General features: G+C 68.3%; 33 protein-coding genes and 8 pseudogenes. 22 read left to right on the top strand and 19 right to left on the bottom strand.

Annotated features, from left to right (window positions below; genetic code table 11):
• The 4 genes and pseudogenes from BW737_RS19340 to BW737_RS03085 all read right to left on the bottom strand — a co-directional run.
• Positions 1 to 596 (bottom strand): protein kinase family protein (locus BW737_RS19340; protein ID WP_476723620.1); only part of this gene is annotated, 596 nt, incomplete at its 3' end.
• Positions 515 to 4210 (bottom strand): DUF6049 family protein, encoded by a 3696-nt coding sequence (locus BW737_RS20200; protein ID WP_476723621.1) that lies wholly within the window; start codon positions 4208 to 4210, stop codon positions 515 to 517. The genes BW737_RS19340 and BW737_RS20200, both read right to left, overlap by 82 nt.
• Positions 4211 to 4367: 157 nt before the next feature.
• Positions 4368 to 5012: pseudogene (locus tag BW737_RS19800) on the bottom strand (DUF6049 family protein); the annotation flags it as partial.
• Positions 5009 to 5518: an NUDIX hydrolase gene (locus BW737_RS03085; RefSeq protein WP_086615327.1), complete on the bottom strand. Its 510-nt coding sequence runs from the start codon at positions 5516 to 5518 to the stop codon at positions 5009 to 5011. The pseudogene BW737_RS19800 and the gene BW737_RS03085, both read right to left, overlap by 4 nt.
• 66 nt (positions 5519 to 5584) lie before the next feature.
• Between BW737_RS03085 and BW737_RS03090 the strand changes: the two genes are divergently transcribed.
• From BW737_RS03090 to BW737_RS03100, 3 genes are all read left to right on the top strand, one after another.
• Positions 5585 to 7099, top strand: a complete 1515-nt coding sequence (locus tag BW737_RS03090; protein ID WP_086615326.1) for a CCA tRNA nucleotidyltransferase — start codon at positions 5585 to 5587, stop codon at positions 7097 to 7099.
• 423 nt (positions 7100 to 7522) lie between these two features.
• The gene (locus tag BW737_RS03095; RefSeq protein WP_143233242.1) at positions 7523 to 7963 is read left to right on the top strand and encodes a hypothetical protein; all 441 of its coding nucleotides are present in this window, start codon (positions 7523 to 7525) and stop codon (positions 7961 to 7963) included.
• A complete protein-coding gene (locus BW737_RS03100) occupies positions 7960 to 8553 on the top strand; it encodes a hypothetical protein (protein WP_086615324.1) in 594 nt (197 codons plus the stop codon). Before BW737_RS03095 ends, BW737_RS03100 begins: the two co-directional genes overlap by 4 nt.
• A 205-nt stretch (positions 8554 to 8758) precedes the next feature.
• On the opposite strand, the gene BW737_RS03105 is transcribed toward BW737_RS03100, so the two are convergent.
• Positions 8759 to 10030 carry an ATP-binding protein gene (locus BW737_RS03105; protein ID WP_086615323.1) on the bottom strand — a complete coding sequence of 424 codons (1272 nt, stop codon included), beginning with the start codon at positions 10028 to 10030 and terminating at the stop codon, positions 8759 to 8761.
• Between the two features lie 623 nt (positions 10031 to 10653).
• Between BW737_RS03105 and BW737_RS03110 the strand changes: the two genes are divergently transcribed.
• From BW737_RS03110 to BW737_RS03115, 3 genes and pseudogenes are all read left to right on the top strand, one after another.
• The gene (locus BW737_RS03110; protein ID WP_086615321.1) at positions 10654 to 11031 is read left to right on the top strand and encodes a hypothetical protein; all 378 of its coding nucleotides are present in this window, start codon (positions 10654 to 10656) and stop codon (positions 11029 to 11031) included.
• Positions 11032 to 11041: 10 nt separating this feature from the next.
• On the top strand, positions 11042 to 11203 hold the full coding sequence (locus BW737_RS15960; RefSeq protein WP_180272030.1) for a hypothetical protein: 162 nt from the start codon (positions 11042 to 11044) through the stop codon (positions 11201 to 11203).
• 35 nt (positions 11204 to 11238) lie between these two features.
• Positions 11239 to 16291 (top strand): annotated as a pseudogene (locus tag BW737_RS03115) (DEAD/DEAH box helicase).
• Positions 16292 to 16346: 55 nt separating this feature from the next.
• Here BW737_RS03115 and BW737_RS03120 read toward each other — a convergent pair.
• Both BW737_RS03120 and BW737_RS03125 read right to left on the bottom strand, forming a co-directional pair.
• Entirely contained in the window at positions 16347 to 16691 is a 345-nt protein-coding gene (locus tag BW737_RS03120; protein ID WP_086615320.1) for a type II toxin-antitoxin system RelE/ParE family toxin, read from the bottom strand.
• Positions 16666 to 16938, bottom strand: a complete 273-nt coding sequence (locus tag BW737_RS03125) for a ribbon-helix-helix domain-containing protein (RefSeq protein ID WP_086615319.1) — start codon at positions 16936 to 16938, stop codon at positions 16666 to 16668. Before BW737_RS03125 ends, BW737_RS03120 begins: the two co-directional genes overlap by 26 nt.
• A 402-nt stretch (positions 16939 to 17340) precedes the next feature.
• Between BW737_RS03125 and serC the strand changes: the two genes are divergently transcribed.
• From serC to BW737_RS03150, 5 genes and pseudogenes are all read left to right on the top strand, one after another.
• Complete coding sequence (gene serC / locus BW737_RS03130) at positions 17341 to 18423, top strand: 3-phosphoserine/phosphohydroxythreonine transaminase (RefSeq protein WP_086615318.1); 1083 nt, start codon at positions 17341 to 17343, stop codon at positions 18421 to 18423.
• Positions 18424 to 18469: 46 nt separating this feature from the next.
• A pseudogene (locus BW737_RS03135) lies at positions 18470 to 19656 on the top strand (phosphoglycerate dehydrogenase).
• Positions 19657 to 19918: 262 nt separating this feature from the next.
• Entirely contained in the window at positions 19919 to 22012 is a 2094-nt protein-coding gene (locus BW737_RS03140; protein ID WP_218961762.1) for a beta-galactosidase, read from the top strand.
• A 96-nt stretch (positions 22013 to 22108) separates the two neighbouring features.
• Positions 22109 to 22858 (top strand): glycoside hydrolase, encoded by a 750-nt coding sequence (locus tag BW737_RS03145; RefSeq protein WP_086615317.1) that lies wholly within the window; start codon positions 22109 to 22111, stop codon positions 22856 to 22858.
• A 17-nt stretch (positions 22859 to 22875) separates the two neighbouring features.
• Positions 22876 to 23550: a glycoside hydrolase family 30 beta sandwich domain-containing protein gene (locus BW737_RS03150; protein ID WP_086615316.1), complete on the top strand. Its 675-nt coding sequence runs from the start codon at positions 22876 to 22878 to the stop codon at positions 23548 to 23550.
• Between the two features lie 218 nt (positions 23551 to 23768).
• Here the strand turns inward: BW737_RS03150 and BW737_RS03155 are convergent, their stop codons facing one another.
• Positions 23769 to 24413, bottom strand: coding sequence for a TetR/AcrR family transcriptional regulator (locus BW737_RS03155; RefSeq protein WP_086615315.1), 645 nt, complete (start codon positions 24411 to 24413; stop codon positions 23769 to 23771).
• A 137-nt stretch (positions 24414 to 24550) separates the two neighbouring features.
• On the opposite strand from BW737_RS03155, the gene BW737_RS03160 reads away from it, so the two are divergent.
• From BW737_RS03160 to BW737_RS03170, 3 genes are all read left to right on the top strand, one after another.
• Positions 24551 to 25864, top strand: a complete 1314-nt coding sequence (locus BW737_RS03160; RefSeq protein WP_086615314.1) for an MFS transporter — start codon at positions 24551 to 24553, stop codon at positions 25862 to 25864.
• 70 nt (positions 25865 to 25934) lie between these two features.
• A complete protein-coding gene (locus BW737_RS03165; RefSeq protein WP_180272031.1) occupies positions 25935 to 26609 on the top strand; it encodes an NAD-dependent epimerase/dehydratase family protein in 675 nt (224 codons plus the stop codon).
• 29 nt (positions 26610 to 26638) lie between these two features.
• Positions 26639 to 26905 carry a Rossmann-fold NAD(P)-binding domain-containing protein gene (locus BW737_RS03170; RefSeq protein WP_143233243.1) on the top strand — a complete coding sequence of 89 codons (267 nt, stop codon included), beginning with the start codon at positions 26639 to 26641 and terminating at the stop codon, positions 26903 to 26905.
• A 97-nt stretch (positions 26906 to 27002) separates the two neighbouring features.
• On the opposite strand, the gene BW737_RS03175 is transcribed toward BW737_RS03170, so the two are convergent.
• The 6 genes and pseudogenes from BW737_RS03175 to BW737_RS17565 form a co-directional block, all read right to left on the bottom strand.
• Entirely contained in the window at positions 27003 to 27971 is a 969-nt protein-coding gene (locus BW737_RS03175; protein WP_218961763.1) for a LacI family DNA-binding transcriptional regulator, read from the bottom strand.
• Positions 27972 to 28023: 52 nt separating this feature from the next.
• Positions 28024 to 29417 (bottom strand): annotated as a pseudogene (locus tag BW737_RS03180) (MFS transporter).
• Between the two features lie 35 nt (positions 29418 to 29452).
• A complete protein-coding gene (locus BW737_RS03190; protein WP_218961764.1) occupies positions 29453 to 32236 on the bottom strand; it encodes a glycoside hydrolase family 3 C-terminal domain-containing protein in 2784 nt (927 codons plus the stop codon).
• 45 nt (positions 32237 to 32281) lie between these two features.
• A pseudogene (locus tag BW737_RS17560) lies at positions 32282 to 34164 on the bottom strand (family 78 glycoside hydrolase catalytic domain).
• Positions 34165 to 34485: 321 nt separating this feature from the next.
• Positions 34486 to 37059 (bottom strand): cation-translocating P-type ATPase, encoded by a 2574-nt coding sequence (locus BW737_RS03200; RefSeq protein ID WP_257210419.1) that lies wholly within the window; start codon positions 37057 to 37059, stop codon positions 34486 to 34488.
• Between the two features lie 109 nt (positions 37060 to 37168).
• A pseudogene (locus tag BW737_RS17565) lies at positions 37169 to 37363 on the bottom strand (cation-transporting P-type ATPase); the annotation flags it as partial.
• A 504-nt stretch (positions 37364 to 37867) separates the two neighbouring features.
• On the opposite strand from BW737_RS17565, the gene BW737_RS03205 reads away from it, so the two are divergent.
• From BW737_RS03205 to rplI, 5 genes and pseudogenes are all read left to right on the top strand, one after another.
• The gene (locus BW737_RS03205) at positions 37868 to 40036 is read left to right on the top strand and encodes a transglycosylase domain-containing protein (RefSeq protein ID WP_338063843.1); all 2169 of its coding nucleotides are present in this window, start codon (positions 37868 to 37870) and stop codon (positions 40034 to 40036) included.
• A gap of 211 nt (positions 40037 to 40247) precedes the next feature.
• A complete protein-coding gene (rpsF, locus tag BW737_RS03210) occupies positions 40248 to 40535 on the top strand; it encodes a 30S ribosomal protein S6 (protein ID WP_073333348.1) in 288 nt (95 codons plus the stop codon).
• A gap of 25 nt (positions 40536 to 40560) precedes the next feature.
• Positions 40561 to 41159, top strand: a pseudogene (locus tag BW737_RS03215) (single-stranded DNA-binding protein).
• 154 nt (positions 41160 to 41313) lie between these two features.
• Complete coding sequence (rpsR, locus tag BW737_RS03220) at positions 41314 to 41550, top strand: 30S ribosomal protein S18 (protein WP_073333345.1); 237 nt, start codon at positions 41314 to 41316, stop codon at positions 41548 to 41550.
• A 16-nt stretch (positions 41551 to 41566) separates the two neighbouring features.
• Positions 41567 to 42022: a 50S ribosomal protein L9 gene (gene rplI / locus BW737_RS03225; RefSeq protein ID WP_086615307.1), complete on the top strand. Its 456-nt coding sequence runs from the start codon at positions 41567 to 41569 to the stop codon at positions 42020 to 42022.
• A 466-nt stretch (positions 42023 to 42488) separates the two neighbouring features.
• On the opposite strand, the pseudogene BW737_RS03230 reads toward rplI, so the two are convergent.
• Positions 42489 to 43870: pseudogene (locus tag BW737_RS03230) on the bottom strand (MATE family efflux transporter).
• 460 nt (positions 43871 to 44330) lie between these two features.
• Between BW737_RS03230 and dnaB the strand changes: the two are divergent.
• From dnaB to BW737_RS17570, 3 genes are all read left to right on the top strand, one after another.
• A complete protein-coding gene (gene dnaB / locus BW737_RS03235) occupies positions 44331 to 45773 on the top strand; it encodes a replicative DNA helicase (RefSeq protein WP_086615306.1) in 1443 nt (480 codons plus the stop codon).
• A 225-nt stretch (positions 45774 to 45998) separates the two neighbouring features.
• Entirely contained in the window at positions 45999 to 46730 is a 732-nt protein-coding gene (locus tag BW737_RS03240; RefSeq protein ID WP_086615305.1) for an ATP-binding protein, read from the top strand.
• 4 nt (positions 46731 to 46734) lie between these two features.
• Entirely contained in the window at positions 46735 to 47253 is a 519-nt protein-coding gene (locus BW737_RS17570; protein ID WP_257210422.1) for a DUF4143 domain-containing protein, read from the top strand.
• A 313-nt stretch (positions 47254 to 47566) separates the two neighbouring features.
• Here BW737_RS17570 and BW737_RS03250 read toward each other — a convergent pair whose 3' ends face one another.
• From BW737_RS03250 to BW737_RS03265, 4 genes are all read right to left on the bottom strand, one after another.
• Positions 47567 to 48322 (bottom strand): ABC transporter permease, encoded by a 756-nt coding sequence (locus BW737_RS03250; RefSeq protein WP_245690406.1) that lies wholly within the window; start codon positions 48320 to 48322, stop codon positions 47567 to 47569.
• Positions 48319 to 49227: an ATP-binding cassette domain-containing protein gene (locus BW737_RS03255; protein ID WP_086615303.1), complete on the bottom strand. Its 909-nt coding sequence runs from the start codon at positions 49225 to 49227 to the stop codon at positions 48319 to 48321. The genes BW737_RS03250 and BW737_RS03255 overlap by 4 nt, the downstream gene beginning before the upstream one ends.
• Positions 49224 to 49604, bottom strand: a complete 381-nt coding sequence (locus BW737_RS03260) for a PadR family transcriptional regulator (protein ID WP_086615302.1) — start codon at positions 49602 to 49604, stop codon at positions 49224 to 49226. Before BW737_RS03260 ends, BW737_RS03255 begins: the two co-directional genes overlap by 4 nt.
• Before the next feature lie 255 nt (positions 49605 to 49859).
• On the bottom strand, positions 49860 to 50717 hold the full coding sequence (locus BW737_RS03265) for a hydroxymethylpyrimidine/phosphomethylpyrimidine kinase (protein WP_086615330.1): 858 nt from the start codon (positions 50715 to 50717) through the stop codon (positions 49860 to 49862).
• Positions 50718 to 50894: the final 177 nt, after the last annotated feature.

Genomic DNA, 50894 nt, shown 5'->3' on the forward strand with positions numbered 1-50894 from the left:
CGGCGAGCTCGGCAAGGCGCCGGCGCGTCCCAGGGGGCCAGGGCGTTGCGGACTTCGGCGGCGGAGGTGGGCACGTCCGGGGCGTCACCCCAGGTGCGGGCGACCAGGCGGTCCAAGGCGGCATCGACGTCGTCGGGCGTGCGCGCAATCTGCGAGGGGGGCACGGGGGCGCCGCCCACCATGGGGGCGGCAGGCAGACCGGTGCGCTTGCCCGGCCAGCGCCGAGTCAGTCCGAAGTACAGCAGCTCAACCAGGGCGCGGGCGTCGGCGCGGTCGCCCACCAGGGGGTCGCTCGCGGTGCTCGCCTCCAGCCCCAGCGCCGCCGCTTCCACACCGATGCCGGAAACCTGTACGGTGCCGTCCGGCCGCACCCGTACAGACTCTGGCGACAGGTTCAGGTGGTGCAGGCCGCGGCGCGAGCAGGCGTCCAGAGCCTGGGCCGCCTCACCGACAATGGCGCGCACCTGGTCGGCCCGCAGGCCGGAGTTGACCAGCGCGGAGAAGGTCCGGCCCGTCATCGGTTCGGTGACAATGAACGACGGCGTGGCCGCCTCGACGTCGTAGACGCGCTGAACCCGGGTGTCATCGACCAGCACGGCGCGGGTGGCCGCCTCCAGCACCTCCCGGCGATGCGGGGTGCGTCGGTGAGCATGAGCACCGTGACCGTGCGGTCCAGGATCGTGTCCCGGCCCAGGTGCCGCACGATGCGCGGCAGGGTGGCGGGCATGGTGGACAGCAGCTCGTACCGACCGGAGCCGATCGGCGTCGCGTCCCCCATGAGGCCGCCTCCCACGACTGGTAGTGCCTGCGTATTAAACGCGAGTCTAGCCGGATCTGCGGACCATACTGCGGCCGGGGCGAAACCGATATTCGAGGCCCCCGGTGCCGACTTGGCTGCCGGTGGGAACGAGGGCGGCAGGGTCGGGGTCGGCTCCACCGAGGCCTGCGCGGCCAACGGCGGGGGTGGCGCCAGGGCGCGGCCCAGGCTCACCACCGCCCGGCCCACCCGTCCGGGCAGTATGCGACCAACCTTGGACACGATCCGCGAGAGCGGACCGAAGAACACGTCCAGCTCCTGCACTCGCAGCAGCTTGGCCGCGGCCAGATACACCAGGGTCATGACGACCGCGACCACCAGCACGATCACCAGGGCATCCACCTGCCGGGTTCCGCTCAGGGAACCGTCGGCCGATCCCAGTAGGCGGCGCACCCCCAGCCCTACGAGGATGGCGGGCAGCGCCGCCACGATCAGGCGCGCGTAGGTGCTTACCACCCGCGGTCCATCCAGATCCGGCAGATGGCGGCGGATCAGCGGCACCAGTACCAGGAATCCGGCGATCTGGCAGGTGGCCGAGCCCACCGCCGCCCACACCATCCAGTGGTTGGCGGGGGCCAGCAGGAAGGCAGCCAAGCAGATCAAGACCGGGATCAGGCCCACCACCACGTCGGCGATCAACAGCCGCTTGGTGTCCGCGTAGGCGAGCATGACACGCTGCATGGTGAACCACACGCCCTGCCCCACAATGCCGGCGGCCAGTACCGTCAGAATCGGGGCGGAGGCGTGGGCCTGCTCGGTGGACAGCGAGGGGACGAACACCTGTAGGGCCGGGGCGGCCAGGGTGCCGATACCGGCCGCGAACAGCACCGTGAACACCGCAATCGAGCGCAGTCCCAGAGACAGGTCGTCGCGCACGCCCGCGTGATCCCCGGCGGCTGCCTTCTCGCTCATGCGGGTGAACAGGGCGGTAATGATCGAAGTGGTGATCAGCGACTGCGGCAGCATGTACACCAGCTGGGCATTGGCGTACATGGTCGTAGACGGGACGATCACATCCGCATAGGCGGCCGACTCGGCGGCAGTGACCGCCCGTGAACCCAGGTTGGTGGCGGCCAGGTCACCCAGGGAGATGATGGCCGTGCCCAACAGCGCCCACAGTGCCACCTTGGACATATTGCCCAGCCCCATGCCGCGCACCCCGAAGATGAGCTTGGGGTGAAAGCCGGAGCGGACCAGGGGGATGTACAGGATCAGCGCCTGGGCGGCGATGCCCAGCGTCGTCGTCGCCCCGATCAGGGCGATACGGCCCGCGTCCCAGATGCTCGGATCCTGCCCGGAGGTGTAGCCGCCGTAGATATGTAGGTAGGCCAGGATCGAGACGATGGAGATGACGTTGTTCAGCACCGGCGACCACATGTACGGCCCGAAGCTGGAGCGGGCGTTGAGCACCTGCCCCCACAGGGCGTACAGGCCGTAGAAGAAGATTTGCGGCATGCACCAGAAGGCGAAGGCGAAGGCCAGCGGCTGCCAGCGTCCCAGGCCGGAGGCGTACAGCATGATCACCAGCGGCGCGGCGACCGTCAGTAGCGCCGCCACGACGGCAATCACCGCGGAGGCGGCGGTCAGCAGCCGGTTGACCAGTTCCTCGCCGTTGCGCTGGCGCAGTGCCCGCACGATCTGCGGCACCAGGATCGCGTTGAGGATCCCGCCGATCAGCAGGTTGTATAGCTGAGTCGGCACCGTGTTTGCGGTGTTGAAGCGTCGGCCGCGCCGGAGGCGGTGGCGCCCAAGGCGGTGACCAGCAGCGCATTGCGCACCAGGCCGAGGATGCGGGAGGTGAGCGTACCCGCCGCCATCACGGCGCTGGAGCGGGCGATGGACGGCGCCGACGCGTCTGCTCGGGAGGGTCGCTCCGACCCCGAGCCGGCGCTCTGAGAGTGGGCCGCGTCCTGCTTCATCTACGCTCCCTGGCGGTACGGCGCCCCCGGCGCACGGTGCGAATAATCCCGGCGACCAGCAGGACCACCAGGATCCCACTGAGCACGCGCGTACCCACATTCTCCCAGTCGGCACGCACTCGCAGGTGCACCGTGGAGGGTGTGCGACATTCGTATGGTCCGCCGCGCGCAACTGGATGGTCAGGTCAACGTCACCGGAACCGACGGCGGTTACCGGCACGCTCGCCGTCACTTGTCCGCCCGCCGGCACCGTAACGGTGATGTCCTCGTCGGTCTGCAGGCGCGTGGAACTGGATTCCAGGTGCACCTCGACGGTCACGTCTTGGTCCAGGGTGGACACGATGCGCACCGGCAGCTCCGCGGAGGACGAGATCAGGTTGATGGTGCTTGACGGCGCCGCCGCCAGACCATCGGTCACCGCCTCCCCGCGGGCGCGGGACTGGGTGATCATGGTGGTGCAAGCGGACTCGTCGGCCCGCCAGGACGCCGAGGCGGCCAGGGCGACCACGTCGGTAGACATGCCCAGGGCGCGGTCGGGGTCTTCCAGGATCGAGGCGACCGAGTCCAGATGGTCCGCTGTCGCCCGTGCCGCCGACAGGGTCATCGCCGTCACCTCGCCCTGACCGCTGGCCGACTCCGGCAGCGGCGTGCGCGTCACCTCCGCTCCGGACTGGGCGGAGTCGGTGGCCGAGTCCAGCAGCGCTTGCAGGCTCTGCGGCTGCGTCCAGGTGGAATTGGTCAGGGCGGTAAGGCGCTGGCCCAGCACCTGCGGGTCCAGCTCGGCGGCCGCCTGGCGGGAGACGACCACCACCATGTCACGGCTTACGGCCGGCGCCTGCCGGGTGACGATGGCGGTCTGGCCGCGCAGCAGTTGCACGGCGTCAAGGTCGGACAGTTTCGCGTCCCCCTCACCGGTGAGCAGGCTGCCGCCGATTGCCGCCGACACACCAACATCCGGGATGAGCACCGTGCGCCCGTCCAGGGTCATGGTGCCCGACGGCGTATAGGTCAAGTCCACGGCCACGGGCGCATCGCCGGGGGCGGCGACGACGGTGGTCACCGAGTCGGGCAGGGCTGCGAGCGTGGTCGTATCCAGTGCGCTGGCCGACCAGGCGACGGAGGTGTCGGCACCGGCCTGCGCCGCGGCACTGGCGGCGCCGCGTTGTAGGGCGGAGTTGAGCAGGTCGGTCTCGCCCAGGTGTGCCAGGGCGGTCAGATCGGCGTCGGCCCAGGGCAGGGCAACCACGTCGCCGGCCGCAACCGCGGCGGCGAGCGCCTGCTTGAGGTCGGCGGCATCGGTCGCCGCGGTCTCCGGGGTACCGTTGGCGGCGCCCGGTGGGGTCGGTGAGGCGGTGGCGGCCGCGCTGGTGGGCGCGGTCGATTCCAAGCCGAGGACGGCCACCAGGGCCGGATCCACGGCCAGCACCACGCCTTCGCCGGACAACTCCAGCAGGCCCAGCACCCGCTCGTGCAGCGCGGTGAGTGTCTCCGCGTAGTCCGCGCCGGCATCCGTGGTGGTTGCGGACGCTGTTGCGCTCGCGGTGGGGGCCGGGGAACCGGCGTCGTCGGGGGCCGAACCCGGGGCGGGGGTGGCGGGCGGTCAGTGCCAACAGCTCGGCCGGCGAGGCCGTGATCGGGACGAAGGCGGTCACCCGCGTGGGGCTGACCTGTACCTCCGGGTTCCACAGCAGGATGGTGCGGTCCTGCGTGAGCGTGGTGTAGCCCTGGGTCAGTGCCACCTGTATGCCGCGCGGGCCCCACTGCTCGGTGTTGTGCAGCGGCAGGTTGTCGGCGCTGATGGTGAGCCGGAAGTTCACCGCCGCGCCGGGTGCTACGTCATCCTCGAGGGTCTCCAGGGCGATGGTCGCCAGCGGCGTGTCCTGCTCGTCGGCGAGCCAGGAGGCCAGGCCGTCCGTGGTCAGTTCGGTGCGCGACTGCATTTGCGCCACCAGCGTGGTGCCGGAAAGCGCCTGGTCGGTGCCGTTGGCAATCGTGCCCGTCAGCGTGATGTCCTCGCCGGTGCCCAACACCTGTGGCGCCATACTGGTGACGGCCAGGGTCACCTGCCCGGCCGACTGGACGTCTTCGGCGTCGGCTGCGAGTGCGGTGGTGGCAACCGTCCCCCACAGGACGTCGTGTGCGGCCAGGTCAGCGGCGTCGGCGCGCACCGGGGAGAGCGCCAGCGCGCCCACCAGGACGAGCACCGCGGTCAGCACCGTCAGCGCCCGTCGGCCGGCGCGTGCGGCCCTTGAGCGATACAGGGTGGCGGAGCTCACCCGTCACCCACCAGGATCTCCCTGGCGGCGGCGACGATCCGGCGCTCATTGGGGTAGGCCAGGCGGCGGGCGACGTCGTCCAGGGTTACCCACTCGACGTCCTCCGCCTCATGATCGGGGTCGTTCTCGGTGGTGAGGTCGCCGCCAAGCGCCTCCAGGAGGAAGTGGTGGACGACCTTGTGCACGCGGTGATCCTCGCCGGCGAACCAGTAATCCACGGTGGCCAGATGCCGCAGCACCCGGCCGGTGATGCCGGTTTCCTCGGCGATCTCCCGCACGGCCGCCTCCTCGGCGGTCTCGTTACCCTCCAGGTGCCCCTTGGGTAAGCACCACTCCAGGCGGCCGCCCCGGTTGCGCCGCGCAATCACAGCGGTTACGGCTCGACCGTCCTGCACGTCGATGATCAGTCCGCCGGCGCTCGTCTCGTCGACCACAGGCAGCGAGCGTGCGGCCGGGCGCCGCGGCCGGCTACCGGCGCGGGGCATACGAGAGCGGTGGGAGGACATGGGGACACTCTAGGCGGTTCACTGCTCGATCGGCTCCCTTGGGTTCCGCGTGGCAGGCTTAGGCCGATGACCGATCGCCCGACCGCCCCCGCCCCCCGTTCCGGACGCCGCCCCCGCAGCGCCGTCGTCCCCGACGAGCGTCCCGATGCCGACGGCCTGACTCCCACCGCCCGCCGGGCCCTGCGCGCCCTGCCGGACTCTCTGCATGAGCTGGGTCGCCGCTTCGCCGATGCCGGGCATGAGCTCGCGCTGGTCGGGGGGCCGGTGCGCGATGCCTTCCTCGGCGTGCTCCCGCACGACCTGGACTGTGCCACTTCCGCCCACCCCGAGGAGACCGAGGCGATTATGAAGGCCTGGGGTGACGCCTGCTGGGACGTCGGCAAGGCCTTCGGCACCATTGGTGCGCGCAAGGGTGACGACGTCGTCGAGGTCACCACCTACCGCACCGAGGAGTACGAATCCGGTTCCCGCAAGCCCGCCGTCGCCTACGGTGACAGCCTCGTCGGTGACCTCACGCGCCGCGACTTCACCGTCAACGCTATGGCGCTGCGACTGCCCGAGCTGGAACTCGTGGATCCCCACGGCGGCTTTGACGACCTGTGCGCCGGCGTGCTGCGCACCCCGGTGGCCGCCGAGCAGTCCTTCGACGACGACCCCCTGCGCATCATGCGGGCCGCCCGCTTCGCCGCCCAGCTCGGCTTCGACGTCGAACCAGACGTGCTGGCCGCCATGACCGACATGGCGCCCCGCCTGAAAATCGTGTCCGCCGAGCGGGTACGTGCCGAGTTCGAACGGCTGCTGCTGGCGCCCTGGCCGCGACGCGGGCTGGAACTCATGGTGCACACCGGGGTGGCCGACGTGGTCCTGCCCGAGCTGTCCGCCCTGCAGGAGACCGTAGACGAGCACAAGCGCCACAAGGACGTCTACGAGCACACCCTGACGGTGCTCGAGCAGGCCATCGACCTGGAGACCGGGCCCGACGGCCCCGTGCCGGGCCCGGACCTGACGCTGCGGCTGGCGGCGATCTTCCACGACATCGGCAAGCCCGCTACTCGCCGCTTCCTGCGTGACGGCACCGTCACCTTCCACGGGCACGATCACGTCGGCGCCCGTATGACCGCCAAGCGCATGCGCGCCCTGCGTTTCGACAAGCAGACCATCAAGGACGTCTCTCGGCTGGTGGAGCTGCACCTGCGCTTCCACGGCTATGCTGACGCCGCCTGGTCCGACTCCGCGGTGCGCCGCTACGTGGCCGACGCCGGACCCCTGCTGGAGCGCCTGCACCGGCTGACCCGTGCGGACGTGACCACCCGCAACAAGCGCAAGGCCCACATGCTGGACGCGGCCTACGACGACCTGGAGGACCGCATCGCCCAGCTGCGCGAAGAGGAGGAACTGGCCGCCATCCGCCCCGACCTGGACGGCAAGCAGATCATGGCCGAGCTCGGCGTCGGGCCCGGGCCGGTGGTCGGCGAGGCTTACCGCTTCCTCATGGATCTGCGCATGGAGAAAGGACCCCTGGGCGAGGAACTGGCTCGCGAGGCGCTGCACTCCTGGTGGGCGGCGCGTGGCGGGAAGTAGCCGGCGGTTGCGGCCCTCGGCGTCGTTGGCGCGGAGCACGCGGCGTCGGCGTGCGGCGTCGGCGGTCGCCCTGACCCACAATGCAGCGGGCATCGCCGTCGGCAGGGCACTATCTTCGTCTGCAACGCCCCTTTCCCGTTAACAACGCCACTTAACGCTTTGCTGAAGGCCTCAGAGGTATACAGCAGACCGTTAACTGGCGTTGTTAACCCCGAACCGGCGTAGCAGACGCGTACGCGGGTGGGCGGGTGCCGGCGCCGGTTACCAGATCGGCTTCCGGCGGCGCGCGTGCGCTGGTCGTAGGCACATTCCGGACGCGTCGCGGCCCTCACCGGCGTCCACAGGCGACGTTCGCGACACCCCAATCCACAGGGATCGCGAGGCCTGGTCGCGCCGTCGTCGGCCCGCGGTGATCCTGCTGGCATGCAGCACTACCCGACGCCACCGGAGCGTCCCCGGATGCTATTTACCGCCGACTGCTCCGAGCGCGGTCTGCGCGGTCGGAAAGACCTCGTCCATGTGGCACGTGGCAGCTACATGACCGTTCCCGGCCGGGATACGCCGACCTGGCGCCTGAAGGAGCTCGTCACCCTGGCGCGCTGCGAGGCGGCGCTGCGGGCTTCGCCGTCGGCAGTCGCCCTGACCCACGAGGCCGCGGCGGTGGTGCTGGGACTGCCCATTCTGGAGTCCGAGCCCTGTGTTCGCCTGGCGGTACCCGGGAACCGATCGCACAGCACCATCGTTTTCCCGACGGTGATGTATGGACCGCCGGAGGGTCGACGTCGCGGTCGGTCGGTAAAGCTGCTGCGTTCGACGACCGCGCCGCCGCCGGAGGAGGTAATCAACGTGGGCGGCTGCGGGTGACGACGCCGCTGCGCACCGCCATGGACTGCGCCTTCGACCTGCCGGTGCGCGAGTCGTTGCCGGTGGTGGACGCCGCACTACGGGCGGTGTGCCGGCCCGACCGTTTCAACCGGCGCTGCTACGGGGAGATGGAGATCGACGCGGCGCGCGAACGGCTGATGCGCATGGTGGAGGGTCAGGGGCGTCGCCACGGCAAGCGTCGCGCCAGGGTGGCGGTGGAGCGCGCGGATCCCTTTGCGGAGTCGCCGGGCGAGAGTGTGCTGCGCTGGGCGGTCGATGTGGCCGGGCTCCCCGAACCGGTGACGCAACGGCGTTGGATCGGTGACGATACGCGAGAGTACTTCCTCGACGTGGCTCTGGACAGCGCGATGATCGATCTTGAGTTCGACGGCTACGGCAAGTTGGCGACATCGGCCGACGTGCGCGCGGAGAAGCAGCGCGAAATGGTGTTGCGCCGCGGCGGCTGGACGGTGCACCGCTTCGAGTGGCGCGAGCTGGCGGATCCCGAGCGGCTGGTGCGGCGGGTGGAGAGTCTGTTCCCGCCTGAGAGCACACGCGGGGTGCGGCGGTGCCGCGGCCTGTGGCTGTAGGGGTGTGGCGGGCATGGCCGAAGTCGCTGGGCGGCCGCGGCCTGACTCGTCTGCAACGCCCCTTCCCCGTTAACAACGCTAGTTAACGCTTTGCTGAAGGCCTCAGAGGTATACAGCAGACCGTTAACTGGCGTTGTTAACCCCGAACCGGCGTAGTAAACGGCCTCGGGGCTGGGCGGGGCGCGGTGCCCGAGGGCGTCCTGAGTCAGGGGCCGAGGACGTGCAGCGGGCAGGTAACGGTGCCGTCCGACAGGGTCGCCGTCGGGCCGGTGCCGGTGACCACCAGCTTGAGCGCCGGCTCCCCGACCACGGAGGTGTCAATCTGCTGCATGGTGCGGGCCAGTGAACGGGCACCCTTCTCGATCTGGGAGGCACCCAGTTTCACCTCAACCGCGGCCCACCTGCCGCGGGGGAAGGTGAGTACGGCGTCAAGTTCGTGACCATTGGAGTCACGGTAGTGGTACACCTGGCCGCCGAGCGCCTCGCTGAAGACGAGTAGATCGTGGACGACGGCGCTCTCGAAGATGAAGCCGGTGGTCTCAGGGTCCGCCGTGAGTTGTGCGGCGTCCGCGCTCAATGCGGTGACGGCGAGCGCCGGGTCGGCCAGGTGGAACTTGGGCGCGGTGCGCAGGCGGGCACGTGAGCGCAGCCCGACCGCCCAGGCGGGGATCCGCTCGACGACGAACAGCCGCTCCAACAGTTCCACGTAGCGGGCCACGGTCTCGGGGCGGATATCCGGGGCGACCGGGCGCAGGTCCCTGGCCAGGGTTCGCCAGGAGACCTCGGCGGCTGTGGCCCGCGCCAGTGAACGAATGAGTGCGCGCATAACCGTAGGCTCGTGCCTGGTCCGGGCCAGTCGTCCCAGGTCCGCTCGGACGACGTCGTCCAGGTAGCCGCTCAATGCCACCGCCGCCGCTGCGGGTTCCAGCCTGGCCAGCGCCGGGAAGCCCGTGCGTGCGAGCGCGTCGACAACGTCGTGGTAGGGGCTCGTGGTCGCGCTTGCGGCGGGACGATCGCCATCAATCAGGGCGCCGAGGCTCAGCGCGCCTGTAGAGGTGCCGCGTTCGAACCACGTCATGGTGCGCTCGCGCATGCGCAGGAAGCGTCCGGCGCCGGTGTGGCGGGTGGCGTCGTCGGCCGGAACGGCGGATCCGGTGAGGATGAAGGCTCCCGGCTGCGTCGCCGAATCAACGGCGCGACGGACTTGGTTCCACAGTTGAGGAGCCAGTTGCCACTCGTCGAGCAGGCGGGGTCGATCACCGTCCAGGACGGCTTCGGGGGCGAGATCGATCAGGCGGCGGGTGACATCCTCGTCGAGGAAGACGCAGGAGCGGGCGGCATTCAGACCAGTCATGGTCTTGCCACAGGCGCGGGGGCCCTCGATGACAACAGCGCCGCCAATTTCGAGCAGCCGACCAAGCTGGGCGTCGACGACGCGCGGCAGGTAGTCATGACCCAGTGTTTCCCGCGTGTCCATGCGGCAAGTATAGCGGAAGGCGGAGGTTTGCAGAGAACTTATGCGGAGGTTTGCAGGCTGTGTGGGCGGAGGTATGCGGGACTTCAAGACGTATGCGGAACGGCGCTCGCCGTCAGTGCCTCTACTACGCCCCTTCCCCGTCAACAACGCTACTTAACGTTCTGCTGAAGGCCTCAGAGGTATACAGCAGACCGTTAACCGGCGTTGTTAACCCCGAACCGGCGTAGTAGACGCCAGACGCCGTGGGAGGCCGGGGCGTGGACGCAGGCGGTCACTGCCTGGGATGCCCGCGCCGGTTGCGAACAAGCAGGACGACTTCTACACACAAGATGGCAAGCAAGATCCAGCGCGCGGTGCCCCATGGGGCTGCGGGCAGGAAGGTGAAGCACACGGCCGTGACCAAGGACCAGGCCAGGAGTGTGCGCAGGTGGCGCGGGGAGTTCAGGTACCGGCTGTTAGTGGAGCCGGCTCGAGCAGAATTCACGGCTACTTCTTCCAGGGACGGCGGTTAGCTGCGTAGCTCACTGTAGTTGTTGTCTCAGGTATCCGAGTCGGCATGGGCATGGAGATCGGATTCGGTTACTGGCTCAACGGCGTGTGGGACTGTAGTTCTTGGCCGGAGTGTGGCACGCGAGGATGACGATCTCATTGAAGACGGCGCTCCCGATGCCCTTGCCGACCCCTCGCTGATCGGCCGTTGGTACGTGCTCCCCGAACTGACACACCGGCTCTCCCCGGAGACTCTTGACCTGATCGACGCACGTCGGCACTTCTGGAGCGAGTACCGCAACGCCGCGGGGCCCGCGGTGGCGTCGACCGGCTACGGTCTGGCCGCGGCGGCGCTCGCGGAGGCCACCGACGGCGTGCTCGCTTCCTTCGACTCCGCTTTCGACTTGGAGCACAACGGCGAGACCGCCGCGGAGTTCCTCTCCTGGTGGGGCGATCACCAGATCAACTTCTACGGCACGAAGCAGTTCCTCCGCTCCCACAGGGTGAACTAGCCTTGACCGCATGCTCGAACGAGCGTTCAACGATGACCGACTGGTTCTGACCCCCGACCCCTGGACAACCGACATCAGCAGGCCGAGCCACGCCCTGAGTACGGATGTCAGGGCCTTGGTGCTTGCATCCACCCAACGCGGACCCGTCGATGAGCGCGACCTGAGTCTGTAGACCAGAAACAGGCCCACTGGGGGCTTGGCGCGCCTATGCTGCCCTGCGTGAGCCAGTCCCGCGTCGCCGCCCTCCTCGATGAGCTTTACTTCAACGCCCAGACCCAGCGGGGCAAGGGCACGAGCTTCGAGCGCTTGGTCCGGCAGTTTCTCCTGACCGACCCCCGCTATGCCGAGCGCTTTGACGAGGTCTGGATGTGGAGGGACTGGCCGGGTCGCGGTGCCCGCCCGGACCACGGCGTCGACCTGGTGGCCCGCGAGCGCGACACCGGCGACCTGTGCGCGGTGCAGTGCAAGTTCTATGACCCGCAGGCTCGGGTCACCAAGGGCGACGTCGACACCTTCCTGGCAGAGTCGGGCACGGGCGAGTTCAGCTCGCGCCTGTTCGTGTCCACCACCGACAAGTGGAACTCCGCGGCCGCAGCCACGGTGGAGAACCAGGCCATCCCGGTCTCCCGCATCGGCCTGAACGACCTGTTCAACTCCACCATCGACTGGGACAAGTTCAACCTCGCCACCCCCGAGGTGATGGAGCGCGCCGGCCGTAAGACGCTGCGCGAGCACCAGCGGCGCGCGCTGGATGCGGTGACCCAGGGGCTCGCCACAGCCGACCGCGGTAAGCTCATCATGGCCTGCGGCACCGGCAAGACCTTCACCTCGCTGCGCATTGCCGAAGCGATAGCTGGAAGCGGCGGGGGGGGGGTAGTACTTTTCCTGGTCCCCTCCATTGCGCTGCTTTCGCAGACGCTGCTTGAGTGGAGTGCGGAGGCCCAGGCGCCGCTGCGGTCCTTCGCGGTCTGCTCGGACAACAAGGTCGGCAAGGGCCGCGGCAAGACCAATCTGAGCGAGGACATCTCGGTGGTCGACCTGGCGATCCCCGCCACCACCGACGCCGAGGCCCTCGCCCGTCGGCTCACCCGGCCCGCCGCTCCCGTCGACGGCGTGACCCCCATGACGGTGGTCTTCTCCACCTACCAATCCATCGACGTCGTCGCCCGGGCGCAGGGGCTCGGAGCACCAGACTTCGACCTGATCATCTGCGACGAGGCCCACCGCACCACCGGTGCCACGCTCGCCGGGGCGGACGAGTCCGCCTTCGTCCGCGTCCACGACAACACCTACCTGCGTGGCCGCAAGCGCCTGTACATGACGGCGACGCCGCGCATCTACGACGACTCCACCAAGGCGCGCGCCGGCCAGAAGAACGCGGTGCTCGCATCCATGGACGACGCCGACACCTACGGCGAGGAGCTATTCCGCCTGGGCTTCGGTGAGGCCGTCTCCCGCAACCTCCTGACCGACTACAAGGTGCTGGTCCTGACCGTCTCCGAGGACGCCGTCGCCTCCCGCATGCAGTCCTCCCTTGCGCGCAACGGTGAGCTCACCCTGGACGACGCCGCCCGCATCGTCGGCTGCTGGAATGCACTGGCCAAGCGCTCGGTGAACCTGGCCGAGTACGGCACCGACATTCAGCCCATGCGCACCGCTGTCGCCTTCGCCCGAGACATCAGGAGTTCCAAGCGTTTCGCCGCGTCCTTCAACGACGTCGCTGAGGACTACCGCAGCGGCCTGCCCGAGGGGGACGACGCCGTCGCTCCGTCGGAAGGCGCCTCCGCTCAGCGGCGGCTGGAGTCGGTCGAGGTCAGGCACGTGGACGGCTCCATGAACATCATGGAGCGCAACCGCCTGCTGGGCTGGCTCTCTGGCGAGACCGCGGCCGGCCCGGGAGCGTCGTCGTCGGGCGCCGGGAGTAGCGAGAACGACGCCGACGGCGCAGTGTCCTGCCGGGTGCTGTCCAATGCCCGCTGCCTGAGCGAGGGCGTGGACGTGCCCGCCCTGGATGCGGTCATGTTCCTGTCACCGCGCAAGTCCCAGGTGGACATTGTGCAGTCCGTGGGGCGGGTCATGCGCCTGGCCCCGGGCAAGCGCTACGGCTACATCATCCTGCCGGTGGCCATCCCCACCGGCATGGCCCCGGAGGACGTGCTGGCCGACAATGACACCTTCCGCGTGGTGTGGGAAGTGCTGCAGGCGCTGCGCGCGCACGACGAGCGCTTTGACGCCATGGTCAACAAGATCGACCTCAACCGCTCCAAGCCGGACAAGGTCGCCATCATCGACCCCTTCGGCACGCCCGCCTACGACCCCGACGACGACGCGGTAGACCAGGGTGAGCAGGCGGCCTTCGACCTGGCGTCGCTGGGCAAGTGGAAGGAGGCGATCTACGCGCGCCTGGTCCAGAAGGTCGGCAGCCGCCGCTACTGGGAGCAGTGGGCCAAGGACGTCGCCCAGATCGCCGCCCGCCACCGCGCCCGCCTGGAGCAGCGGGTGACCGACCCGGCGGTCGCCCCGGAATTCGCCCACTTCCTTGACGCCCTGCGGGCCAACCTCAATGACTCGATCACCCCGGCTTCCGCGATCGACATGCTCTCCCAGCACCTGGTCACCAAGCCGGTGTTCGACGCCGTCTTCGACGGCTACGACTTCTCCGCCACCAACCCGGTGGCCCAGGTGATGGGGCGGATGCTGCGCGTGCTCGACGGCGCCAATCTGGAGGCGGAGACCGAGGAGCTGGAGGGGTTCTACACCTCCGTGCGCGAGCGCTGCGCCGGCATCGACAACGCCGAGGGCAAGCAGCGGATCATCACCGAGCTGTATGAGAAGTTCTTCTCCCAGGCCTTCGCCAAGACGGCGAAGTCCCTGGGGATCGTGTACACGCCGGTGGAGATCGTCGACTTCATCCTACGCAGCGTGGACCACCTGTCTCGTGAGCACTTCGGGCGGGGCGTCACCGATGAGGGCGTACACGTGCTGGACCCCTTCACCGGTACCGGCACCTTCATTGTGCGCCTGCTGCAGTCCGGGCTGATCACCCCGGCCGACCTGGCGCGCAAGTACGCCAGCGAGCTGCACGCCAACGAGATCCTGTTGCTGGCCTACTACATTGCGACGGCGAACATTGAGGTCGCCTACCGCGACCTGTGCGGGCAGGCGCAGCGGGCCGGTGACGATGCTGGTGCCGGTGCGCGGGGCGTGGACAACGGCGGTTACGTTCCCTTCGACGGGATCGTGCTGGCCGACACCTTCCAGATGAGCGAGGGGGCGGGCACCCTGGACATGAGCTTCTTCGTGGCCAACAACGACCGCGCCGCCGCCCAGCGCAGGCTGGACATTCGGCTGATCGTCGCCAACCCGCCCTACTCGGTGGGGCAGGAGTCCGCCAATGACAACAACGCCAACCAGCGCTACCCCGACCTGGACCGGCGGATCGCCGATACCTACGCGGCCCGCTCCACGGGCACCAACAAGAACTCCCTGTACGACTCCTACCTGCGCGCCATCCGCTGGGCCAGCGACCGGCTCGGCGACGCCGGGGTGATCGGCTTCGTCACCAACGGCGGCTTCATCGACGCCAACACCGCCGACGGCGTGCGGCTCAGCCTGGCCGAGGAGTTCGCGCATATCTACGTATTCAATCTGCGGGGTAATCAGCGCACCGCCGGGGAGCTCTCGCGGCGTGAGGGAGGGAAGGTATTCGGAGGCGGCTCGCGTGCAACCGTCGCTATTACCTTCTTGGTGAAGGACCCGGCCCACAGTGGGAAGGCGGTGCTGCACTACCGGGACATCGGCGACTACCTGAGCCGCGAGGACAAGCTCCGCATCGTGGGCGACTCGCGCATCGAGGCCATGGACTGGGAGGTGATCACCCCCAACGAGGCCGGCGACTGGATCAACCAGCGCGATCCGCGCTACGGAACCTGGCAGTCCCTCGGTGAGGGGCAGGCACCGGTTTTCGAGTCGTACACCGCCGGAGTTCAGACGAATCGCGACGCCTGGGTCTACAACTTCTCCGCGGTAACCCTGCGGGAATCATGCCAGCGCCTCATCGACACCTACAACGCCGAGCGGCAGCGCATCCACAGCGATTACGCCGCCGACTTGGCCGCGGGTGTTGCGGCGAAGGACCTGGTCACCACGGACGAGACCCAGATTAAGTGGACTCGCGATCTTTACCGGTCTGCGGAAAAGGACCGCGCTATTCGCTACAACGCGCACGCCACCTACACGGGCCTCTACCGGCCTTCTGCAAGCAGTGGCTGAACGCCTCCGACGGGATCATCTACCTCCCGGCGGTGCTGCACCGCTACTTCCCCACGCCGGCGCACGACAATCTGGGAATAGTAGTTATGGGTCCGAGGCCCGCTGCTACGTTCGCTGCTCTCATGACTTCCAGCCTCCCAGATGTAGCGTTGTTTACCTACACAGTGCAGTTCTTTCCGCGCTGGACCTGGGAGCAGGTCGACCAGCCCGCCCGGGACCCGGGCATGCTTGACCTTACTGCTGGTGCCGTCGTCGGCAATGAAGGCGAGAGTGCGGCTGAGGTGATCGGCGGTTACCGGCGGGTCGACAACATCACCGACGCCACCCTGCGTGCCTACCGGGAGGCCTACGGGCCGACCGTCAGCAAGGACGACGTCTTCTACTACGTCTATGGCTGCTGCACTCGCCCGACTACCGTAGCCGCTACGGCGCGGACCTGAAGAAGTCCTTGCCGCGCATTCCGCTGGTCGCCTCCCGCGCGGACTTCGTCGCCGTCGCCACCGCCGGGCGCGGGCTGGCGGACCTCCACCAGGACTACGAGACCGTGGAGCCCTGGGAGCTGATTCTGACCGTCGACGGGAAGGAGGTGCCGTGGGCGCAGCGCGACACGATTGACCCGGCGCTGCTGCACGTCACCAAGCTGCGCTACGCCAAGACCCGGGTGGATGGCAAGCAGGCGGATGACAGGAGCAGCATCGTCTACAACGAGCACGTGACCCTGTCGGGCATCCCGGAGACGGCTCAGGACTACCTGCTGGGCTCGCGCAGCGGCCTGGACTGGCTCATCGACCGCTACCAGGTGAAGCCTGACAAGGCCTCGGGCATCGTCAACGACCCCAACGAGTGGATGGCCGAGGGCGCGGGCCAGGGCAACATGGCGGCGCCCCAGCCCCGCTACCTCCTCGACCTCATCGCCCGCGTCACCACCGTCTCCGTGCGCACGCAGCAGATCGTGCACTCCCTGCCCCCGCTGGACGTGCGCGATTAGTTCTGACTCGGCCTCGTCTCGTCGGTCTTACTGGGCATGCCTGGCGAGTAGCTGGTTAGTCTTCGTCGGCGCGCATAAGTGTCTCGTGATCGCGGCCACCGTAGTAGACGCCGAGAATCTCAACAGCCTCATCGGTTACGGCGAAGGCGATGACGGCTCGGCGTCGGAAACCGACGGTACGTACGCCGGGTCTGATGTCATCGCGAGCGCGCCCCACCATTGAGAAGTCGACCAAAGCCTCGCAGCGGTCCATAAGTGCTGACACATATGTCAGTGCTCGGCTGGGGAACCCTGACTCGTCCGCGATCCATCGGTAGAGATCAGCCAGGTGTACTTGCGCCTGCTGGGAGTAGACGAGGCGGCGGGCTTTTGCTTCAGGCTTCGGATGTTGCGTGGGCATGGAGGTCGGCGATGTGCGCGCGCACTGCCTCGGGAGACAAGGCTCGGGCGGGATCCTCGCGTAGCTCGTCATAGGCCGGTCCCACTTCGTTGCGGAGCCAGGAATCGAGAGCTTCTTCGCGGCTGAACAGTTCGCGGAGCCCGTTTGCGACGGCGGTACTGCGGCTGGCGTACGCACCGGACGCCACGCGCTGATCCAGTTCAGCGGCCAGTCCATCTGGAACGGTGACAGTCAGCGTTCTGCTCACCGGGACCTCCTTCCGCCGTCGTGATGATTCTATGCGTCTGTTGCGGAGCGCAAAAGGACGCTTGTAGGACGGCTCACCCTCTAGGTCGTGGGCGCGGGCCGGGAGCGGCCGTTGTCGGCAGGGGCGATCGCTGCCCACAGCCCCGTCTACTACGCGCCTTCCCCGTTAACAACGCTACTTAACGTTCTGCTGAAGGCCTCAGAGGTATACAGCAGACCGTTAACTGGCGTTGTTAACCCCGAAACGGCGTAGTAGACACCTTCGTCCGGGCGGGCACGCAAGCGAGAACCCGGACGGAGACGGTAGCGCCGTGGGTGCCCGCCCTGCTGCACGCCCGCCACATCGACCCCACCCCATGAGACGCTTTCGGCTACCAACCGCCCCCGCGGCTATCGTGTAGCCATGCGCGTGTACAACTTCTCCGCAGGCCCCGCACAACTGCCGCTGCCCGTGCTCGAGCAGGCCGCCGCCGAGCTCACCGACTGGCAGGGCTCCGGCATGAGCGTGCTGGAGGTCTCCCACCGCGGGAAGGACTTCGTCGCCTGCGCCGCCGACGCCGAGGCCGCCTTCCGCCGCGTCGCCGGCGTCCCCGACAATTACCGCGTCCTCTTCCTGGCCGGCGGTGCCACCGGCCAGTTCTCCGCCATCCCCATGAACCTGGCCCCCCGCGGCGCCACCGCCGCCTACCTCAACACCGGCCAGTGGTCCAAGAAGGCCATCAAGGAGGCCGCCCGCCAGGGCGTGAACGTGCTCACCGTCGCCGATGAGGCCGCCTCCGCCTACACCACCACCCCCGAGCCCGGCTCCTTCGCCGTCCCCGCCGACGCCGCCTACCTGCACTACACGCCCAACGAGACCATCGGCGGCGTCGAGTTCCCCTACGTCCCCGACGCCGGCGACGTCCCCCTGGTGGCGGACTTCTCCTCCACCTACCTCTCCCGCCCCCTCGACGTCGAGCGTTTCGGCGTCATCTACGGCGGCGCCCAGAAGAACCTCGGCCCCGCCGGCCTGGCGATCGTCGTCGTGCGCGAGGACCTGCTGGATCGCGCCCGCCCCGACGTGCCCGCCATCTGGGACTGGAAGGTCATGGCCGGCGCCGACTCCATGCTCAACACCCCGCCCACCTTCTCCATCTACCTGCTCGGGCTGATCCTGCACTGGATCGAGTCCACCGGCGGCCTGGAGGCCATGGGCGAGCGCAACCGCGCCAAGGCCGAGCGCCTGTACGCCGCCATCGACGCCTCGGACTTCTACACCAACCCCGTCGAGCCGCGTTCCCGCTCCTGGATGAACATCCCCTTCACCCTGGCGGATCCCGCCCTCGACGCCGACTTCCTCGCCGGCGCCGACGCCGCCGGCCTGACCAACCTCAAGGGTCACCGCAGCGTCGGCGGCATGCGCGCCTCCATCTACAACGCCATGCCCGACGACGGCGTCACCGCCCTGATCGACTACATGACCGAGTTCGAGCGCACCCGCGCCTGACGGCCCCGCTCGGAAGCTCCGCAGAACCTCAGGAGAAGCCACCGCCATGACCAAGCAGTTCCGCATCCAGACCCTCAACGCCATCTCCGGCGCCGGCCTGTCCCGCTTCCCCGACGAGCGCTACGACGTCGGCGGCAACGTCACCGAGCCGCACGCCCTGCTGGTGCGCTCGGCCAAGCTGCACGACGTGCCGATCCCCGACTCGGTAATGGCGATCGCCCGCGCCGGCGCCGGCACCAACAACATCCCGGTCGACGCCATGACTCGGCGCGGCATTCCGGTGTTCAACACCCCCGGCGCCAACGCCAACGCCGTCAAGGAGCTGGTGCTCGCCGGACTGTTCATCGCCTCCCGCAACCTCATCCCCGCTGCCCGCTTCGCCCACGAGCTCACCGGCGACGACGCGAGATCGCCCGCGCCGTCGAGGCCGGCAAGAAGCAGTTCGTCGGCTTCGAGCTGCCCGGACGCACCCTCGGCGTGATCGGCCTGGGCGCCGTCGGCGTGCAGGTGGCCAACGCCGCGCTCGGCCTCGGCCTGAACGTGGTCGGCTTCGACCCCGGCATCAGCGTCGAGCACGCCTGGCACCTGAGCGCCGAGGTGGAGCGCGCCGAGACCATGGAGGAGGTCTTCCGCCGCGCCGACATCCTCACCGTGCACGTGCCGCTGATCGAGTCCACCCGCGGCCTGGTCTCCACCCAGCGCATCGCCCTGATGAAGGAGACGGCGGTGCTGCTGAACTTCGCCCGCGCCGAGATCGTGGACGAGGCCGCCGTCGTCGCCGCCCTCGACGAGGGCACCCTGGGCGGCTACGTGTGCGACTTCCCGTCCACCGCCGTACACAAGCACCCCAAGTGCATCTCGCTGCCGCACCTGGGCGCCTCCACCAAGGAGGCCGAGCGCAACTGCGCCGTCATGGCCGTGGACGAGCTGCGCGGCTTCCTCGAGGACGGCCAGGTCCACAACTCGGTCAACTTCCCCGAGGCGGTGCTGCCGCGCGAGCCCGGCACCCGCCGCCTGGTGATCGTCAACCAGAACGTGCCCAACATGGTCGGCCAGGTCTCCACCCTGGTTGCCGAGCGGGGCCAGAACATCGCCAACCTGCTCAACCGCTCCCGCGGCGACCTCGCCGTCACGCTGGTGGACGTCGAAGGCGAACTCGATGAGGACGTGCTCGAGCAGTTGCGCGCCATCGACGGCGTCCTGTCCGCCCGCGCCATCGAGCCCGCCGTCTGACCGAGCGGAATCCGCCCGCGCCGGAGGGCTACGCACGACCTTCGGGTAATTCCACGACCTCGGGGTGCAAAGCACGACCTCCCCGGGGTCGTGGAACGTACCCCAAGGTCGTGTTTTGCGCGGGGCGAGGTCGGCCGGGGCGATGGGCGGCGGGGTTCCCGGAGAGCTCTTGCTCGCGACCTGGCCTTCCCTTCTGCGCCCATCTGACCTACTATCTAGTAACTACTAGATAAGCGGCGACGGCGCCGCACAGGAGGGCACCATGACGCAGCACTCGGATCGGCTCATCTTCGGGGCCGCCTACTACGACGAGTACACCCCCGCCGCCGCGGGTCCCGACCGGCTCGAACGCGACATGCAGATGATGGTGGACGCCGGCTTCACCACGATTCGCATCGCCGAGTTCACCTGGGGCACCTGGAATCCCGCCCCCGACGTCTTCGACTTCACTCACATCGACCGTGCCCTCGACGCCGCCGCCGCGCACGGCCTGGACGTCATCGTCGGCACCCCCACCGCCGCCATCCCCACCTGGCTCGCCTCCCGCCACCCCGAGGTCCTCGGCATCACCGCCGCCGGCCCCAACAAGTACGGGCCCCGCCAGAACATGAACATCCTCGCCCCCGCCTACCGCCACTACGCCGAGGCCGCCATCCGCGCCCTGGCCGAGCACACCGCGCCGCGCGCGAACGTGGTCGGCTTCCAGCTGGACAACGAGACCAAGTACTACGACGCCGCCAACCCCGACATCCAGCGCGCCTTCATCGACAGCCTCAAGCAGCGCTTCGGCGATGGGCAGGAGGGCCTCAACGCTCTGAACTCGGCATACGGCCTGAACTACTGGTCCAACCGGATCAATACCTGGGAGGATTTCCCCGACGTCACCGGCACCATCAACGGCTCCCTGGCCGCCGCCTTCGACGCCTTCCGCCGCAGCCTGGTCACCGACTTCCTCGCCTGGCAGCGCGCCATCGTCGACGAGTACCGCCGCGAGGACCAGTTCGTCACCCAGAACTTCGACTACGAGTGGCGCGGCTACTCCTTCGGCATCCAGCCCGCCGTCGACCACTTCCAGGCCGCCGACGCCGTCACCCTGGCCGGCGTCGACATCTACCACCCCGGCGAGGATCACCTCACCGGCAAGGAGATCGCCTTCGGCGGCGACATCTCCCGCTCCCTGAAGGACGGCGACCCCTACCTCGTCATCGAGACGCAGGTCCAGGGGCAGATGGGCTGGCTGCCCTACCCAGGACAGCTGCGCCTGCAGGCCTACTCCCACCTCGCCTCCGGCGCCTGCGGTGTTATGTACTGGCACTGGGGCTCCATCCACAACTCCTTCGAGACCTACTGGAAGGGCCTGCTCTCCCAGGACTACACGCCCAACCCCACCTACCAGGAGGCCTGCGTAGTCGGCCGGGAGCTGGACGCCCGCGCCGACTCGCTCACGGGCCTGCGCAAGCACAACCGGATCGCCATCATGGTCTCCAACGAGGCCTACACCGCCCTGGAGTGGTTCAGCCTGGAGGCCGGCTTCCCCCGCCAGTACGCCGGCGGCGGCGCCAACTACAACGACGTCTTCCGCTGGCTCTACGACGCCCTGTTCGACCTGAACCTGGAGGTCGACGTCGTCCCCGCCGACGCCCCGGCCGAGCGCCTGTCCCGCTACGCCGTGCTGATCACGCCTGCTCTGTATGTCACCCCGCAGGAGGTCACCGACGCCCTGCGCGCCTACGTGGCTGGTGGCGGCCACCTGGTCACCACCTTCCGCACCGGCGTCGCCGACGAGAATGTGCAGGTATTCACCGACCGCCAGCCCCACGGCCTGTCCGCCCTGCTCGGCCTGGGCACCGACCAGTTCACCCGCCCCGACGGCGTCGCCCTGCGCCCCGTCGGCGCCCTCGCCGCGGCCCTGGACGACGACGCCGCAGCCGACCCGGCGGAGCTGGCCGCCTCCACCTTCATGGAGCTGCTCACCCCCGTCGACGCCGCCGACCTCCAGGGTGAGGCCGAGGTGGAGGTGCTCGCCGAGTACGAGCACCACGCCTGGTCCGGGCCGGCGGTGGCCACCCGCGCCGTCGGCGCCGGCTCGATCATCCACCTGGCCACCATGACCGCCCCGGCGCTGACCCGCGCTGTGCTGCGGCTGGTGGCCGAGCGGGCGGGCGTGACCGACTGGGCGCAGGACCTGGCCGGCACCATTACCGTGCGCCGCGGCACCAACGGCCGCGGCCGGGCCCTGACCTACTTCCTGAACTATTCCCGCGCCGCCGTCGAGATCGCCCTGCGACGGGCGGCGACGACGTCCTGGGCACCGTCGCCGCCCCGGGCACCCGCCTGGAGGCCGGTGCCACCGTAACCGTCCCCGCCTGGGGCGTCCTCGCCGTCGAGGCTGAGGGGAACTGAACCCCTGCAACCAAGCCAGCACACTCAACACACCGAGAAGGACCCACTCATGACCGTCCCTGCCAACACACCAGCAGCTCCCAACGGCTTCCAGTTCTACGCCACCACCGAGGCCGACCCCTGGTTCACCCCAGACACCCCCGTCACCGTCGAACCGATGCGGACCTTCCCGGGCGCCTTCCTGTGCCTGGACGCCCCCGCCCAGGAGATCGACGGCTTCGGCGTCTGCTTCAACGAACTCGGCTGGGTGGCGCTGTCCCGGCTAGAGGAGGCCGAGCGCAGCGAGGTGCTGCGGCAGATCTTCGCCCCCGGCGTCGGCGCCAACCTCTCCGTCTGCCGCATGCCGGTGGGCGCCAACGACTTCGCCACCGACTGGTACTCCTACGACGAGGTCGACGGCGACTACGCCCTGGAGCACTTCAGCATCGACCACGACGACGCCACCCTGGTGCCCTACATCCGCGCCGCCAAGGCGCACCGGCCCGACCTGACCCTGTGGGCCTCCCCCTGGGGACCGCCGTCGTGGTTCAAGCGCAACCACCACTACGCCTGCGCCGCACCCAACCCCATGAGCGAGCAGACCAACTTCGACAACGGACTGTCCCCGGACAACCAGATCAAGGAGGGCACCGACGGACTGATCCTCACCGAGCAGGTGCTGGACGCCTACGCCCGCTACTTCGGCAAGTTCATCGACGCCTACGCCGAGCGCGGCATCGACATTTCCATGGTGATGCCCCAGAACGAGTTCAACTCCGCGCAGATCTACCCCGCCTGCACCTGGACCCCGGAGGGCTGATCGCCTTCCTCAAGCACTTGATCCCCGAGATGGAGCGGCGCGGCGTTGAGGTCTGCTTCGGCACCATGGAACGCCCGGACGACACCATGGTGGAGAAGGTCCTGGCCGATGCGGAGGTGGGCCCGCACATCCGCGGCGTCGGCTTCCAGTGGGACGGCAAGCGGGCCGCGCCCTTCGTCCACCACAACCACCCGGAGCTGAAGATCTACCAGTCCGAGCAGGAGTGCGGCGACGGCAAGAACGACTGGCGCTACGCCCGCTACGCCTGGACCATGATGCGTCACTACTTCAACAACGGCGCCAGCGTCTACGACTACTGGAACCTGGCCCTGGACGAGGGCGGGGTCTCCCGCTGGGGGTGGAGCCAGAACTCCCTGGTAACCGTGGACCCGGCCACCGGCAGGAGCCGCTTCACCTACGAGTACTACGTGCTGCGGCACCTGTCCGGCTTCGTGCAGCCCGGCGCCCGCTTCGTGCCGACGCTGTCCTACACCGGGTATGAGAACCTGCTGGCCTTCCACAACCCCGACGGCTCAGTGGTGGTGGCCGCCCAGAACGACATGACCATCCCGCAGGAGATCGTGGTGGGCGTGGGCAGCAAGAACGTGTCCTTCACCGCCCCGGCCGACTCGCTGGTGACCGTGGTGGTGCCTGCGGAGCACGTGGAGGTGGCCCCCAAGCCGCTGGCCTGAGCGGCGCGTGGGCGGTAGTGGCGGGCGGGAGCGGCAGATCTTGGCTTGCCATCCGCAGCCTCGTGCCTCGGGCTGCTCCCGCCAGCGCCGGCCACGCCTACGGCCCGCTGCCCCGCCCGCGCTTGCCTGGGCGCTCATTCCACGACCTTGGGGTGTGTTCCACGACCGCCCCGGGGTCGTGGAACATGCACCGGGGTCGTGCAACGCGCGGTGAGCGGCTAGCGGTAGCCGTCCCAGATCGGGGAGGGGAACAGCAGCGCCTCCCAGCGCGCCCACTCCTCGGTCAGGGAGATAGGCGGGCGGCGGAAGAAGCGGATTTGCGCGCCGTCCATCGCCTCGATCGCCATCTCCACCAGCGGCCGCAGCGTTTCCCAGCCGCCCGCCGCCATGACCTCGGGCGGCAGCCGCCAGGTGAAGGTCGAGTAGTAGTCCCACACCTGGTCGGGGCGGTCGATGAAGCGCTCGTGGGCGGGGTGGCGCGGGTCGGTGGCCTCCATGCCGAGCGTCATGTACAGCTCCATCAGCTCCGGGCGGGCCTCGTTGAAGGCCACCAGGTAGCGGAAGTAGGCGGGCAGGCTGATGCCGTCTGGATGGGTGGCGGCCGGGTCGCCGGAGTCGATGAAGTCCTGTGGGGTGCCCTGGCGGTCGTAGCGGTCATCCAGCAGCAGCTCCAGCAGCCCGTCCTTGGTGCCGATGTAGTGCAGTAGCCCCGCCTGGGTGATGCCGACGGCGTCGGCGACCTCCTGCAGCGAAAGCCCGTTGAACCCGTGTTTGGCCACCAGCTCGGTGGCGACCTGAACGATCTGCTCGCGCCGCTCGGCGGCGGTCATGCGGCGGCGTTTAGGTGCGGACGACGGCGGCATGGCCCGATCCTACGGCTCACCCCGCTGAGCTATTGCCGGCTTCGCAGGCGGTTGTTGGCGTAGCGGTGCGTGGCTTCGGCCCGATCTCACAACGGACGCTGACCGCCGTTGACGCTCGCATGCGGAAGTCTTGACCCATGCGCCTGACCGACGACCTCAAGGACCTCGCCTCCGTCTCGGCCTTCCGGACTCTGCTCGGCGTCCGACTGGTGTCCCAGACCGGCGACGGCATGGTCCAGGCGGGCCTGGCCACCCTCTTCTTCTTCCAGCCGCAGAACATGACCACCGCCGCCGGCGTGGCCGCGGCACTGGTGGTCATGCTGCTGCCCTTCAGCGTCGTCGGCCCCTTCACTGGGCCGTTCATCGACCGCTGGCGCCGCCGCCAGACCCTACTGTTTGGCAACCTGGCGCGCGCCGGGGTGATCGCGCTGACCACGCTGGCGCTGCGCGCCTGGGGCATCGGGCCGGCCGTCTATGTGCTCGTGCTGGTGGCGCTGGGCATCAACCGCTTCCTGCTGTCGGTGCTGTCCGCCGGACTGCCGCAGATCATCGACCACCAGCGGCTGCTCACCGCCAACTCGATCGTGCCCACCCTGGGCGGCGCGGCCACCGCCATCGGCGCCGTCATCGGCTTCGTGCTGCGCCTGGCGTTGCCGGCCGGGACCGCCCAGGACACCGCCAGCCTGCTGACCGCCATGGTGCTGTACGTGCTGGCCGCAGGCGTGGTCACCCGGCTCGGCGCCGACCAGCTCGGCCCGGAGCATCCCGCCGCAGCCGGGCTCGGCGCCGCGCTCGCGGCCACGGTCGGCGACCTGGCCAACGCCGTGCGCTACCTGGTGCGTCGCGGCACGCCCGGCCTGGCGCTGACCACCATGGCGCTGCACCGCTTCGTGTACGGCATGCAGGTGATCACCATGATCCTCACCGCCCGCAACCTGCTCGCCGCCCCCGCCGACGCCGACACCGGCCTGGCCATCTTCGGTGTCCTGATGGGCGCCATGATCGCCGGGCACGGCCTGGCGGTGGTGCTCACCCCGATCGCCCACGAGCGTGTGGCGCCGTCGACCTGGATCGTCATGTGTCTGCTCGGTGGCAGCACGGGGCAGCTCATACTCGTGGCCACCCACCAGCAGGTGGCCATGACCGTGGGGATCTTCGTCTTCGGCATCGGTGTGCAGGGCGCCAAGATCGCCGTCGACACCATCGTCCAGGGCGACACCGCCGACGCCTACCGCGGCCGCGCCTTCTCCATCTACGACGTGCTGTTCAACACCGCCGAATGCGTGGCTGCCGGGGTGGCCGTGCTGGTCATGCCCGACGTCGGCTGGTCCCGGCCGGTGCAGGTGGTGCTGGCGGCCTTCGTGTGGTGCGTGGCCCTGACCTACCGGGCCGGTGTGCGGGCGCTGAGCGGCCGCCCCCGTGAGGTGACCGGCCTGCCCGGGCTCGTCTGACGGCGCACGCTCCAGGCGAGGGACGTCAGCGAGGGTGGCTTCGGCGTGACCTTTGCGAGACACTTGCGGGGTGAGGCGCGTATTGGTCACCGGCGCTGGTGGCTACCTTGGATTGAACCTGTTGCCGAGGCTGGTGGCTACGGGCTGGACGGTGCGGGCGTTGGGACCGCACCGCCCGACGACGGAGCACGCGTTGCCGGTCGGGGTCGAGTGGGTTACCGGTTCCGTCCTGGACGAGGAGATTCTTAGCGAGGCGATGGCGGGCTGCGACGCCGTCGTCCACCTCGCCGCCCGCATCACCCTGCGGCGAAGCGACCCCGTGGCCTGGCGGCTGAACACCCGCGGCCCGGCGCTGGTGGCGGCCGAGGCGCGCCGACGCAGTATCCGCCTGGTGCACTGCTCCTCCGTTCACGCCCTGGACTGCTCCAGGGGCGGCGTGATCACCGAGGATGCTCCGCTGTCGGGTGCGGGCCGTCCGCTGTACGACCGCTCCAAGGCCGTGGGGCAGCGGGCAGTGCTGGCGCAGGTCGCCAAGGGACTGGATGCGGTCATCTGCCTGCCCACCGGGATCATCGGGCCCATAGACCATCGGGGCTCGCGGGTGAACGGCTCATCCTCGCCGCCGCAAGAGGCGCTCGGCCGCCGGTGGTGGCCGGAGGCTTCGACTGGGTGGATGTGCGGGACGTCGCCGCCGGCATCGCGGTCGCCCTCGACTGGGGCAGAGCGGGCCGGTCCTACCTGCTGAGCGGCACGCGTGCGCAGATCGTGACCCTGATGTCACTCGGGGCGATCCTGGCGGGGCGGCGGCCGCTGCGCCTGGCGGTTCCGCTGGAATGGGCGCAGCCGCTGGCGCCCTTCGGGGAACTGGTGGGCAGCCGGTTTGGCAGCGACGTCCTCACCCCGGCCTCGTTGAATGCCCTGGCCGACAATCCGGTGGTCTCCAGTGCACGGGCGCGTGCGGAACTCGGCTTCCTACCGCGCCCGCTGGCGATGACCGTGCGAGACCTGCTCGAGTCTGCGGGTATTAAGACCGTCACCTGACACCACCACCGACCTCGGCGTTGGGGTCAACCGAACGCTGCTCTGCCTTGTCGCTATCACACCGGTACTTCACCGTTAGGCTGCGGCCCGTGATCGGTCAGGTCGATTCTCGCCGGACCACGGTCACATTGAACTCCGGCCCGGCTGCCGGCGGCTCCGCGCTCTCAATGGCGCTCAGTGCCAATGCGGCTAGATAGCGCCCCAGGCCGGGGGTATCGATACGCACTGATGACAGCGACGGGACGAATAGCGCGGCCCAGGGGGTGTCATCATGTCCGATAACTGCCAGGTCCTCCGGTACCCGACGGCCCAGGCGCAGAGCGCAACTAGCAATCAGCCCCGCAACATCATCGTTGTAGGCGGCCACAGCCTCCACCCCATCGTCGAGCCAAGCCTGCACCGTTGCGGCGGCGTCGGCAGTATCGACGTCGCGAGTCGCCAAGGGGACCAGGCCGGCCTCGACGGCGGCGATCTCAGCTTGCCTGCGCCGATGAGCGTTGAGATCGGCTAGACGGGGATCTGAGGTACCGGCATAGGCGATCCGGTGGTACCCCCGCTCTATCAGGTGCTGCACCTGGTATTGCGGTCCCTGGGAGAAGCGCAGCAGCTTCTCGGTAGGAGCGGGCTCAGCAACGAGCCTGGCTCCGGCGGCGGTGATGGAGGCTTGCTGCTCGGAGGTCAGGCCGGCCAGGCCCATGACAATGTCAGGGGTGAGGATCTCCCACAGCGGCCGCGTCAGGCTCCCGGGGTGGGGAGTCGTAGTCACCAGCGTGTAGCCCGCACGATCGAGTGTTGACGAGACCTCGTCGAGGTGCGTGCGCATGCTGTGGTCAATGGGCCAGTCCGGCAGCACCAGCAGCACGATGCGACTGCGACCACTCGCCAATGCTCGTGCGGCCTGGTTTGGGCGGTAGCCCAGACGTTGGGCGGCCTCCAGAACCCGTTGCCGGGTGGCCTCGGGGATCGTCTGCCCGGGGGTGTCATTGAGAACATAGCCGACGGTGGCCCGCGACAGCCCCAGGGAACGTGCGACGTCGGCAGCCGTCACGCGTTTGCGGCTATTCATGTGGAATGCACCTCCTGGTCCTGCGTTGCGGGCCACCATCGTAGGGCTACGTTCAGGATGGGGATTGCGAGCTCTCGGCACGCTCTTGGAGTTCCTGGACGATCTGGCCGTACCGGTCATCCAGGTCGTAGAAGCGCATGAGCGCGTACATGCCGATGAGTATCGCCAGCGGCACCCCGATGGAAATCAACAGGATGGCGGTGACGGCCGAATCGGGCTGGGCGGCAGCGGCGCCGTCGTAATGACCTAGGGCCAGGATCCATCCGATGGAGGCCGATCCGATGCCGGTGCCGACCTTGGCTCCGAAGCTACTTGCCGCGTTCGCCATCCCCACCTGTCGCTTACCGAACTTCCACTCGCCGTAGGTGACCGTGTTGTTCACCAACACGCCGCCCACGGCCATGATCGGAATTGTGGACAGGGTGACCAGTGCGCCGAAGCCCAGCAGCGCCCACAACTCGTAGGGAAATACGACGCGTACCAGCGATCCGGCGATTCCTACCAACAGGGCGACGCGCACGGTTTTCGCCGGGCCCAGACGCTTGACCAGCGGGCCGACCGCGGCGAAACCCACGACGACGGGTATCAGGCCGACGGCCCCGAGCAGGGCCATGAGGTCCTCGTCCCCCAGGACCCACTTGACGTAGTAAATGCCCGATCCGCTGCTCAGCGCGTAGATGATGTTGGCCAGCAGCATAACCAGTAGCATGATCACCCAATAACGATTGCCGAATAGCAGTCCAATGCTTTCCAGGAATGGTATGGCATTGTTCCGAGTGCTGGGCGGGTCGGGGTTGCGTTCGGGGTTGGCGAAGAAGGCGGCCAGCAGCCCGATAACAGCCAGCACGGCGAATCCGGTGGCGAACATGACCCACGCCCGCTGGTCCCCGCCCAGCGCATTGGTGATCGGGATGTATCCGATCGACAGGACCATGCCGATGACGTATCCGAAGACGGCACGCGTAATCCCCATCTTCGAGCGCTCCTCCGTTGAGCGGGTGGCGTAGAACAGCATGCTGCCGAAGGGCACAGCGATGGCCGTGTAGACGATGGCACTGGCGAGGATATTGGTGCCCAGCGCGAATCCAAACTTGGTTCCTGCGGAGGCTCCGGCTGGGACTAGGAACAGGGTGATGATCGCAATGAACGTGGGCAGGGCCATCCACAGGAACCAGGGGCGCGCACGGCCCCACCGGCTACGGGTGTGTCCATGATCCAACCCATGCCGAGGTCGGTGAGGGCGTCGACGATCTTTGCGATGAACATGATGGTGCCCGCGGCAGCGGCGGCGATGCCCACCTTGTCAGTGTAGAAGTAGACAATCACGCCCGTCAGACCGCTCAACGAGTTGAGGGCCAAAGAGGTGGCGCCGTCGCCCAGGTAGTTGGGCAGGCGCATCTGCTTCTGTATGCCTTGGGCGTCCCGCCCTAGTGGCCTCTTTGCCATGAGAATCTCCTTGTGGTTCGTTTCGTGGGTTACGGTTATTCGGTGCTGCGCGCCGCGAGCCGGTTAAGGGTGTCTCCGCTGAGGTTGACGCCGGGGAACTGCGCGAACTGCGCCATGGGCATGGTTTCCACCATCTGCAGCAGATGGGCGTTCTCTTCAGCAGCAGCTAACTGCTCTGGGGTGGCGCCTGCGGTCATTGCCTCCTGCAGGAGTGGGCCGACCACGGGATGCTCGAACCAGTCCTTGACGCTGGACTCCAGGGTCAATGCAGGGATGGGGGCGGTGTCGCCTTCAAGTTCAATCTCCTTGGCGGCGATGATCTGATCCGCTGAAATACCCAGCTCCACGGCGTAACGGCCCGGGTCGACGAGCCACCCGTTGGAGTTGACGTCCCAGTGAGCGAAGCGACGGCGCTCCAATGGAAGTTCGACTGTGGTGGACTCTCCGGGACCCAGGTGCACCTTGGTGAAGCCAGCCAGCTCCCGTACCGGTCTGCGAACCGCCGACGGAGCGGGGGCCACGTACACCTGCACCACATCGGAGCCGGTGCGCTCTCCGGTGTTGGTGACTGTGACCCGGGCGAGGGCCGTGTCGGGACCGGTGACCGTGACCTGTAGTGAACGGTCGAAGGTGGTGTAGCTGAGCCCGTAGCCGAAGGGGTAGCGGACCGGCCGTCCCAGCGTGGAGTAGTAGCGGTAGCCAACGAATACCCCTTCGCCGTACCGCGTTACGTCATGCTCTCCGGGGAAGTTGAGGAATGATGGCGTGTCCTCCAGAGCCAGCGGGATCGTCTCGGCGAGCCGACCGGAAGGGTTGACCGCGCCCGTGAGGATGTCGGCGACCGCCATGCCAGCGCCCTGGCCTGCGGTCCAGGTTTCGAGGATGGCGGAGGCCTGGTCGTGCCACTCCTCCATGGTCACCACGCCACCGTTTGACAGTACGACTACGACGGGCCTCACCTCCGCCACGGCCCGGATCAGGGCGATCTGGTCGGCAGGCAGGCGCAGGTCGGTACGGTCGAATCCCTCTGACTGCTCGGAGGTGTCCAGGCCGACGAAGACCACCGCCACCTCGGCGGCGCGGGCGGTGGCAACAGCCTCGGACAGAAGATCGGTATTTGCGCTGGTGCCATAGCCCGGTGCGAAGCTCACGTTGTCGGCTCCCAGGGCGGTGCGCAGCGCCTCCAGCGGAGTATCGACGCGTGTGGGGTTGACCCGGGAGCTTCCGCTTCCCTGGAACTGCGGATGGATCGCGAACTCGCCGATGACCGCTACATGGGTGCCGGCTTCCAGTGGTAGGACGCCGTCGTTGTGCAGCAGTACCATTGACTCGGCGGCCGCTCGTCGGGCCAGGGCGTGATGCGCCTCGATGTCGAAGTCTGCTTTGGGTGTCGCGGTGATGCGCTGCGCTAACCGCCGAAGTCTCTCGACGCCGATCTCGACTGCCTCCCGGTCCAACCTCCCCTCGTGGACCGCGTCCACGATGGCCTGCGTGCTCGCGCCGTCGTTCCCCGGCATATCCAGATCGAGTCCGGCCCGCAGAGCCTCGACACGATCCTTGACGGCTCCCCAGTCGGAGACGACCAGGCCGTCGAAGCCCCACTCCTCACGCAGAATTCCAGTTAACAATCGGTGATTCTCGCTGGAGAACACCCCGTTAATGGCGTTGTAGGAACTCATTACTGTGGTGGGCTGGGCCTGGGTGACGACAATCTCGAAAGCGGCCAGGTACAGCTCGCGCAACGTGCGTTCGTCGACCTCGGCACTGATGGACATGCGGGCGGTCTCCTGGTTGTTGACCGCGAAGTGCTTGAGCGAGGTGCCCACACCGGTGCCTTGGACGCCGCGGACCCAGGCCGCCCCTAATGCGCCGGCCAGCAGCGGGTCCTCTGAGAAGTACTCGAAGTTGCGGCCGCCAAGCGGTGAGCGCTTGATGTTGATCCCGGGACCGAGTAGGACATCCACTCCCAGTGTGCGACACTCCTCACCCAGGGCGCGCCCGATCTCCTCCAGCAACCCGGTGTCGAAGCTGCACGCGGTGGCCGCACCGGTGGGAAAACAGGTGGCGGGCAGGGAGTCCATGATCCCCAGGTGGTCTGCCCCCTCCGCCTGACGGCGGACGCCGTGCGGACCATCGGTCAGCACCAGCGAGCGGATGTCTGCGCTCGCATGGGTCGACCAGAAGTCCTTGCCCGAGAGCAACTCGGCCATTTCGGCCAGCTCCGAGTCGGGGGCGGCCGGCGGGCGGACAGCGTCGGCATGTTCGGGATCGGCCAGTGTGGCCTCGAGGTCCTCCCGGAATCCGTGTGGCGGATGCGGAATGAACTGGAACATGAGATTAAGTGAGATGGTGCCCGCTTGCGGATCATTGGCGTCGATCGGGATGCCCGGTAAATATGCGGCGAGTACCTTCTGGATCGCCGTCCACATGGTCGCGTCGGTCGCGAGTTCGGCCAGCGGCGTATCCATGGAGAAGGCGGGGTGGATCCCGTAGTCCGCGGGCAGCTCGTAGTCCCACTGGTGTTCGCCGGGGCCGACCTGGATGCTGCGGCCCTCAGGGTCGAGGGGGAGGACCACCTCGGCCTGTGCACCAGCCGGCACGGTTACCTCTACGTGCATGGTCCTGTCCTCGATCCGCCACCCCGCGGCGACGGTGCCAAGCACGGTGGTGTGCTCCGCGCGGGCGTGGGTCAGTTCGCCGCCGACGTGCGGTGCAATGCGGATCCGGCTCCATCCCGGAGCCAGGCGCTGAAGGCCGGCTACCGCTTCATATAGCCACGACGCCACCGCACCCAGGGCGTAATGGTTCAGGGAGGTCATGCCGTGGTCGTTGAGTTCGCCGTTGGGCAGGATGGCGTCCCAGCGTTACCAGATCGTCGTCGCCCCCATCGATACCGGGTAAAGGAAGGAGGGGCAGCGGGTCTGGGTCAACAACTGATAGGCGGCCTGCCACTGCTCGGCCTTCGCCAGCGCTGGCAGCACCCATGGTGTACCCGCGAAGCCCGTGGAGATGGTGTATCCAGCCTTGGCGACCAGCTCGGCCAATCGAGCGCCGGCGGTGGGGAGTTGGTCCGCATCCAGAATCTCGAAGCAGATCGCCAGGGCGTACGCGGTGGCCGATTCTCCGGTGATACGACCGGCTGCGGTGATGTGCTCGCGGCGGAAGGCGTCGCGGACCCGTGTCGCCAGGGCCGTGAAGTGTGCGGCATCCTCGGTGTGGCCCAGGATCTCCGCGGCGCGGGCCATTTGCTGGGTGGTGAGGCAGAAGTAGGCACTTGCTACCAGGTGTCGATCGGTCTTGGCGCCGGACGGGTCCTCCTGAGGGGCGTCCGGGTCCAACCAGTCACCGAACTGGAAGCCCGTGCTCCACAGGCCCTGCTCGTCAAGCAGATCCTCCACCTGCCGCGTGAAGGCGGCCATGGAGTCATAGGACTCGGCGAGGATTTCCGGATCGCTGTACTCCTGGTACAGGGTCCACGGCAGGGCGACGGCGACGTCGCTCCACAGGGCGGTGGGTGAGGACGGCGTATCGGTCATGTCGGGCACCACCCACGGCACGAGACCGGTGGTGGCCTGCTCCAGGCGCAGGTCGGCTAGCAGGAGCGTAGGAAGGACTCGGCGTCATGCAGCAGTACCGCGGTTGGAGAGAAGGCATTGATATCGCCGGTCCAACCGAGTCGTTCATCGCGCTGCGGGCAGTCGGTGGGCACCCCCACGAAGTTGCCGCGCATGGACCAGATGGCGTTCTCGTGCAGCCGGTTCAGGAGTTCGTTGGATGAGGTGAACCAGCCGGTGCGAGCCATGGGACTATGGACCACGATGGCGCGGATGTCGGCGCGATCGAGGTCTGCGGGCAGGCCGCTGATCTGGACGTAGCGGAAGCCGTGGAAGGTGAAACGGGGTTCAAAGGTGGTGCGCTCGGGCCCGGCGAGTATCCAACGGTCGGTCGCCTGGGCGGAGCGCAGGGTGCGCACGTCGAGTGAGCCGTCGGCGTGGAGGAGTTCGGCGTGGCGCAGCGTGATGGCGGTGCCCGGCTCGGCTCCGGTCACTGTCAGCCGCACCCATCCGGTAAGGATCTGGCCAAAGTCCACGATGGTCTGCTCGCCGTGGTGCGTGATCGATACGGGCGGGAGTTCATCGGTGCGGGTGATACCCGGCGTGGTGGGGGTCTGCAGCTCGGCATCCCACTCGAAACTCTGTGCCGGGAGCCAGGCGGAGTCGTCGAAGCCCGCCTGATCCCAGCCGGCGGGTTCGAGGGTGGCGTCGAAGGTTTCGCCGTCGTATATGCCGTTGCGGAGGACGCCCCCTGTGCCGACGGTGAAGTCGGGGCCAGAGGCGATCGTCTTGACGTGATCGCCGTAGTCCAGGTCTAACTGCATCCACCCGGCCGGCTGATCGGACCATACATGCGCCCTGCTGTCCCAGCCGAGGCGGCCCACCGCCCAGCCCTGGCCGACGATGGCGCCGACGGCGTTGCGTCCCTGGTGCAGCCGCTCGGTCACGTCATGTGATGAGACGAGGAGGCGGTGGGCATATGACGTCCACCCGGGTGCCAGCACTTCTTCGCCCACGACGGCCCCGTTCAGGTGAGGCTCGATGAGGCCGACGGCAGTGGTGTGCAGGGTCGCCTTGAGCAGACCGGGCTCGACGTCGAATGCGTGGCGTAGGTAGATGGCGGGATCTTCAGGCCCGCCTGCGGGAGTGGGAGAGGTGATGAACTGGGCAACCCAGTTGTCACGTGTAGGCATACTGACTCCTTCGTCATTAGCGCTTGCGCGTGCAAGTAAATGTACTGAAGTCTACTTGCACGCGCAAGTGCTGGGGGTGGTGATCCTTCTAGCGAGCACCCGAGATGGAGGGAGACAGCGTTCTTCTCTGCGAGGTCTTGTCTCACGGCGGTCAATGTCAGATGAGCGTTCCGTGTCCGATACTCAGAGACACCCACCGGGCGAGAGGGGGCCCAGGCGCTCCGCCATGGCGTCACTGATACCGGTCTCGGTGCGTTACAAGTGCCGGTCTCGGCGTGGAGGGTGGTCAGTCCTTTTAGCTGCCTCTTTTAGCTGCCTCTTTCAGCTGTTGCTTCGGCTGTGCAGCCGCGCCCGGCGCAGCAGCTTGCGCAGCTCGTCCACCCACAGCACCAGCGAGGCCATACCGGCGGCCACCGCCCAGTGCGTCAGGTCCAGGCTCGCCGTCGAGAACGCGGCCTGCAGCAGCGGCACCTCCACCACCGCCACCTGCAGCACCACCCCCAGGGCGATCGCCCCCCACAGCCACTTGTTGACCAGCAGGTGGCGGAAGGCGGAGACCGTCTCCGAGCGGGAGTTGACGGTGTTGAACAGCTGCGCGAACACCAGCGTGGTGAAGGCGGCGGTGCGGGCGGTCGTCAGGTCGTCGGTGCTCAGCGAGGTCTCGATCAGCCCGCCGGGCAGGAAGATGTCGAGCGTGCCCAGCGTCACTGCCGCCATGACGGCCCCCACCAGCAGCACCCCGCGCCACATGGCGGCGTCGATGACCCGCTCGTTGGGTCGGCGCGGCGGCCGCCCCATGACGTCCTCCACGCTCGGGTCCACGCCCATGGCCAGCGCCGGGCCGGAGTCGGTGATCAGGTTGATCCACAGGATCTGGGTGGCCACCAGCGGCAGCACCACGCCGGACTCGCTGTGCCCGGCCAGCCCGATCACGCCGGCCAGCACCACGCCGCCGAACACCGTGAGCACCTCACCCATGTTGGACGAGAGCAGGTAGCGCAGGAACTTGCGGATGTTGTCGAAGATTCGCCGCCCCTCGCGGATGGCGGCCACGATGGTGGCGAAGTTATCGTCGGCCAGCACCATGGCGGCGGCCTCCTTGGTCACCTGCGTGCCGGTCACCCCCATGGCCACGCCGATGTCGGCGGCGCGCAGCGCCGGAGCGTCGTTCACGCCGTCGCCGGTCATGGCCACCGTGTGCCCCTGGGCCTTCAGGGCCCCGACGATCCGCAGCTTGTGCTCCGGAGCCACCCGCGCATACACGTTCACCTCCCCGACGGCAGCGGCCAGGGCGGCGTCGTCCATGCCGGACAGTTCCCGGCCCGTCAGCACGCGGGCCCCCGGCGCGGCGATGCCCAGGTCCGCGGCAATGCGCCCCGCGGTGGCCGGATGATCGCCGGTGATCATCAGCACGCGCACCCCGGCCCGGTGCGCCTCGGCGACGGCCGCGGCAGCCTCCGGGCGGGCCGGGTCAATGATTCCGACGACGCCGGCCAGCGTCAGTCCCTGCTCCAGGTGATCGAAGATGCCGTCCGTGCCGGCCGCGGCGACGGCCGCAGCCTCCTCGGCATCCAGATCCCGGTAGGCCACCGCCAGGGTGCGCAGGGCCCGGCCGGACATGTCCGCAATGTGCGCGTTGAACTCCGTCCGCGCCTCCGCGTCCAGCGGCCGGTCGACCGCGCCCACGCGCACCCGGGTGCAGCGTTCCATGAGCACGTCGGGGGCGCCCTTGGCCATCAGGATGGTGGTGCCGTGCTTGGCGTCGGTGTACAGCACGGACATGAGCTTGCGTTCGGAGGTGAAGGGCACCATGCCCACGCGGGTGAAGCGACCCTCCCGGCTGCCCTGCGTGCCGAGCTTGAGCTCGGCCACCAGGAAGGAGCCCTCGGTGGGATCGCCGACGACGCTCCACACGCCGCCGTCCTCATCCAGTTGAGTGTCGGAGGCCATGGCCCCGCCGGACAGGACCACGGTGACCTCCTCGCGCAGCGCGCCCGCGAGCGGCTCGCCGTCGGGGTGCCCGTCGCCGTCCGCGTCGGGGGCGACGCGCCCGTTGGGCTCGTAGCCGACACCGGTGACGACGGTGGCGCCGGAGGCGGTGACCACTTCCTGGATGGTCATCTCCGAACGGGTGAGCGTGCCGGTCTTGTCCGAGCAGATCACGGAGGCCGAGCCCAGGGTCTCCACGCTGGTCAGCTTCTTCACCACGGCCTGGTGCAGCGCCATCCGCTGCACGCCCAGCGCCAGCACCACCGACAGGATGGCGGGCAGCCCCTCGGGCACGGCCGCCACCGCAAGCGACACCCCCAGCAGCAGGGCGTCGATGATGGATTGGGCGCTCCGCTCCGGGGTGAGTGCCAGCAGGGTCGCCACCACCACGACGGCGATCGCCACCACGATCCCGCCCAGCAGCTTGGAAACGCGGGCGATCTCCTGCTCCAAGGGGGTGGCCTCGTCCTCGACGGCGTGGAGCATCTGGGCGATGGCGCCCATCTCGGTGGCGCCGCCCGTGGCCGTGACCACGGCCCACCCCGACCCCTGGGCCACGGAGGTGCCCCGGTAGACCATGGCGGTGCGGTCGGCTAGCTCGGCGTCCGCGGCGACGGCGTCGGCGCGCTTGGAAACGGCGTCGGCCTCACCCGTCAGGGAGGACTCGATGACCCGCAGAGAGGCGGCCGACAGCAGCCGGGCATCGGCGCCCACCTGATCGCCCTCGCCCAGGATCAGCACGTCCCCGACCACCAGCTCCGCGGAGGGGACGACGACGCGCGCCCCGTCCCGCAGCACCGTGGAGGAGGCCTGCGTCATGGCGGACAGGGCGGCCACCGCGTCGGCGGCCTTGTTCTCCTGCACGAAGCCGAGGACGGCGTTGAGCGTGATTACCGCGAGGATCACCAGGCGTCCACGGGCACACCGTGCGCGCCCTCCAGCACCCAGCGACCGTGGAAATCACGATGGCCAGGATGAGCAGGTAGACCAGCGGGTCGGCGAACTGAGCGAGGAAGCGGCGCCAGGCCGGCACCGGCGGCTTGTGCGGCAGCTCGTTGGGGCCGTCTGAGGCCAGTCGGGCCGCGGCGTCGGCGGAGCTCAGGCCGGTGTGTGCGTCGGTTCCCAGTGCCGTGGCGACCTCCTCGCCCGGGAGCGACCAGGGCGCGACAGGCGGTGTGGTAGGGACGGTCATCTGTGCGGTCACACGCATATCCCACCAGCGTCGAGGCCCGACGTCGAGGCGCGTTCGCCGCTAGCGCCGCGCCCCCCGTTTTCGGTCGGAATCCACCACCGTTTCAGTGTTCTTCGAGGGTGGAGCGGGAGGGTGGGCGCCGTATGTGACCCATTCGGCGCCGACGCGTAGAGAATTGCGGGACAATAGACGCATCTGACAGTTCCAACGGTAGCCCGAGGCCGCCTCGGCGTGATGTGATGAACCTGGATCAAGCTGCGGACAGGAATGAGGAGCGCATGGCAGACTCCGCGAATCAGGCGGCGCCCGCCCCACGGGGCGCAAACTTGCCCAGGCGGCCAGCGCCGGGCATGTGACCAAGGGGCGTAAGAGCAGGAACTCGAAGACCCCCAAGGGCAGTAAGCGCCCTGCGGGCCGCGAGAACAAGCAGGCCGACGTTACGGCGTCGGGTCGCGTCGGCGGATCAACTACCCGCGGGCCGGCAAGGGACCGATCCACCGCTGGCTGCCCAGCTGGCGGTTCGTGCTGGGCACCTTCCTGTTCCTGATCGTACTGGCCGTGACCGGCTTCGCCATCGCCTACGCCATGATCAAGGTGCCCGAGCCCAGGGAGTTCGCGCAGGCGCAGACCACCACGGTCTACTACGCCGACGGCACCACCGTGATGGGCGAGTTCGCGGAGGTGGATCGCACCATCATTGACACTTCCGCGCTGCCCGATTACGTGGGCAATGCGGTGGTGGCATCCGAGGACCGTAGCTTCTACTCCAACAACGGCATTGACCCCAAGGGCATTGTCCGCGCCTTCGTCAACAACATGCGCGGTGGCGCCCTGCAAGGCGCTTCCACTCTGACGCAGCAATACATCAAGAACTACTACGTAGACACCACCAGCTCCTACTCCGGCAAGTTCAAACAGGCGATCATGGCCATCAAGATCGACCGGGAGATGAGCAAGCAGGAGATCCTGGACTCCTACCTCAACACCGTCTACTTCGGTCGCGGTGCCTATGGCATTGAGGCCGCCTCCGAGGCCTTCTACGGTCACCCGGCCTCCGAGCTGACGGTGTCCGAGTCGGCGCTGCTGGCCGGCATCCTGCCCTCCCCGAGCAACTGGGATCCCGCCCTCGATCAGGACAAGGCCACCGAGCGCTGGCAGCGCGTCCTGGACTACATGCTCGAGGACGGCTACATCACTCAGGATGAGTACGACGCCGCCGAGTTCCCCGAGACAATCGCCACGCAGACGGAGGAGACCTACGGCGGCTCCACCGGCTACCTGCTGCAAATGGTGCGTAACGAGCTGGAGTCCGACGCCGGCATGGACGGCGAGGACATCGATACCGGCGGCTACAAGATCGTCACCACGATCGACAAGACCGACCAGGACGCCGCTGTCGCTGCCGTCCAGAACCTGCCCGAGGGGGCCTCGCCGAACCTGCGGGTGGCCCTGGTGTCCATCGACTCCTCCACCGGCGGCATCCTCGCCCTGTACGGCGGCGAGGACTATCTGACCAACCAGGTCAACTCCGCCACCAACGCCGTCGCCCAGGCCGGCTCCACCTTCAAGCCCTTCGCAATGGTGGCCGCCTTGGAGAACGGGGATACGCTCGCCAACGGTTACAACGGTGACTCGCCCATGACCATCGATGGGGCCACCTTCCAGAACTACCAGAATGTCTCCTACGGCTGGTCCGACCTGGTCAAGGCGACCACCTATTCGATCAACACCGTCTACCTGCAACTGAACCGGGACGTCGGCCCGGACGTGACCAATGAGGTGGCGGTGCGTGCCGGCTACCCGGAGGACACCATGGGCTTGGACGCCTACGTTCAGAACGTGCTCGGCTCGGCGTCTCCGCACACGATCGACATCGCTACCGCCTACGCGACCTTCTCCGCGCAGGGCACCCGCCACGACACCCACATCGTCGACACGGTAACCAACGCCGCCGGTTCGGTTGCCTACACCGGCCCCACGGATGGGGAGAAGGTCTTCTCCGACGACGTGATGGCCGATGCCACCTACGCGATGCAGCAGGTGGTCAACTCCGGTTCCGGTACGACGGCGCTGGCGCTCGGCCGCCCCGTGGCCGCGAAGACCGGCTCCTCCTCGGACAATAAGTCCGCCCAGTTCGCCGGTTACACCCCGCAGATCGCCACCGCCGTCACCCTGTACCAGACCGGCGAGGACGGCTCGGAGGAATCGATCACGCCCTGGGGGTACTACAGCGAGATCACCGGCTCCACCTACCCGGCGGACATCTTCACCGAGTACATGGCCACCGCGCTCGCGGACCTGCCGGTCGAGTACTTCCCCGAGCGGACCGCCGCCTCCTATTACGCCGGCGGCCTGTACGGCACCCCGGCCCCGGTCGTGTCTACGAACAACGACACCGGCACCGTCCAGGAGGCCACCGAGGCGCCCGTCGTGGAGGAAACCGAGGAAGCTCCTGCCACCCAGCAGCCCGAGGAGAACCCCGCGACCGTCCAGCCGGATGAGGACGGGGACGAGAACTCGTACAACAACGGCGGCAATGACAACTCCGGAACCCCCAATGACACCCCCGGGACCGGCGGCGACTCAGATGACTCGGGTGATGACTTAGATGATTCTGGAGGGGGTTCCGGCGACTCCGGAGGCAACATCGGCGGTGGCGGCCCCGGCGGTGGCGGCCCCGGCGGCCAGTAGTTCCGCTGCTCCCGGCCGTGCGGCGCGTGGCGCACCGCACGGCCGGGAACGTCTTCGTCGTCTTTCGGCCTTGCGGCGCCCTCGGGTATGGTGGCCGACGGACTGCGTGCCCGTGTACGCACCCGCGTATGCGGCAACGCGGTCGAACGCATCACCCTCCTGTCACGGAAAGACCGTGACCGCTTCAGACCAGAGGAGGTGGGTACAAAGTATGCGTCATTACGAGATCATGATCATCCTCGCACCCGAGACGGACGAGCGCACCATCGCTCCCACGCTCGAGAAGATGCTGCAGGTTGTCCCCAACAACGGGGGCACCGTGGACAAGACAGACATCTGGGGCAAGCGCCGCCTCGCGTATGACATCAAGAAGAAGTCCGAGGGCATCTACGTGGTAGTCGACATGACCACCACGCCGGAGATCGCCCAGGAGCTCGACCGTCAGCTCGGCCTGAACGAGTCGGTGCTGCGCACCAAGCTGCTGCGCCCCGAGGCCTGAGCGCGAACCGGAACGGAGACAAGCAATGGCCGGCGATACCGTCATCACGATTATCGGGAATCTGACTGCGGACCCCGAGATGCGTTTCACGCCCTCGGGGGCGGCGGTCGCCTCCTTCACGATCGCCTCCACTCCGCGCAGCTTCAACCGGCAGTCGGGCCAGTGGGAGGACGGGGAGACCCTGTTCATGCGCTGCTCGATCTGGCGTGACGCCGCGGAGAACGTGGCCGAGTCGCTGACCAAGGGCACGCGCGTGATCGCGCAGGGCCGCCTGCAGCAGCGTTCCTACACCACCCGTGAGGGCGAGAACCGCACGGTGGTGGAGATGCAGGTCGATGAGATCGGCCCCTCACTCCGGTACGCCAAGGCGCAGGTCACCCGTCAGCCTCGTGGGGGCGGTCAGGGTGGCTTCAACCAGGGCGGCCAGGGTGGCGGCTACAACGCCGGCCAGCAGCAGGGCGGTTATCAAGGTGGCCAGGGCGGCTATCAGGCTCCCAGGGTGGCCAGGGCGGTTACAGCCAGGGCGGCCAGCAGGGCAGCTACAACGCCCCACAGGGCGGCGCCGCGGACGATCCCTGGGCCACCGGCGGAACCACCAGCTTCGGCGACGAGCCCCCGTTCTGATCCAGCCAGCATCTGATCCAATATCGGAAAACGCGGCATGCGCCGCGTCGTCATACGCCCGGCCCGACCGGGTGCACGGGCGCCCTCCGGCGCCCACCACAATCTCGCAATAGACCCACGGGCCCATTCGGCGCCCGAACCAAGGAGTACCACCATGGCGAAGCCTCAGCTTCGTAAGCCCAAGAAGAAGATTGCCCCGGTGAAGGCCATCAAGGTCGGCACCATTGACTACAAGGACACCGCCACGCTGCGGAAGTTCATCTCCGACCGTGGCAAGATCCGCGCCCGCCGCGTCACCGGCGTCTCCGTGCAGGACCAGCGCAAGATCGCCAAGGCCATTAAGAACGCCCGCGAGATGGCCCTGCTGCCCTACACGAGCTCTGCCCGCTGATAGGAGGCGCAACAACATGACCACCAAGCTCATTCTCACGCACGACGTGACCAACCTCGGTGCCGCCGGGGAGGTCGTTGAGGTCAAGGACGGCTACGCCCGCAACTACCTCCTGCCCCGCAAGCTCGCCACCCCATGGACCAAGGGCGCGCAGCGCCAGATCGACCAGATGGCCGAGGCCCGCCGCAAGCGCGCCATCGACTCCCTGGAGCAGGCTCAGGAGGCCCGCGCCTGGCTGTCCAGCAACGTCATCACGGTGACCGCCTCCGCCGGCGACAACGGTCGTCTGTTCGGCTCCGTCACCACGGCGCAGCTGGCCGACGGCGTCAAGGAGGCCGGCGGCCCCGCCATCGACCGCCGCAAGATCGAGGTCGTGCCCCCGATCAAGTCCACCGGGCGTCACAGCGCCTCGGTGCGCCTGCACCCCGACGTCGTCGCCCCCCTCGAGGTCAACGTCGTCGCGGCCCGCTGAACCGGGTAGCAACCGACTAGACGCGTGGCCGACGCACCCAGAGTGCGTCGGCCACGTCTTTGAGGACGGCGGCGCGCCGGATGGAGCGTCGTACCCGTGCCCGTGTGTAGCGTTTCCGATTTAAGGGCGTGGGGCTGGCGAGGCCGGTTTACGGGTAAGGGCGTGATGGTGTGTGGGTGGCCTCGGGCCTGACGCTTCGGCACTTGGCTACGACGGTTCGTGCTTTCTGGTGGCGGTTCGTACCTCGGGGTGCCGAATCGTCAGGCGAAGGTACGAAGCGTCGTACTGAAGGTACGAACCGTCGGGCAAGAGCACGAACCGTCAGGTCCGCCAGCCTCCTGCCCCGCCCGGGGTGGGCAATGTGTGCTGCCGGTGGCTGCGTGCTCGCTGCGGAAGTCGTTACGTCCTACGATCGCGGCTGTATGCGAGTCGTTGTAGCAAAAACGATGGCTCCGTGCCTTGCCGGTCAGTGCCGCCAGGCGTCGCTGCGGGCCCGTAGGCCGGTCACCAAGCACGCGCCCCCATGAACACCCACGCGAAGGCCACCCACAGCCACACCAGACCGACGGTTCCGGCCGCGGACCAGCCCCGGGCTACGACGACGGTGAGCGGCAGGTAGGGCACCAGCGTCGCCATCTGGGCGCCCGCCAGGTAGCGGCCGTCGCCGGCACCCATGAGCACGCCGTCGAACAGGAAGACCGCACCCGCCAGCGGCATGGCGGAGGCCGCCACCAGCAGGGCCGGCCGCGCGGCCGCGACCACCGCGGTCTCGGAGCTGAACAGGTACGGCAGCCACGGGCTGGCAGCGGCCACCACGACGCCGATCGCCGCCCCCGCGGCCACGCCCCAGGCCAGACACCGGCGCAGTACCGCGTCGACCGTGGGCCCGGTCGCCGGCTCCGCCCGGGCGCCTCGGCACGGCCCAGCGCCGTGCCCACCAGCGCCTGCGCGGCGATGGCGAGCGCATCCAAGGCGAAGGCGGTGAAGCTCCACAGCGAGTTGACCACCTGGTGGGCGCGAGCGCCGTCGGCCCCAGGGCGGTGGCCGCCCAAACGGTGGCCAGAATCGCCGCCCGCAGCGACACCGTGCGCACCAGCAGCGGCGCCCCGGAGCCCAGCGAGGCGCGCAGCCCCGCTGCGCGCGGAGACAGCGGCACGCCGGCTGCACGTGCCGCACTCACCACGGGCCACAGCAGAGCCACCGCCATGGCGGTCTGGGCGATGGCGGTGCCCAGACCCGAGCCGGCGATCCCCATACGTACCCCGTACAGCAGCGTCGCATTCACGGCCGCATTGCCGACCGCGCCCGCGCTGGCCACCACAAAGGGTGTGCGCGTATCCAACAGGCCCCGCAGCGTGCCGGTGGCGGCGTATACCACCAGCATGCCCGGCAGCCCGGGGGCAGAGGCGCGCAGGTAGGCGATCGCCTCCACCGCGACGGCGCGTCGGCCCCCATGACGCCCACCGCCCACGGTGCGCCGCCGGCGAGCAGTAGCGCCGCCACCAGCCCCAACAGTGCCGCCAGCCAGGCGCCGTCGACACCCGCCTGCAGACCGCCGACCCGGTCGCCGGCGCCGAAACGGCGAGCGGTGGTGGCCGTGGTCGCGTAGGCCAGGAAGACGAACAGGCCGACGATCGTGGTCAGCAGGCTCGAAGCGAGTGAGAGGCCCGCGAGGCTGTCGGGGCCCAGGTGCCCGACCATCGCCGAGTCGATCAGCACGAACAGCGGCTCGGCGACCAGCGCCCCCAGGGCCGGGACCGCCAGGGACAGGATCTGCCGGTTCAAGGAAACCGCGGGCGGGCCGACGCTTGCGGGCGCGACGTCGGAACTTGAGGCTGGGGCTGAAATGTCGGACACGAGGTACTCCGGGGGGATTGGGCGGGCCAGTGTCTCACGTCCGGCCGGAGGCAGGCCAGGCGCAGCCGAAACGCGAACATCCGGGGCGCTGGAGGTTGGCTGGGCCGTCCCTCAGGTCGAGGTTGAGGTTCATCCACAGGAATACCCACTTATCCACAGATTTTGATCTCGGTTTGATGCAGGTGAGTTGTGGCTTGTTATCAGCGCCGCTCAGAGGCGAGATTACGGCGAGTTTCGGGGGTTTCGGCACCGTCTGGGGCGCTGCGTCCCGGTGACGCTCCACATCCGCTGCGGCGCGTCGCCCACAGGCAGACGGGGGTTATCCACACCCTGCACGCGGTTGCCCACAGCCTGCAAGGGATTGGCGTTTGCGGCGGCCCCGCCTGCCCGCTAGTGTCGCGGCGCGACCCGTCTGGGCGGGCCGCGGCAGGGGAGGGGCAGTGACCGACAGATGACCGACGTCGACACCATCGGTGCGCGCACCCGCGGCGAGGAGCGCCCGGTTGACGCCCGTTACGACGGTGCCTTCGACCGGGTGCCGCCTCAGGACCTGGAGGCGGAGATGTCCACGCTCGGCGGCATGCTGCTGAGCAAGGAGGCCATTACCGACGTCATCGAGGTGCTGCGCGGCCCCGAGTTCTACAAGCCCGCCCACGAGTCGATCTTCGACGCCATCGTCGAGGTCTATAACCGCTCCGAGCCGGCCGACCCGCTGATCGTGGCCGACGAGCTCTCCAAACGCGGGGAGCTGGAGCGCATCGGCGGCGCCCCCTACCTCGCCTCCCTGATGGCGACCGTGCCCACGGCCGCCAACGCCGCCTACTACGCGCGCATCGTCAAGGAGAAGTCACTGTTGCGCGGCCTGGTGCAGGCCGGCACCCGCATCGCCCAACTCGGCTACTCCACCAACGCCGGTGACATCGACGAGCTGGTCACCCTGGCCGAGTCCGAGGTGTACGCCATTGCCCACAAGGAGGGCGAGCGGGAGGACTACGTACCGGTCGGGGAGCTGCTCAACGAGGCAAACCTCGAGATCGAGGCCGGGCAGGCCCGCGAGGATGGGCAGATGCGGGGCGTGCCCACGGGCTTCGTGGAGCTGGATGAACTGCTCGGCGGCCTGCACGGCGGGCAGATGATCATCGTGGCCGCACGTCCCGCCATGGGTAAGTCCACGCTCGCCGTCGACTTCTGCCGTTCGGCCTCCATCCATGCCCGCGGCGCCGACGGCAACCCCATCCCCTCCTGCTACTTCTCCCTGGAGATGGGGCGCATGGAGCTGATGATGCGCATTCTGGCCGCCGAATCGGGGGTGGCGCTGAACAAGCTGCGCGGTGGCAGCCAGATGGATGAGCGCGACTGGGAGGATGTCGCCCTCGCCTACAACCCGGTGTCCGAGGCGCCGCTGTTCATCGACGACTCCCCGAACCTGACCATGCCGGAGATCCGTTCCAAGGCGCTGCGGCTCAAGCAGCAGCACGGGCTGGGGCTGATGGTGGTGGACTACCTGCAGCTGATGAGCTCGGGCAAGCAGGTTGAGTCCCGCCAGCAGGAGGTTTCCGAGTTCTCCCGCTCGCTGAAGTTGCTGGCCAAGGAGTTGGACATCCCGGTGATCGCCGTCGCCCAGCTGAACCGTGGTCCCGAGCAGCGCACCGGCAACCGGCCGCAGATGAGCGACCTGCGTGAGTCGGGATCGTTGGAGCAGGACGCCGACGTCATCATGCTGCTGCACCGGCCCGAGTACTACCAAGAGGAGGAGCGCCCGGGCGAGGCCGACATCATCGTCGCCAAGCACCGCAACGGGCAGACCCGCACCATTCCGGTGGCCTTCCAGGGGCACCTGTCGCGCTTCGCCAACATGGCCCGCGACATCACCCCCGAGCCGGCCTACGAGTGAGCCCGGGCGGGGCATGCGGGAATCGACATTGGTGCCGGGCCGACGCGGCTGCTTGACCCTGACACCGATGCGCCAGGCCACCGATCCGCGGCGAACGCCGCCACCGTCTCACCGCAAGTCTTGCCATCGAACCACGGCTAACACAGCCACCGTTTTTCGAAGAATCGTGACACCGTTTTTCGGTGAACCTTGCCACCGTTTTACGGTCTACCGTACGCTGTGGGTATGAGCGACCTGCTTACGCGGCATGCGCAGGGAAGGGTGGAAGAGCTTCTGGAGGTCTTCCCCGCGGTTGAGTTGGTCGGTGCACGTCAGGTTGGGAAGTCCACGCTTGCATCCATGATCGCCGCGGCATCCAAGCGGCCGACGCGTATCGTGACTCTGGACGACGCTGAGACCCGCGCCGCGGCGATCGCGGATCCGCGCGGTTTTCTTCGTCTGGAACCTGAAGGGCTGCTGGTCATTGATGAGTTCCAGCGCGTTCCCGAACTGGCGTTGGCACTCAAGGTGGAGATTGATTCCGACCGGTCCGCCGGACGCTATCTGCTCACCGGCTCCGTGACTACGAGTCCCGTCCAGCCGGCAACGGACAGCCTGGCCGGTCGCGTCATCAGCACTCGTGTGTTCGGTTTCAGTCGGGGTGAGATTGCCGGTCGAGGAGACGACTTCGTGGCCGCAGTGCTCCACGGGGCACTGGATGGAGACTACCGTTCCGAATTGGAGCGCGGAGACTACGTTGATCTGCTGGCCGCCGGCTCTATGCCGAGGTGTACCGACTGCCTGAGGACTTTCGCGCCGACTGGTTGGAGAGCTACATCTCCCGGCTGCTCGGGCGCGATCTGCGCGAGCTCTCCCGCCTGTCCGATCCGCATCGCCTGCGTTCACTGCTGGTCGGTCTGGCGTCCACACAGGGGTCGGAGACCGTGGTGGCGCGGGTGGGGAGCGACATCAACCTGAGCGCATCTACACCGCCTCCTACCTCGAGCTTCTGCGAGCGCTCTTCCTGGTTGATCGGCTGCCGCCGTGGACGCCGAACCTGCTTAAGCGTGAGGTTGGTCGATCGAAGTATCTGCTGACCGACTCCGCGCTGGCGATATGGCTGACTCGGACGCGTCCCGACACCCTCAAGGACTTGATCCGCGGAGGAGCCTTGGGAGGTCTGCTCGAGGCCTTCGTCGCCGCCGAACTAATGAGGCAGCACACGTGGTCCGCGGAGCGGTTTACTCTCAGCCACTACCGTTCCCCGGAGGGACGGGAGATCGACCTGATCCTCGAGTTGGACGATGGTGGAGTCATTGCCATCGAGGTGAAGGCGGCCGCTTCGGTCTCAACGGGCGATACCAGGCATCTGCGTTGGCTGTATGAACGGATCGGGGACCGGCTGAAGGCCGGCGTCGTGCTGACCACCGATGATCGGGCGCGCAGTCTGGGTGGTCCTTTGTGGGCGCTGCCGGTGTCCGCCCTGTGGGAGCTCGGTTGAGGAGGGTGTCGCCTTTGGCCGCCGGAACCCTGACTCATCCCCGGAATCATGGGGATTGTTGATTTAGGGCACCTCTAAATCAATCAGGTTTTGGTGTTCGGGCGGAACCTGGTTGATTTCGACGTCGGCGTTGCCGATCAGAGCGAGTTGGCGCGGGCTTGATTCGTCGGTGTCGGCTCGTCCAACGCGCCGGCTCGCGGCTGCGAGGTTGCAGTGCACGACCCCGGGGCGGTCGTGGAACGTACCCCAGGGTCGTGGAATGTGTGAAGGCCGCTCCTCTGTGTCGCCGGGGATGGGGTCGCGAGTAACTGGGTCACTGCGGCTCGGGTAGGCGGATCACCCGCAGACGCCAGACCCCCAGCAGCCAGGTCAACGCCATCAGCCCGACGGCGAAGCTCGCCCCATGAAGCAGTCCGCGCCGGAGGTAGTCGCCCGCCTGCGTGCCCAACGCCTCGACAAGGTAACTGGACAGCTCGCGCGTCGACCACAGGGGCAGGGCGCGGGTCCAGCCGGCGGCCGGGTCCACCAGAAGCTGAAGGGCCATGACTGCCAGCAGCAACAGGGCGCCCTCCAGGTCTCTTGGTATGACCGCGGCCGCCACCGAGCCCAGGGGTGCGGCCACGGTCACGGTCAGCAGCAGCATGAGCGGCACAGCAGCCGGGTGGGTCAGCTTGTCCCCGATCGTGAGTAGCACGAGTCCGGAGTAGAGCGCGGCAATGAGCCAACCGAGGCTCAGGACTGCCGCGTGCCGTCCCAGGACCAGCGCCGTCGGGCTGGCCCCGCTAGCGGCCAGCCGCAAGTCGATTGAGCGCGAGGACACCGACGTGAACAGTGCAAGCGTCGCCGCCGCCCAGCCCAGTCCGATCGACAGCAGACGCAGCGCGGTCCAGTGCGCGTCGATTCGCGCCAGGTAGAAGGTGAGCGGTAGCAGCAGGGCGAGGACCAGCGCCCCACGCCGTCGGGCCAGTTCATGCGCGGTGACCGTGGCCACCAGCACCGCGGTGCGCAGCAGCCGGTGGCCGGAGGCGGGTCCCGGCGCGCCGGGTTCGGCGATGGCGGCTGCGGTCATGCGGCGTGCTCCTTCGTCTTGCTGTGACCGGTCGAGGAATCCGGGGCGGGTAGCTCGACGACGCGATCGACGAAGTCGATGTCCCGCAGCAGGTGGGTGACCAGAAGGACTCCGGCGCCGGAGTTCCGCCAGGACGAGATGAGAGTCCGCAAGTCCTCATAAGCCAGGGCATCCAGGCCCTGGTAGGGCTCGTCCAGGAGCAGTAGTTCGGGCGAGGCGAGCTGAGCCAGAGCGAGATTGAGTTTCTGTTGGGTGCCCCCGGAAAGGGTACGAGTGACTTGGTTGCCGTTGGGGCGCCACCCCAGGCGGTGGAGGATCTGGTGCCCCGTGGGCACCGAGCGGCCCTGGCTCGCGCCGTCGATAGCCCCGAATAGCCGCAGATGCTCGTCGACGGTCAGAAGTGGAGCGAGGGCGTCGAGTTGTGGCGCGTAGCCGAAGCGCTCGGTCCGCTCCATCCGTCCGGAGTTGGTGCGCAGCAGGCCTGCGCAGACCTGGAGGAGAGTGGACTTGCCGGCCCCGTTGGAGCCGACGACGGCGACGATCTCGCCCCGTCGTACCGTGAGACTGAAGTCTGACAGGACTGTGCGCCGGCCGCGACGGACGGTGACATCGCGCAGTCGCAATACCACTGGGCCCAGCGTGCTCTCCTTGGCCTGGCTGCCGGTGCCGTCCTCCTTCAGCGCGGATGCCAGCTCGCGAGCGAACAGGACGGCGGGACCGAAGAGGCTCGCCGGTGCGATGCCCGCGGAGTCGGCCTCTGCGCGGGTCTCGGCGACGACGCGCTGCAACTCCCGGGGGCTCAGGCCCTGTGCCGCCAGCTCCGCGTTGAGGCTTCGATACCAGGCGGCGTCGGCCGGACCCGGCTCGTGCCGTGGCGAGGAATTGGAGTCGGTAGCGGCGCTCATGAGTGCGCCTCGGCCGCCGCATGGGCGGGTACCGCCCGCCTGCGGGATGCTGCCTCACCCTCCAGGATGGCCGAGACGGCGCTGCGGAAGGCGCACCACTCCGCTCGACGCGCGGCGAGTTCGATACGGCCGGCGTCGGTGAGCGCGTAGTACTTGCGAGCGGGTCCGGAGTCGGAGGGGCGTGTGGTGGTGGCGAGCAGGCCGCGCCGCTCCAGACGGGTGAGTGCCGGGTAGAGGCTGCCGCCGGGAACATTCTCCAGGCCGGCGGCGTCGAGGCGACGGGTCAATGACAGCCCGTAGTCGGCGCCGCACTCAAGCAGGGCGAGCAGACAGGGCTCGAGGAAGCCGCGCAGGAGACGTGAAGTCGGTGAGTCCATGTAGTCAGGTTATCTAGATAGCAGACAATCTGTCTACTGGGTTGTGCTACGCGCCTGTCCGAGCGCCGGTGCGGACGTCGTTGGCTGGAGAAGAGAGCGTTCTCCCGCGGCCTTTACTGCGTTCCACGACCTTGGGGTACAAAACACGACCCCGGGGTGGTCGTGGAACGTACCCCAGGGTCGTGAATTGCAGGAGGGCGCGTCCTCAGGTGCGTGCGCTGCGTTTCGGCCGGCCTGGCGCGCCCTCCAGTGCCGTCACCTGGCACACCCTCTACCTCTAGCGCCGTCAGCCTGGTAGAAGCCCTGGTAGACGTAGGTGAAGGGGATGTTGCCGTGCATGCCGGGATTGACCGAGGCCGAGACCACGTTCTTGGCGGTGACGGCGGCTTCCAGCGGGGTGGCGCCCTTGGCCAGCTCGGCGGTGACGGCGGCGGCCAGCGTGCAGCCCGCGCCGTGCATGCGCTCGGTGCCGACGGCCGGAACCTCAAGGACCTCCAGGGTCTCGCCGTCGTAGAAGACGTCGAGGGCGGTGCCGGTGCCGAGCGTCGGGCCGGCCTTGGCCAGGACGTTGGGCACGCCCAGGTCGTAGATGCGCTTGGCGGCGTCCTTGAGCTGCGCGACGCTGGTGATCTCATCGGTGCCGGCCAGCGTGGCGGCCTCGAACAGGTTCGGGGTGGCCATCTTGGCGCGGGGCAGGATCTTGGCGCGCAGGGCGTTGTCGACGTCGAGCGTGGTGCCGGGCTCCTGGCCCTTGCAGATCAGCACCGGGTCCACTACCAGGTTCGGGAACTGGTACTGCTCCAGGGCGGCGTCGACGGCGTCGATGGTGGCGAGCGTGCCGAGCATGCCGATCTTGACGGCGTCAATCCGGGTGTGGACGGTGGCGCAGGCCTCGATCTGGTCGGCGATGACCTGCGGGTCGACCGGCACGAAGCGGTGGTCCCAGTTGCGCTTGGGGTCCATGGAGACGATGCAGGTCAGGGCCGTGCAGCCGAATACGCCCAGCTGGTGGAAGGTCTTCAGATCGGTCTGGGCGCCGGCGCCGCCGGAGGCTTCGGAGCCGGCAATGGCCAGGGCGATGGGAGGGGCGGCGGGAGCGGTGTTGGATGCCATGCGGACAGCATGCCCACCGGCGCCCACCGTGTCCACGCCGCTGCCCGCATGGCGGAATACCTGATGCACTGTGCGCGGCGGGGGCGGGCCCGCCTTCCTCGCAGACGGCTCGCGGGCGCACCCGGTTCGGGGCTCCGGCCGCGGACCGTGCGGAGGTCAGGCGCTGGCGACGGTGAA

The sequence above is a fragment of the Actinomyces ruminis genome (assembly GCF_002154335.2).
In the GTDB taxonomy this organism is placed as follows: Bacteria; Actinomycetota; Actinomycetes; order Actinomycetales; family Actinomycetaceae; genus Actinomyces; species Actinomyces ruminis.

Bases quoted from the DNA above. Each gene is read 5' to 3' on its own strand.
- dnaB (WP_086615306.1), top strand. From the start codon at position 44,331: ATGACCGACGTCGACACCATCGGTGCGCGCACCCGCGGCGAGGAGCGC.
- BW737_RS03105 (WP_086615323.1), bottom strand. From the start codon at position 10,030: ATGGACACGCGGGAAACACTGGGTCATGACTACCTGCCGCGCGTCGTC.
- rplI (WP_086615307.1), top strand. From the start codon at position 41,567: ATGACCACCAAGCTCATTCTCACGCACGACGTGACCAACCTCGGTGCC.
- BW737_RS03260 (WP_086615302.1), bottom strand. From the start codon at position 49,604: ATGGACTCACCGACTTCACGTCTCCTGCGCGGCTTCCTCGAGCCCTGT.
- BW737_RS03095 (WP_143233242.1), top strand. From the start codon at position 7,523: ATGCAGCACTACCCGACGCCACCGGAGCGTCCCCGGATGCTATTTACC.
- rpsF (WP_073333348.1), top strand. From the start codon at position 40,248: ATGCGTCATTACGAGATCATGATCATCCTCGCACCCGAGACGGACGAG.
- serC (WP_086615318.1), top strand. From the start codon at position 17,341: ATGCGCGTGTACAACTTCTCCGCAGGCCCCGCACAACTGCCGCTGCCC.
- BW737_RS03145 (WP_086615317.1), top strand. From the start codon at position 22,109: ATGACCGTCCCTGCCAACACACCAGCAGCTCCCAACGGCTTCCAGTTC.
- BW737_RS03170 (WP_143233243.1), top strand. From the start codon at position 26,639: ATGTCACTCGGGGCGATCCTGGCGGGGCGGCGGCCGCTGCGCCTGGCG.
- BW737_RS03265 (WP_086615330.1), bottom strand. From the start codon at position 50,717: ATGGCATCCAACACCGCTCCCGCCGCCCCTCCCATCGCCCTGGCCATT.
- BW737_RS03250 (WP_245690406.1), bottom strand. From the start codon at position 48,322: ATGACCGCAGCCGCCATCGCCGAACCCGGCGCGCCGGGACCCGCCTCC.
- BW737_RS15960 (WP_180272030.1), top strand. From the start codon at position 11,042: ATGCTCGAACGAGCGTTCAACGATGACCGACTGGTTCTGACCCCCGAC.
- BW737_RS03090 (WP_086615326.1), top strand. From the start codon at position 5,585: ATGACCGATCGCCCGACCGCCCCCGCCCCCCGTTCCGGACGCCGCCCC.
- BW737_RS03255 (WP_086615303.1), bottom strand. From the start codon at position 49,227: ATGAGCGCCGCTACCGACTCCAATTCCTCGCCACGGCACGAGCCGGGT.
- BW737_RS03140 (WP_218961762.1), top strand. From the start codon at position 19,919: ATGACGCAGCACTCGGATCGGCTCATCTTCGGGGCCGCCTACTACGAC.
- BW737_RS03155 (WP_086615315.1), bottom strand. From the start codon at position 24,413: ATGCCGCCGTCGTCCGCACCTAAACGCCGCCGCATGACCGCCGCCGAG.
- BW737_RS03120 (WP_086615320.1), bottom strand. From the start codon at position 16,691: ATGCCCACGCAACATCCGAAGCCTGAAGCAAAAGCCCGCCGCCTCGTC.
- BW737_RS03085 (WP_086615327.1), bottom strand. From the start codon at position 5,518: ATGTCCTCCCACCGCTCTCGTATGCCCCGCGCCGGTAGCCGGCCGCGG.
- BW737_RS03175 (WP_218961763.1), bottom strand. From the start codon at position 27,971: ATGAATAGCCGCAAACGCGTGACGGCTGCCGACGTCGCACGTTCCCTG.
- BW737_RS03240 (WP_086615305.1), top strand. From the start codon at position 45,999: ATGAGCGACCTGCTTACGCGGCATGCGCAGGGAAGGGTGGAAGAGCTT.
- BW737_RS03190 (WP_218961764.1), bottom strand. From the start codon at position 32,236: ATGACCTCCCTGAACCATTACGCCCTGGGTGCGGTGGCGTCGTGGCTA.
- BW737_RS03160 (WP_086615314.1), top strand. From the start codon at position 24,551: ATGCGCCTGACCGACGACCTCAAGGACCTCGCCTCCGTCTCGGCCTTC.
- rpsR (WP_073333345.1), top strand. From the start codon at position 41,314: ATGGCGAAGCCTCAGCTTCGTAAGCCCAAGAAGAAGATTGCCCCGGTG.